Genomic DNA, 57,671 nt, shown 5'->3' on the forward strand with positions numbered 1-57,671 from the left:
TCATCAAAAAATAAATGTTTATCTGTTAATCCGAGTAATTTTCTAGTATGATTATCCATTGAGAGACTCCTTTGGTAGGGTGACGTTTTGGTCGACTAAATTTTACCAAAAGTGAGTCTCTTTTTGAGTTGAAACGAAGAAAAAAGTGTTAGTAGAAAATCGCCTTCGATTTTCCACCAACACAAAATATTATAGAACCTAAAAAAGTGAGGCTCTTCTCAAAGAATGAGAGCCTCACTTTTTCTATTCTTTTTCTGTTTTACGTTCAGTTTCTTTCATAGCTGGATCTTCATAGATAGCGCCGGCTTCCGTTTTTCCCAGTTTTTCTAAAACACTAGGCTCATGTTCGTCTTTGCGATTTTCCTTCTTTTTCTCTGTTTCCTCTTCGGTTGCTTTGATTGCAGGATCTTGATTACGATCACCAGCAGAAACTTTCCCCATGTTTTCAGTTAGTTCTTTTTTATCCATTTTCATCCACCTCTCTCAGAATTAGTGTAGCATTAATTGTTATTCATTCAAAAGAAAACGCTTTTTATAAGTCGGGGTTCTAGGGCTTGAAATATTTCGTTAAAAAGTGGAAAATAAGATGAAACTTGTAACAAGATAGGATGAGCGTTTTGTCAAATGAAAGACCAATTGGATTTATTGATTCTGGCGTAGGCGGTTTGACGGTAGTCAAGGAAGCCATGCGTCAGCTACCTAATGAAGAAATCTTATATCTTGGAGATACGGCTCGTTGTCCGTATGGTCCTCGACCAGCCGAGCAAGTCATTGAGTTTACCTGGCAGATGACTCGTTTTTTATTGAAGAAAAATATAAAGATGCTTGTGATCGCCTGCAACACTGCAACGGCGGTAGCGTTAGATGAAATCAAAAAGGCTGTTGATATTCCTGTGATTGGTGTGATACAACCTGGTTCGCGCGCAGCATTAAAAGCCAGTAACACAGGACGTATTGGAATTATCGGAACATTAGGAACGGTCAAAAGTGGTTCTTATAAACATGAGCTGCAAGAAAAAGCACCGGACACTTATGTATCCAGTCTGGCTTGTCCGAAATTTGTTCCGATTGTGGAAAGTAATCAGTTTAATAGCTCAGTAGCGAAAAAAATTGTTTCGCAAACACTGGCGCCTTTAAAAAAAGAAAAATTGGATACATTAATCTTAGGATGTACCCATTACCCATTATTACGCCCAATTATTCAGAATGTGATTGGTCAACAGGTGACATTAATTGATTCTGGGGCGGAAACCGTTAATGATGTTAGTACATTATTGGATTATTTCAATTTGAATAATTATGAACAAGTTGAAACAAAATCGAGATCTTTTTACACAACCGGCTCACCTAAGATGTTTAAAGATATCGCTGGTGAATGGTTAGATATTACGAATTTGAATGTGACACACATTGATTTAGGAGGAGAATAACTTGCGACATGATGGAAGAGCGGTCCAGCAATTACGGCCGATTAAGATTGAAACGAATGTTTTTAAACATCCTGAAGGATCAGTCGTCATTTCTTTTGGCGATACCAAAGTAATTTGTTCAGCAACACTAGAAGATTCAGTTCCGCCGTTTTTACGTGGCAGTGGATCCGGTTGGGTGACAGCTGAGTACAGTATGCTCCCAAGGGCAACTAATACGCGAAATAGGCGTGAAAGCGCAAAGGGAAAACTATCAGGACGGACGATGGAGATTCAACGTTTAATCGGACGTTCTTTACGTGCCGTGATTGATTTAGAAAAATTGGGTGAACGCAGTATCATTGTGGACTGTGATGTCATCCAAGCTGATGGTGGTACGAGAACAGCCAGCATTACTGGTGGATTCGTCGCCTTGCGTTTAGCTGTTAACAAATTGTTAGCCAGTGGTGAACTAGCAGAAGATCCAATTAAAGAACATTTAGCGGCAATTAGTGTCGGAATGCTACCAGATGGAACTGTCGTGACTGATTTAGACTATCTAGAAGACTCTTCGGCTGCAGTTGATATGAATCTCGTAATGACTGAATCTGGCCGTTTCGTGGAGATTCAGGGTACCGGTGAAGAAGCTACTTTCAATGATGATGAGTTGAACGCGTTGATTTTACATGGCAAAGCCGGAATTGCTGAATTAATAGCTTATCAAAAGGAAGCTCTTTTCGAAGCAGTAGAAATAGAAAAAAAAACAATCGTAATTGCTACACGTAATCCAGGAAAGGCTAAAGAATTTGCGGCTTTATTCGCAAAGGAAGGCTATCAAATCAAAACACTATTAGATTATCCTGATTTGCCAGATGTCGAAGAAACAGGAACAACCTTCGAAGAAAATGCTCGATTGAAAGCAGAAACGATTGCACAGCTTTTACAGCAGCCGGTCTTAGCGGATGATTCTGGTTTAGTCGTTGATGCGCTAAATGGTATGCCTGGAATTTTTTCTGCTCGTTTTGCTGGAGAACGAAAAAGTGACGCCGCAAATAATGCGAAGCTACTTCATGAATTAACGAATGTTCCTGATGAGCAAAGAACTGCACACTTCCACTGCACCTTGGTCTTTGCGGCACCACAAAAGGAAAGCCTAGTGGTGGAGGCGGATTGGGATGGCCGAATCGCGCGAATTCCACAAGGAGATAATGGTTTCGGCTATGACCCATTATTTATTGTTCCTGGCTATGATAAAACATCTGCTGAATTGACCTCTGAAGAAAAGAATAAAATCAGTCATCGTGGGATGGCAGTCAAAGAATTAGAAAGAACTTGGAAAGAATGGCTGGAGGGGAATAAATGAAGTATTTAATCGTTAGTGATAACCACGGTGATCGCAACATCTTAGTTGAGATCGTTAATCGCTATGTTGATAGGGTCGATCATATGTTTCATTGCGGTGACTCAGAATTGAAAGCAAATGATGAGCTATGGGAACATTTCACGGTCGTTACTGGAAATTGTGATTATGATCCTGGATATAAAAAGGAACAAGTTGTTTCAATCGGTGATGATGTTATTTACATGACTCATGGACATTTATCAAATGTACGTTTTGGACTTACGATGCTTTCTTTACAAGCTCAAGAGGCGGGAGCGAATATTGCTTTGTTTGGACATATCCACCAAGCAGTAGCGGAGCTTGATAAAAATATTTTATTCGTAAATCCTGGTAGTATCTCACAGCCACGTGGACCTGTGCGTATCCCAAGTTATGCGATCATTGACAGCGAGAACAATGAATATCGTATTCAATACTATAATCGTGCCCATCAACCGATTGAAGAGTTAGCTGCAACCTTTGAACGTTAGTTCCTAATTTTTATTAAATTTTTGGTGAAATACCGCTTTCTTTTTGCCGTTACGGTAAAATAAGGTGAAGATATTAGAACGGAGGCGTCATATGATTAGTCCCGCAATTGAACAATTAATGATGGAACATGAGGAAACCATGATGATTCCGGCAGAAAATGTTGCAAATGTGATGAAGGAACATCCATTAGAGCATGCGTTACTGCTGTTGTCGCAGGCTGGATATTCAACGATTCCAGTTTTAGATAAAGAGGATCATTTTGTTGGTTTATTGAGCTTGAATGACATTGTAAAAAAAATGTTAGGGATCGATGGTATTGATACATCCAATTTGGAAGAGTTAACTGTTGCGGATGTCATGAAAACAGATGTTGCAGTGATGCGCCCAGATGCCGAACTAGAAGACATTTTACATTTATTAGTAGATGCTTCTTTCTTACCTGTGTTGGATCACAACGGGGTATTCTGTGGAATCGTAACACGTAGAGAAATTTTAAAGGCGGTAAATTATACCTTTCATGCTTTTCAGCGGAAAAATCCTGAAACTCAATTAATTTTTCACGCGAATTCATCAAACTAACTAAAAAACTGAATTTTATATAGAACAGACTCTAAGCAAGTACTTAAAGTGGAGTCTGTTCTTTTTGTGTGAAATAAATCTCTTAGCTTTTTAAATGATGGATACAGATAAATTGACATTCGGCAATAGGCATGCTATTTTAATCAAGTGTTTAAACAGTAACCATTACGGTTAAGCTTGATTGAATAAAAAATAGGAGAAATCAATGGCAAAAAAATCTAAAATTATTAAGATGCAAAAGCAACAAGCTTTGATTGAACGTTACGCTGAAGAACGTCTAAAATTAAAAGCTGCTAGAGATTACGAGGGATTAGCAAAATTACCCCGGGATTCAAATCCTAATCGATTAAAGTCCCGTGATTTAATCGATGGCCGACCAAGAGGCTACATGCGAAAATTCGGTATGTCACGAATCAAATTTCGTGAATTAGCTCATAAGGGGCAAATTCCCGGTGTTAAAAAAGCGAGTTGGTAAAAAAGCCATAAGCTAGTCAATTCTGGAAGATTTCCTACTCCAATTTTGTTAAACTGAAAGTATTCAACAAAGTGGAGAGGAGAGATAGTGTGAAAACGGCCCTATTTGTTTTGTTAGATCAATATGCTGATTGGGAAGCAGCGTATCTGTTGAGTCTGCTGAATCAAAGAGACGATTGGCAAATCCAGACTGCTTCAAATTTACCTCTGGTACATTCAATCGGTGGATTGCAAACAACAGTTGATCTAAATTTTTCAGAAATTGATCAGATGCATCATTTGCTTGTTTTGATTGGCGGTGATTCTTGGAATATTCAAAATCAAGAACTTTATCGAATGATCGAAAAACAGCTAAACAATAATTTACCAGTTGCTGGGATTTGTGGTGCAGTAGATTATCTTGCTTTTCATGGTTTTTTAGAAGGGTATAAGCATACAGGAAATAGTCGTGTTTCGTGGCAGGATTTTCAAAACTATCGGTCTCCTGAGAACTTTATAGAAAGGCAGGCCGTCAGTGATCGAAATCTTGTTACAGCAAACGGAACAGCAGCGTTAGATTTTACTGAGTTTGTCTTACAATTAATCGGAGATAGTCTGATTGAAGCGAAAAAAGAAGTTGATTTATATCGTTTAGGGTATTATGGTTATCGGGAAAAATATGGGTATCCATTTGATCAATAAAAAAGAAGTTCATTCCATGAATTTATCATGGAGCGAACTTCTTTTTATTTTCCATACGCAACTGGATTATTGGGAATACTAAAACCGTTTTGAGTCAAGGTTTGGACATAAGCAGATAAAAATTCTTCCTGCAGCTTGTATTGTTTTCCATTTGTTACATACAGAATTGTTCGAATTGCATAGTTGCTATTGCCTAAGTCAACCATTCCGAATAGAGTAGGTCCATCAAAAATCTCATCCTTAAACTCGTCGGAAAGCTTTTGATTCGTTTCATCAATCAAGTGGATAATCTTATCATATCCTTCGTCTGGTTGGATGCGAATATCAACCTTTACTTGCATATGGGCACGAGAAAGATTGCTGATGGTTGTAATGTTGCGATTAGGTATAAAATGAACAGTTCCATCTGCAGATTTCATTTGCAGCATACGAATACCAACAGAGGTGACTGTTCCCTCAATTTGCAGATCGGTCAATCGAATATAGTCACCGACATCGATCTGTTGTTCCATAATAATGAAAAAACCAGTGATTATATCATTAGTGAACCCTTGTGCTCCCAAACCTATGGCAATTCCGGCAATTCCGGCACCCGCTAATAGTGAACCCACAGGAATACCAAGCGTATCCAAAATCGAATAAAGGAAAAAGAAAAAGAGTGTGTAAGAAAAGACGTTCATTGACAAAGCATGGATTGTTTCAACTCGAGTGGCATTATCTGCCATTTTCTTTTTCTGCCGATCAAAAGATTGATTGATCAAAAAGCTTCCGATTTTTCTAATTAGATAAAATAGAATCAAAACAGCAATAATTGTCATGCCTTTTTGAATTAAAACTGAAAAAACGTGATCCCAATCAATCGATTGCCAATATTTTTGCCAAGCTGACAATTGTTCCGTCGCCTGATCGACAACATTGGTAGTGCTGGAATCCACTGTTTGTGTTGTAAATAAAACCATAAGCCACTCCCATTAGATTAATAAAAATAGTGTAACAATCTTTCGCTTTTCTGTCGACTAGGGAAAACAAACCTTCATTTTCTTTTTATTGAAAAAAATCATGACAACGATGAAAGAAAGTGATAGACTAACATTTAAATAAGAAGGAGATGATAGAATGGTGAATATAAAATGGGAAGAGTTAGGCTTTGATTATATCAAGACACCTTTCCGCTATATTTCTCATTGGAAAAATGGGCAATGGGATGATGGCGTATTAACAGAGGATAACACCATCACCATTAATGAAGGCTCGACATGTCTCCATTATGGTCAAGAATGTTTTGAAGGATTAAAGGCATATCGTCGAAAGGATGGAAAAATTAATTTATTCCGACCAGATGAGAACTCAAAACGTTTGAATAAGAGTGCTGAACGTCTTCAGATGCCAGCCGTTCCAGAAGACAAGTTTATCGATGCAGTGAAACAAGTTGTAAATGCTAATGAAGAATATGTACCTCCGTATGGTACTGGAGCAACTTTATATCTACGCCCTTATTTAATTGGCGTAGGTCCAAATATTGGGATCGTTCCTGCACCAGAATATATATTTGGCGTATTTTGTATGCCAGTTGGGCCGTATTTTAAAGGTGGATTAGCACCAAGCAATTTCATTGTTTCCGAATATGATAGAGCCGCACCATTTGGAACTGGAGCAGCGAAGGTAGGCGGAAATTATGCGGCGAGTTTATTGCCTGGTCAAATCGCACACGACCGTAATTTTTCGGATTGTATTTATTTAGACCCAGCAACGCATACAAAGATTGAAGAAGTCGGATCAGCAAACTTTTTCGGAATTACAAGGGATAATCAATTTGTCACACCAAAATCTCCATCGATTCTGCCAAGCATTACGAAATACTCCTTGCTGTATCTTTCTAGTGAACGCTTTGGTTTAGAGGCAATCGAAGGAGATGTTCGCTTGGATGAATTGGATAAATTTGCAGAAGCTGGAGCTTGCGGAACTGCGGCGATTATCGCACCGATTGCCGGAATTCAAAATGGCGATGATTTCCATGTCTTTTATAGTGAGACAGAAGTGGGGCCCGTAACGAAGAAATTGTACGATGAGCTGGTAGGTATTCAGTTTGGTGATGTTGAAGCGCCGGATGGTTGGATTTTTGAAGTCTAATAAATTAAAAAAAAATCGTCGTTCATGGAGAACGGCGATTTTTGAGGCTCTATAATATCTAGTGTTGGTGACGCCTTCTGTTGCCAATACTTTTTCTTTTTTCTAATAAACGCAAACAGACACCTTGAAATCCTTTAGAATAAAGTCGACGAAAACCATTCAAAGGAGTGTTTCAAGATGTCCTATTCAGAGTTTACCAAAGAGTTACTAGATATTCTAGACCTAAATCTTACCTTTCATGAAGATGCCTTTCGCAAAGAGCGCATCAATGACGAAACATGTTTTGTTTTTGATGGCACATTGACCTATCAACCAGAGGAATGCTTTCATTGCCACTATGAAAATGAGCAAACGATCATTAAATGGGGCTGGAAAAAAGTATCCATCTTATTGAATGATGTCAGTAACTACAAGACCATTCTTCGGATTAACAAACAGCGCTTCAAATGTAAACACTGTGGAAAGACTTTTTTAGCAGAAGATTCAGTTAGTGATCGTCGCTGCTCCATTGCTCGCAGAGTCAAACAAGCCATTCTTGAGCTATTAAGCGAACCACTTTCTATGTCTTTGATCGCACGTATGAAGCACATTTCTCCGACCACTGTCATTCGAATACTTCGCAGCCTTCGGCCTAAAACCGTTTCTTTGAACCAGCCGTTACCAGAAGTGGTGTGTTTCGATGAATTCAAATCGGTGAAAAACGTCTCGGGAGCCATGAGCTTTGTCATGATGGACGGCAAGACCCATCAACTGATTGATATTGTGGAAAATCGGCAACTCAATCCTTTACGCGACTATTTCTTGCGCTACCCTAGAAAAGTCCGTGAACAAGTACGTCTAGTGGTTTCAGATTTCTATACACCCTATCGCACATTGGTGAAAGAGTGTTTTCCGAATGCCAGAATCGTCGCCGATCGCTTTCATATTAGCCAACACATCGGTCGGGCCTTTACCAACCACCGAATTCAAGTAATGAAGACCTTTAAAAAAGGGGATCGTCGGTCGAAGCACTTAAAGAAATACTGGAGACTACTTCAAAAGAATGCGTGGGAATTGAATGGTCAGCATCGCTACTGGCGTCCGTCATTTCGAGATCATCTGACAGAAGCGGAGATAGTCGATCGGCTATTATATTATGATGACTCCTTAAAGCGAGGCTACGAAGTCTACCAGGTTTTTCTTTCCGCTATCAGAAGACAAGATGTTCCTGAATTCGTCGCGCTCCTAAAAGAAGACTACAAGGAGTTGCCAGAGCACTACCAACCAGTGTTCACGACCTTCAAGAAATATCGAACAGAAATCAAACGAGCGTTGCGAGTTCCCTATTCCAACGGCCCTATAGAATGTTTGAACAACCATATCAAAGTACTAAAACGAATTGCCTATGGCTTTAGAAACTTTCAAAACTACCGAGAACGAATCTTTTTATATCGAGGAAAATATTTCAAGAAAACTAAGAACACTACCCAACTAACTAAAGCCAGAACAACAACACGGCTAGACAAAATAGCTGTCTAGCCGTGTGAGTATCTCGATTATTCTATTGAATTTCTTCACCAACACTCATTGACGAAGAGCCTTTTTTGATATTGTTTAGCTTAAGTGAACGCCTTTGTCGACATAGATGACGTCTCCAATGATACCTGTCGCTAATGGACTAAGTAAGAAAGCACATGAGTTTCCAACTTCTTCGATTGTTACAGCGACTTTATCAGGTGTACGTTCTTCGGATAAGCTCAATAATGATTGGTAGTCCTTCACGCCAGTTACAGCTAATGTTTTGATTGCTCCAGCAGAGATCGCATTAACACGAATATTTTTCGGCGCAAGTTCTGTTGCTAAGTAGCGAACTTCTGCTTCTAAAGCAGCTTTGGCAATGCCCATCATGTTGTAGTTAGGGATCGAACGCTCAGATCCCATGTAAGTCATTGTCACGATGCTTCCGCCATCAGTCATCAATGGAGCAGCATATTTAGAGACAGCTAATAACGAATAAGCACTGATGTCTTGAGCTAGTTGGAAGCCGTCGCGAGTGATCTCTGTTACATTGCCAGATAATTCTTCTTTGTTGGCAAAAGCAATCGAATGGACCAAACCATCGATCGAACCAAATTTCTCTTTGATCAAAGAAAAAGCAGCCTCAATTTTTTCATCACTAGCAACATCAAGTTCAAACATATTTGCATCTTCGCCAACTAACTTGACTAAATTTTTCTTCATTCGATCGTTTTGATAAGTATAAATGATTTCCGCGCCTTGTTCAGCGATCGCTTTGGCACATCCCCAAGCAATACTTTTTTTATTGGCTACGCCTGTCACGATAATTTTTTTTCCCGTTAAAATAGACATTAAATGACACACTCCTAAATAATATAAAAAATAATATGCTCTCATTATGTTGGAAAAAGCTTTGATTGTCAAACTATTTTTTTGATTATTCCAATACGTCTTGATTAAACTGCAAGAATATGATAGTTTGATAATCAAATAAAATATTCATAGAGGTGCAAAATGAAAAAAATTATGAATGTCGAAGAAATCATGGCTGCGATTCCGAATCGCTTTCCCATTTATTATTTAGATGCAGTCACAGAATTTGAAGATGAAAAGCATATCACAGCGATGAAAAATTTAACGATGAATGAAGATTTTTTCCAAGGATATTTCCCAGGTGAACCAATCATGCCCGGCACACTGATTGTTGAAGCGTTGGCACAAGCAGGATCATTATTAATTCTGAAATCAGCAGCATTCGAAGGGAAGACTGCGTATATCGGCGGCATCAATAAAGCACATTTTTTGGAATTCGTACGTCCAGGCGATACCTTATTCTTGAATTTTGATATTCAAAAGGTCAAAGGCCCGGTGGGAACTGCCAAAGCATGGGCGACAGTGGAGGATAAGACTGTAACAGAATGTGAATTTACCTTTATTGTTGGCGATAAGGAACAAAAAAAATAATTTAAAAAAGAACCGAATTCTCCTTCGAGAAAATTCGGTTCTTTTTGACTACTTCTTAGGTTCTTGCAAAACCTTCACTTCAGTAACTTTGACTGGTTCTGTAGGTGTAGATTTCTCTCCGGAACCATTATCTTTCACTTCGCCGCTAGCGATCTTATCGACTACATCCATACCTTCAGTGACTTGTCCAAATACGGTATACTCGCCATCAAGTTGTGGCGCGCCACCTTTTTTATAGGCTTCAATGATTTTCTCAGGATAGTATTGAATCGCCAAACCATCGCTTTGATCTTCGTTATTAGTTACAATAAAAAACTGACTGCCATTGCTGCTGCGTGACTCTGCACGAGCCATTGAAAGGGCACCACGGATATTATAAAGTTGATTGGAATCTTCTGTTTTGAAGCCTTTTTTCCAAATACTTTCTCCGCCAGTGCCATCACCTTTTGGATCACCGCCTTGAATCATAAAGTCTTTGATCACGCGATGAAAAGGAGTGTCTTTGTAGTACCCATCCTTAGCGTGCTTCACAAAATTTTCTACTGCTTTTGGTGCTTGTTCTGGGAAAAGTTTAATTTTTACGTTTCCTTCAGTTGTAACAAGTTCAACTAAGTATTCATCATCAGTGACTTTGTCGTTGAGCTGAGGCAGATCCAATTTATTTAAATCTACACTGGATTCTGTTGTTTTTGTTGCACTTTCTTTTGTATCTTTCGTAGCAGTATCGTTGCCACAAGCCGCAAATAGCCCAATTGACAAGGCTAAGCTTGCACCGATCATTATTTTTTTGAATTGCATATAATTCTCCTTTTCAAACTTATTATCATTCCTATGATAACAAACTTTTAACATAGTTCCTATGAAAAAAAGGTGACTTTTACTTCAAAAAATTCATAGAAACGAGCATAAAAAAAGGAGATCGAAAATGATCTCCTTAAAAAACTATTTGAATTTTATAGGTTTGCAAATTTTTCTAGCAAACGAATCATTTGGCAGGTGAAGCCGTATTCGTTGTCATACCAAGCAACTGTCTTAACTAATTGATAGTCGCCGGCAGAAGTTACTTCTGTTTGAGTTGGGTCAAAGATTGATCCTTGTGTTGTTCCGATGACGTCACCAGATACGATTTCACGATCATCGTAGCCGAATGATGGGTTGTCAACTGTATGTTTCTTGATCGCTTCGTTCACTTGGTCAGCAGTAACTTTTGTTTTAAGAACTGAAACCAATTCTGTCAATGAACCGTCAACAACGGGAACACGTTGCGCATGTCCTTGTAATTTTCCGTTCAATTCTGGAATTACCAAACCAATTGCTTTAGCAGCACCAGTTGAATGTGGGATCGTATTATCAGCAGCTGAACGTGCAGCACGTAAGTTACCGCCCTTAACTGGTCCATCTAATAACATTTGAGTTGAAGTGTATGCATGAACGGTAGTCATTGTACCAACTTCGATACCGAATTCTTCATTTAAGAAGTAAGCCATAGGAGCTAGACAGTTTGTTGTACAAGAACCAGCTGAAATGATTTTGTCATTTGAGTCCAAAGTGTCATCATTTACGTTGTATACAATTGTTTTCATTTGTCCAGCAGGAGCTGAGATAACCACACGTTTTACACCTGCGTCAATGTGTGCTTGTGCTTTTTCTTCTGAAGTATAGAAGCCAGTACATTCAAGCACGATATCTACGCCATTTTCTTTTACCCATGGGATTTTACTTGCATCTGGTTCAGCATATACACGAGTTTTTTCGCCGTCAACAACGATTGAATCTTCTGTCGCAGTAACTGTGCCAGGATATGTGCCATGTGTTGAATCAAATTGTAATAATTGTGCCAACATTGTAGGACTTGTTAAGTCGTTGATTGCTACTACTTCAATATCGTCAGATACTTCTTTAATTCGACGGAAAGCTAAACGACCAATACGTCCAAATCCATTAATACCTACTTTTACTGTCATAACCAAAAGTTCCTCCTTTTTTATATCAAGCAAAGCTTGACGCCTTACATTTTTATTGTGCAACGCATCAATTTTTTTGTCAAAAGATATTACCTGAGAAAATTTTTAACAGAAAACTACTAAAAAAATTGAAAGCACCAATTTTTTTTTAAGCTTCTATCAATAAGAATGGACTTTTTCAGTTAATCTAGCTACAATAAACGAGACTTTGTTTATGTGGAGATTCATTAGTCAATAGAATAAAGAGATAAGGAGGACACGAAAATGTCCATGTTTTTAGATCAAGTAACGATCGATGTCAAAGCCGGTAAGGGCGGAGATGGGATGGTCGCCTTTCGTCGTGAAAAATATGTGCCAGATGGTGGGCCAGCTGGAGGTGACGGCGGACGTGGCGGCGATGTCATCTTAGTAGTGGATGAAGGATTGCGTACACTGATGGACTTTCGTTACAATCGTCATTTTAGAGCTACTCCAGGCGAAAATGGCATGAGCAAAGGAATGCATGGTCGTGGGGCTGAAGATACTTACGTCAGCGTTCCCCCAGGCACAACTGTTCGTGATGCTGATACGGGAGCTTTAATTGGTGATTTAATCGAAAATGGCCAAGAACTGATTGTTGCTCATGGCGGACGCGGCGGCCGTGGCAACACACGTTTTGCTTCACCGAGAAATCCTGCGCCTGAGCTTGCTGAAAATGGTGAGCCCGGACAAGAACGCAACATTGAATTAGAATTGAAGGTCCTAGCTGATGTTGGTTTAGTCGGTTTTCCATCAGTTGGAAAGTCAACGATCCTGTCAGTGATTTCGTCTGCACGTCCGAAAATTGGCGCGTATCATTTCACTACGTTAGTACCTAATTTAGGTATGGTAACAACCAGTGATGGTCGCAGTTTTGCTGCTGCCGACTTACCCGGCTTGATCGAGGGTGCCTCGCAAGGCGTTGGCTTAGGAACTCAATTTCTGCGACACATTGAGCGCACACGGGTTATTTTGCACGTGATTGATATGAGCGGAATGGAAGGGCGCGAGCCATACGAAGACTATCAAGCAATTAATAAAGAGTTAGGTTCACATAATTTGCGTTTGTTAGAGCGTCCACAAATTATCGTTGCTAATAAAATGGATATGCCAAACGCTGAAGAAAACTTGAAGAAGTTTAAAGATGCTTTGAAGAAGGATAAGAAAGATGAATTTGCTGATGATATTCCTGTTTTTGCAATCTCAGCAATTACAAAGCAGGGATTAGATAATTTGCTAAATGCGACGGCGGATCTATTAGAAGTGACACCAGAATTCTTGTTGTATGACGAAGAAGTAGAAGAGGATACTGTAAACTACGGCTTCCAATCGAATGAACCAGAATTTACCATTACACGTGAACCTGATGCAACTTGGGTACTTAGTGGAGAAAAATTGGAAAAACTCTTTAAGATGACGAACTTTGATCATGATGAGACAGTAATGCGCTTTGCTCGTCAACTTCGATCAATGGGAGTCGACGAAGCTTTAAGAGCTCGCGGAGCCAAAGATGGTGATCTTGTTCGTATCGACAAATTTGAATTTGAATTTGTAGACTAAAAATAAAATCGTAATTAATTTTAAGTTGTACCGCAATTTATTTTGCGGTATTTTTTTGTATGATAAAAGCAAAAAGAAAGTGCTTTTAATTGTAAATAAGTATGACTTTTCTAGAAGAACAAAGAAAATCGATGTCAAAGATATTGCCATTTATTAATTTATCTTTAAGAGAAATTATTGATTGAAGAATTTTGAATTGTTTAAAAAACAATGAGAGAACAATTCTATAGAAAATGCGTGTTATTTTTAATGTTAATAATCGATATTTTTTTGTGGTTTTAAAAACGAATTAATATTAAATATTCTTATCCAGCTAAATCAGTTATGAAATATTAGTTGAGAAATAAATGTGTAAAGTAAAATGATTAAATCTTATTTTTTCAGCATTAGGAACAATATGGGAGATATAAAAGAATTTATTTTGTTAATTAGAATCAATTTGAATGACAGCTGTTATTTGTTCTAAATTTTTATGAACGATCGAAAAAAGTGTTGTTTAAAAATGATAATTGAATTATTTTATCTAGGAAAAGTTTTTTTAACCCAAAATTTTTATCAATAATTCTAATTGTGATTACTGAATTATAAGCTTTTGGGTAGCGCCGAAGCCTCAGCCGGTGTAAACTAACCTTGTAACAAGTAATAATTATATTGTTAATTAATAAAACTTTCCTAGCCAACTGTTCGGAAACTTATTTTTAATAATAAAAAAGGGGAATAATGTGATGCAAGTATTAATTTTAACGCACAATATCTTAGTGGAGAGACCTTTAGTTGAAAAGCTACAACGCTTAAATATTGAAGTTTTAAGCTCAGCAAAATTATTAACCATGCTTCAAACAAAACAAGTACCATTAGAAGTAATGAGCTTTTTTGATGTTCTAATCGTTAGCGAAACGATTTCCGATCAAGAATTAACAATTATTCTTGAGGAGGTCGGCGAGAAATTCACGATCATTAGAGAGACTGATCGGATGCCTCAAAAAGAAGAAAAAGCAGATTGGGAGTCAAAAGGTGTCGATGAATGGTTACTTGAAGATGAAACACTTAGCGGGTTAAGAGAGAAGCTTGCTGAGAAAACATTGAAAGAATCTGTTTATTCAATTGGATTTGGTATGCGCGGAAAACAAGAGGAAGATGAACATGAAAAACGTCCGATTCCTTTATGGAATTTAACACGATCAGAACGTGAGATGTTAAGTACATTGATTTCGACTAAAGATGCACCGATCAGCCGAAATGATTTGGCAGTCAAAATCTGGGGTGACAGCGATTCAGCTAGTCACATGACACGTTTATCAACGATTATCAAACATTTAAGAAACAAGCTAAAAATTGACGGTGTTGAATATGACGTGATTCGCACAAATTGGGGCGAAGGCTATCAGCTGTCTAAAGTCTTTTTTGATCACTATATTGTTGATGACCGAATTATGGAAGAAATAAAAACTGGAAATTAATTTTTATTAAGGCTGTAGACAAATTCCTTTTTCAGGTATTTGACTATGGTCTTTTTTAATCGCTTTATCTAGTTTACATAACTAAATTATGATCATTTAAACTCATTCTATTTTCCAAAAAATTCATTTCTTGCTACACTAGGATTAAAAGAATAAGGGAGCGAAAAATAATGGAAAAACGTGTAATAATTATGAACTTCGATGTAGAATCAAAAGCTTATGAAGCCTTTTCAAAGGCAAAGCGTCTTCACATGAACAAATCTTTTAAGGGTGAGCAAATGGCGGTCGTCCATCATTCGAACGACGGAGAGCACAAATTTGAGATTGAAGACTTTTTGGATTTTACTGGTAGCAATAAAAGTTCAACTGGTGGCTTAATCGGTATGATGGTCGGTATTCTTGGTGGTCCGGTGGGGATTTTATTAGGCTGGTTTACCGGTGGCATGATTGGTGCGACACAGGATGCTAAGGAAGTTCGAGATGCTACTGGAGTTTTTGAATTTTTAGTCGATAAGATCGGTGAAGGTGATACTGCACTACTTTTGATTGCTGAAGAAGAGGACAATCGTCCATTAAACCAGTTAATCATGATGGAATTAGGGGGCGAAATCACTCGTCTTGATTATGAAGAAGTAGAAAATGAAGTGAAAAAGGCACAAGAAATGGCTAAAAAATCAAATGAATCTGAAGAAGCAGAGAATGATAAAAATTCACAAGAGTAAGCTAAAGCAGAGAAAGATTTCCTTTATTAGATTGCACTAAGTAGGACTTTCTTCTAAAATAAGATTAATTTGATAGAAAGTCAGGGAAATTATGGAATTAGAATTTTTAGGAACAGGTGCGGGAGTACCTGCGAAACATCGGAATGTCAGCGGTTTGGCTTTGAAATTGTTGGATGAACGTAATGCAATCTGGCTATTTGATTGCGGAGAAGGAACCCAAATGCAGATTTTACGAACAAATATTAAACCACGCAAAATTGAGAAAATATTTATTTCTCATTTGCATGGTGATCATATCTTTGGTTTGCCTGGTTTATTAAGCAGTCGTTCCTTTCAAGGCGGTGAAGAACCCATTATAATTTATGGTCCAGCCGGACTAGAAAATTATGTGCGAACATCTTTGCAGGTTACGAAAACTCGTTTGGCTTATCCTTTACAGTTTGTTGAACTGAGTGAAGGTATCATTTTTAAGGACAAGCAATTTACGGTTGAATGTATGTTACTGGATCATGGGATTGACAGTTATGGCTTCCGTGTGAAGGAGGCAGATCATGAAGGCATGCTTCTTGTAGAAAAATTGGTTGCACTAGGTATTCCTGCTGGTCCAATATACGGAAAGTTGAAGCAAGGTCAAAAGGTAACTCTTTCAGACGGACGGGAAATCAACGGACAAGACTTTGTGGGAGAAAGCAAAAAGGGAAGGATCGTAACAATTTTTGGTGATACACGATTCACGAGTAAATCAAGTGAATTTGCTAAAGATAGCGATGTGATCGTCCATGAAAGTACTTTTAATAAAAATGAAGCAAAACTTGCGCGAGCTTACTTTCATTCTACAACTCATCAAGCGGCAACTATTGCCAAAGAAGCGAAAGCAAAAAAACTGATGTTGACACATATTTCTGCAAGATACCTTGCCAAAGAAGCGAAGGAATTGGAAGAAGAGGCTCGCGATATCTTTCCAAATACACAAATTGCCAAGGATTTCGATATCATTGATATTCCATTTTCATAAAAACACGCAATATATTTTACACAGAGAGAAGGAAACTAAATGGATTTAACCGATAAAGTAGTTGTGGTAACTGGAGGTTCTGCTGGATTAGGTGAACAAGTTTGTTATGAAGCAGCTAAACGCGGAGCAATTGTTGTCACTTGTGCTCGCCGGATTAATTTGATCGGACAGGTTAGAGAACGCTGCAGTGAATTGAGCGGCAAAGACGCCTATGCTTTTCAACTAGACATTGCTGATCCAGATAGCGTGGAGGCAGTGATCGAAAAAATCGCCGCTGAAGTTGGTGATGTGGATGTTTTGGTGAACAATGCAGGATTTGGTTTGTTTGACAATTTTGTCGATTTTGACCTAGATGTAGCAAAAAATATGTTTGAAGTCAACGTTTTAGGGATTATGTATTTTACACAAAAAATTGCTATTTCAATGGTTAATAATAAGTCTGGGCATATTTTTAACGTGGCATCTATGGCAGCGAAAATGGCAACGCCAAAATCAACAGTTTATTCGGCAACAAAATTCGCGGTACTGGGTTTTTCTAATGCTTTACGGCTAGAGCTTCGGCCTGCAAATGTTTATGTTACGACTATTAATCCGGGACCAATTGCTACAGAATTCTTCGACAAGGCTGACCCAAGCGGCAGTTACTTGGAAAACTTAGGGGGGATCGTTTTAGATCCGCATAAACTAGCCAAAACGATCGTAAATAAAATGGGGAAACCCACCCGCGAGATCAATCGCCCATTTATCATGGAAGGGGCTAGTATTTTTTACGGCTTATTCCCTCATATTGGAGATTTTTTAGCGGGCGGTCTGTTTAATAGGAAGTAGGAAAGCAAAATGAAAAAGCAATGGAAAGTTTTTTTAGGATTCATTTTAGTTTTAGTGATTGTGATCTTCGCACTTTCCAATAGCCAAGAAGTTCCAGTCAATTTCTTGATCAAAAAAATTTATCTTTCTCTAGTTTTAGTGATTATCGGCTCAGCCTTGATAGGGGCTTTGGTTGTTTTATTAACCTCAGGAGCTACTTTCTTTCAACAGCGAAAAGAAATCAAACAGTTGAAAGAGTCGATTCAAAGCTACGAAGCGAATAATGAACAAAAACTAGCGGAAGAAAAAGCGGCTTTTCAACGTGAGCAAGAAAATGAAATGGCAGTGCTGAAAGCTAACTACGAAAGTCTTTTAAAGGAAAAAGATGATGCGTTAGCTGCAATGCAAAGTTCGCAGTCCGAAAAGAAGGAAACTCATCCGATTGATTATTACGATTAAGAGAAGAAGACCTTAGTTAGAAAAAAACTAAGGTCTTCTTCTCTTTCTTGTCTGTTTCTTTTTTGCTATACTAATACGGTTGGGAAGTGATAGAGTGAAAAAAGCAAACTTCGATTGGCAAATTAGAAGCACGAGTCCGATTGATTCTACCTTTAAAGAAGAAATGGTGAGTCAGGGATATAGCGAAACATTTGCAGAACTTTTATGGAATCGAAATATACATACAACAGATGATTTTTCGCAGTTAATAAAAGCAAATATTGATGATTTGCATGATCCATTTCTGATGCACGACATGGACAAAGCGGTAGAACGAATTCAAAACGCTATCATGGAAGGGCAACGGATTTTGATTTACGGCGACTATGATGCAGATGGAATTACGAGCACTTCGATCATGTTAGAAACATTGGAGATGATCGGAGCTGATGTTCACTATGTGTTGCCGAATCGATTTATTCATGGTTACGGACCTAATAAAGAGCTTTTTGCCGAGAAAATAAATGAAGGAATTCAATTAATTATTACAGTTGATAATGGCGTTGCAGGTAACGAGGCCATTGATTTCGCAAATTCACAGGGTGCTGATGTGATTATTACAGACCACCATGAGATGCCGCCAGTTTTACCGGATGCCTATTGTATTGTCCATCCGCGACATCCAGATGGGCATTATCCATTTGGAGAGTTGGCCGGTGCAGGCGTTGCCTTTAAATTAGCGACTGCTTTATTAGAAGAGGTACCGTTAGAGATGTTAGATCTAGTCACGATTGGAACAGTTGCAGATTTAGTTTCAATGACTGGAGAGAATCGAAATCTTGTAAAACTAGGTTTGCAGGCAATTAAGCAAACACAGCGTTTGGGATTATTAGAATTACTGAAGATCAGCAGTGTTGATTTGCAAAAGGTGGACGAGACAAGTATTGGTTTCAGTGTTGGACCAAGATTGAATGCCATTGGACGCTTAGGTGATCCTAATCCTGCTGTCGAGTTAATGACAACGTTTGATGAAGAGGTCGCACATCAGTTAGCTGAAAAATTGAACCAGATCAACGATGAGCGAAAGCAAATCGTGCAGGATATAACTTCCGAAGCAACTGCGCTAGTGAATCCAGAGGATGCTGTTCATTTGATTGCAGCAAAAGGGTGGAATCCTGGTGTTTTAGGAATCGTAGCAGGAAATATTTTAAAACAGACGGGACACCCGACAATCATTTTATCTATTGATGAGAATGGCGTTGCAAAGGGTTCTGGTCGAAGTATCGAAGCTTTAGATTTATTTGGTATGCTAAATACGATGCGTTCTGAATTTACTCATTTTGGAGGACACGCAGCAGCCATAGGATTGACTATGCCAGCAGAGAATATCCCTGTTCTTCGAAAAATGATGAATGACTATATTTCTGCTGAGCAGATCGATTTAAGCAAAGGCACTTCCTTATTAATTGATGAAGTTTTACCTTTATCTGCAATTAATCTGAAATTTGTTGAGGAATTAAAACAGCTAGCGCCTTTTGGAACGGATAATCCAGCACCGCATTTTTTAATCGAAGGAAATATCAATCTATTCAAGCGTATCGGCAGCGATCAGCAACATGTTAAATTCTCAGTGAAAAATGAAGATAGTCAAATAGATGCGATTGGCTTTGGTTTTGGTGACGAGAGCGAAGAAATTCAACAGCCAGATACTAGATTTGTCGGTGACTTAGAAATCAATGAATGGAACGGACAGAAAAAAGTCCAATTTCGTTTGGTCGATTTTGCTTCTGATGGCTTACAGGTAATTGATCGCCGGGCGAAATATACCTGGGATCAAAATATCGAGGGTGATCGAATTCTTTATTTAGCTTTTCAAACGAAAAGTCAGAAATATTTTACAAAAGAGTTGCAAAAAACAGTAACTTTATACGATCCGACAATTACCTGGTCAGACTATGATCAGTTAGTCGTACTTGATTGTCCTGATCAAAAAGATTTATTGAAAGAAATTGCAAACGAAGGAAGCTTTACGCGAATTTATTTATATCTGTACAGTCCTGACGAAGCTTATTTGAATGGATTGCCTAAGCGCGATCAATTTGCAAAGCTTTATCAATTTTTCCGAAAACAACCGCGAGTAGACATTCGTTTTAAGCTGAAAGTTGTGTCGAATTACTTAAGAATCCCGGAAAAGTTATTAGTATTCATGATTCACGTGTTTTCTGAGCTAAAATTTGTTACAATAGACGACGGCGTTTTACAAATGGTAGAAGCTCCACAAAATCGAGCTTTTGAAGAAAGTGAGATTTATCAAAAACGCATAGCTCGAATTGATAGTGAAGAATTTTTATTAATGAATGATATTCAAACAATTAGAAATTGGCTGAAAGGCTAGGAGGAAATACCGAGATGAATTTGAAAGACTATATTGCTAGTATCCCAGATTATCCAAAAGAAGGGATTGTTTTCCGTGATATTTCACCACTTATGGCAGATGGTGAAGCCTATCGGGAAGCAACAAAACAGATTGTTAATTACGCGAAAGAAAAACAAATTGATATGGTTGTTGGACCGGAAGCTCGAGGCTTTATCGTAGGATGTCCAGTGGCATTTGAACTAGGATTAGGTTTTGCACCTGTTCGAAAACCTGGCAAATTGCCTCGTGAAGTAATTGAGGTAGAATATGAAAAAGAATACGGAATGGACACGTTAACGATTCATAGCGATGCAATCCAACCTGGTCAGCGCGTATTAATTACTGATGACCTGTTAGCAACTGGCGGAACAATCAAGGCAACGATCGAACTAGTTGAAAAGCTGGGTGGCATTGTAGTTGGTTGTGCTTTCTTAATTGAATTAGAAGAATTACATGGTCGCGATAAAATTCAAGGGTATGATATCTTAACTTTGATGGACTATTAGAAAAATTTGAGTTGAAGAATTTCTTCAACTCTTTTTTGTGTTCACTTTCAAATGTAACGCAAAAAAAGCTACCAGATGAGAATCTAGCAGCTTGTAAAATAATTTATGCGGACTTGTGATACTGATGATCGTAAGTCACGTAGTAGAAATCTTCGGCTGGTTCCTTATAGTATTGTTCTTCTTCGAACTCTTCTTCATCGTAGTGACGTTCAGCATAGTGCTGTGCATACTTACGTTCATCCCACAACATGAACCAGACAAGAAACAAACCAGAGAAAATAACAACCGTAGCTAAAGAACCTAACTTACCGATCAATAATCCTAGCAACAATACAGCGATAATCAAACCAAATCTTCTTACTGCTTTCATCAATAATCACTCCTATATATAAATACGCGAACGTGTGTTTGTATATCTATTATACGAATGTTTGTTCGTTTTGTAAAGAAAAAAATAATCGGAATGCAATTCCGATTAATAAATATGGTTACGGTACAATCCGACAACTTTTCCAAGAATAGAAACATTATCGTAAATCAATGGTGCTAACTCATCATTTTCAGGTTGTAAACGAATGTGATCAGCTTCGCGATAAAATCTCTTACAGGTTGCTTCATTCTCATCCGTCATAGCGATCACAATCTCACCATTAGTCGCTGTTGATTGTTTTCTGACAATGACGTGATCGCCGTCATAAATTCCAGCGTTGATCATACTTTCTCCGCGAATCGTCAGCATAAACAAGCTGCCTTCTTCGCTTGATAGATCTGGGGGAACTGGAAAGAAGTCTGAAGCTTCTTCTACTGCTAAAATAGGTTCACCAGCGGTAACGACCCCTAACATAGGTATGACTTGCGGAGCCACCCCGATTTTTTCTAATCCAGTAATGGTTAATTCAATTGCTCTTGGTTTTGTTGGGTCGCGTTGGATCCATCCTTTTTTTTCTAATCTGGATAAATGACCATGAACTGTAGAAGTAGATGAAAGATTCACAGCCTCTCCTATTTCTCTAACAGTGGGTGGATAACCTTTATCTTCAACGCGTTCATGAATGAAACGTAAAACTTCTAATTGTTTTGTTTCCGTTCTTTTTGCCAATGCCCGCACCTTCTTTCGTTTTTTTTAGTGTAGCATAGTTATTCAAACAAATCAAACAAGCGTTCGTATTTCTTGGTACTTTCAACTTATTTTTTTTTATGTATAATTAGAAGGGGAAAAGAGGTGCTCAAGATGATTAACGATGAAACTATCGCACGCATTAATGAACTAGCTAAAAAAAAGAAGACAGTCGGATTAACGGACGCTGAAGCTCATGAGCAGAAGGTCTTAAGAGAAGAATACATTGCTTCGTTTCGTAGCGGAATGCGCCATCACATCGAAGGAATGAAAGTCGTCGATCCAAAAGGAAATGATGTCACGCCAGAGAAGTTAAAAAAGATTCAGAAAGAAAAGGGTCTGCACAATAGAAAATAAATCTTTTACTGGTTAAGTGATTGAAATGTTAAAATAAATCGGTTACAATGAATCTGTAATTAAAGTATTTATGACCAAAAAGGAGGAACTAATTTGTTCGACAAAATCGATCAACTAGGTGTAAACACAATCAGAACGTTAAGTATTGAAGCAATTCAAAAGGCAAACTCAGGACATCCAGGTTTACCAATGGGTGCGGCTCCAATGGCTTATGCTTTATGGACGAAGCATTTGAATGTCAATCCAGCAACTTCATTAAATTGGCCTAACCGTGACCGCTTTATTTTATCAGCAGGTCATGGTTCAGCAATGTTATACAGCTTGTTGCACTTAGCAGGCTACCAAGTGACGATTGACGATTTGAAAAACTTCCGTCAATGGGAAAGCAAGACACCAGGACATCCTGAATATCAGCATACAGATGGTGTTGAAGCGACTTCAGGTCCTCTAGGTCAAGGTATTTCAACTTCTGTTGGTATGGCGATGGCTGAAGCACATTTAGCAGCCACTTATAATCGCGATAGCTTCAATGTAATGGATCATTATACTTACGCATTATGTGGCGATGGCGATTTGATGGAAGGTGTTTCCGCTGAAGCTAGCTCTATGGCCGGACACATGAAATTGGGTAAACTAATCGTTTTATATGATTCAAATGATATCTCTTTAGATGGACCAACATCGAAAGCTTTCACTGAAAATGTCGGTGCACGGTACGAAGCATATGGTTGGCAGCATATCTTAGTTAAGGATGGCAATGATTTAGAGGCCATTTCTAAAGCAATTGATGAAGCGAAAGCTGAAACAGAGAAACCATCATTGATCGAGATTAAAACAGTCATTGGTTTTGGTTCACCAAAAGAGGGCACATCAGCAGTTCACGGTGCTCCAATCGGAAAAGATGGAATCGATGCTGCGAAAGCTGTTTACGGTTGGGAATATCCTGATTTCACCGTGCCTGAAGAAGTGGCGAAACGGTTCAAGGAAGAAATCAACGATAAAGGTGCTAAAACAGAAGCAAAATGGGATGCGATGTTCGCAAACTACGAAAAAGCACATCCTGAATTAGCAAAACAATTCAAGGCGGCCTTTGCCGACGAACTTCCTGCAAACTGGGAAGAAGCTTTACCAGTTTATGAAGAAGGTACAGCACAAGCAAGCCGTGTATCAAGCAAAGATGCGATTCAAGCAATCGCCAAAGCTGTTCCTAATGTATGGGGCGGTTCAGCTGATTTATCTGGTTCAAACAATACAACTATCGCTGATGAAAAAGAATTCCAACCTGGTTCTTATGAAGGCCGTAACATTTGGTTTGGTGTGCGTGAATTTGCGATGGCTAGCGCCATGAATGGAATTCATTTACATGGCGGAACACGCGTATATGGAGGAACATTCTTTGTATTTACAGATTACTTACGTCCAGCAGTTCGGATGTCAGCGATTCAGAACTTACCTGTCATTTACGTATTGACACATGATTCAGTAGCTGTTGGTGAGGATGGTCCAACTCATGAACCAATCGAACAATTAGCTAGTGTTCGCTGCATGCCGAATGTCCAAGTGATTCGTCCAGCAGACGGCAATGAAACTTCTGCTGCCTGGATTCAAGCATTAGAAACAAATAACAAACCAACAATCTTAGTCTTAAGCCGTCAAAACTTGCCAGTCTTACCAAATAGTAAAGAAATGGCTAAAGAAGGCGTTTCTAAAGGTGGTTATGTGATTTCTAAAGCTGAGTCAGATACACCCGAAGGTATCCTAATCGCAACTGGTTCTGAAGTGAACTTAGCTGTTCAAGCACAAAAAGAATTGAAAGCTCAAGGAAAAGATGTTTCTGTTGTTTCTCTCCCAAGCTTTGATCTATTCGAAGCTCAAGATGAAGTATATAAAGAATCTGTTTTACCAAAAGCAGTGACAAAACGTGTAGCGATCGAAGCAGCGTCTCCGTTTGGCTGGGAACGTTACATTGGGTCAGAAGGTAAGATGATTGGTATTGATCACTTCGGCGCTTCTGCACCTGGCGATTTTGTGTTAGAACAATTCGGGTTCACTGTTGATAATGTAGTAAATACTTTCAACGAATTATAATAATCAGATTAATTGAACTGAGGAGAATTTTTTCTTCTCAGTTTTTTTACGATTTAATATTAGAAAGCTTCAATTACATAATCGGGAAAGTTTACATAATATTTTTATCGAATGAATCTCTAAACGCGTTTACAAAATTTCCTACATCAAAAGAAAAGTGTGTGTTTGTGAGCAAAATAATTTAGACAGAATATAAAATCTGTTATACTGTCCTTGTGCAAAAGATTGCAAACAAATAAAGAATCAACGAAAGTGGGATGACAATGAAAGTAGTAGTAGTAGGATGTACACATGCCGGTACCGCGGCTGTTAAAAATATTTTAACAAATCACCCAGATGCAGAGGTGACAGTCTTTGAACGGAACGATAACGTTTCTTTCTTATCTTGTGGAATCGCTTTATACGTGGGTGGAGTTGTCAAAGATCCAGCAGGTTTATTTTATTCTAACCCTGAGGAGCTTGCCTCTTTAGGTGCAAAAGTGAACATGGAACACGATGTAACAAACATTGATACAGATACAAAAAAAGTAACAGCAAAAGATTTAAAAACCAATGAAGAAAAAATCGTTGATTATGATAAATTAGTCGTGACAACAGGTTCTTGGCCGATTATTCCGCCAATTAAAGGAATTGATTCTGAGAATATTCTTTTATGTAAAAACTATAATCAAGCAAATGTCATCATTGAGCAAGCTAAAGATGCGAAAAAAGTTGTTGTTGTCGGCGGCGGTTACATTGGAATCGAATTAGTTGAAGCATTCGCTGAATCTGGTAAAGAGGTAACATTGATTGATGGATTATCGCGAATCTTGAATAAATACTTGGATGAACCTTTTACAAGTCGTTTAGAAAAAGAACTGGTTGATCGTGGTGTTACACTAGCTCTAGGAGAAAATGTTGAAGAATTTGTGGCTGACGAAACGGGTACTGTTAAAAAAGTCGTGACAGCAAGTAAAGAATTCGAGGCTGACATGGTAATCTTATGTGTAGGCTTCCGTCCGAATACAGAATTGCTTAAAGGAAAAGTTGATATGTTGCCAAGTGGTGCAATCAAGGTGAATGAATACATGCAATCAAGCGATCCAGATATTTTCTCAGCTGGTGATTCAACAGTTGTTCACTATAATCCAACAGGTCAAGATCAATATATTCCACTAGCAACCAATGCTGTACGTCAGGGAATGTTAGTTGGTCAAAATTTAGTGGAACAAAAAATGAAGTATCGCGGAACACAAGGAACATCAGGACTTTATTTATTTGGCTGGACAATCGGTTCAACTGGATTGACAAAAGAAAGTGCTGCCTTAAATGGAATTGATGCGAACGTCACAGTGATCGAGGACAATTATCGTCCAGAGTTTATGCCGACAACGGAAAAAGTCTTAATGGAAATCGTCTCAGAAAAAGGTACCAATAAGATTTTGGGTGCTCAATTCCTATCAAAGTATGATATCACTCAATCAGCCAACACCTTATCAGTAGCGATCCAAAATGGAATGACGTTGGAAGATTTAGCTTTACAAGATTTCTTCTTCCAGCCTCATTTTGACCGTCCGTGGAATTACTTGAATATCTTAGCGCAAGCGGCGTTAGCTGAAGCAGAATAGAGCCAAAAACAGGAAGGGAGACCTTCCTGTTTTTTTGCTTATTAAGAACTATTCGCTAGTATTGGACTTCCTCTTTTTTTAGTGTAAACTAAAAAAGTGAACGGAGGATTTCTAATGATTTCATTGAAAGAATATTTGTCAGGCGGAGAGACGACAATCTCCAATCTGCTTTTGCAAAATTATACTAAACTTGGGCTAACCACTAATGAGTTTATGCTATGGTTACAACTTTATGCCTCTCACCAAGCTGGCGAAGATTTCCCTGATCTGACCATAATTGCTCAAAATATGGGAAGTACGACCGAAAAAATCTATGCGGCTTTGAATACGCTTGTTGAAAAGGAGTTTGTCTCCCTTGAGACGACATTAGATGAACAGGGAAGACATAGCGATCATTATAATTTACTCCCAGCATTTGAAAAATTGGATGTACTGAAGGAACAACAACGCTTTGAAGCGGAAGAAGAAAATGACTTGGCAGCACAAAAGAAAATGCTGCGCTCCTTTGAGCAGGAATTCGGACGCCCCTTATCACCAATTGAATACCAAAAAATTGGTTACTGGTTAAATGATGACCATTATTCACCATCACTGATCGAATTGGCATTACAAGAAGCCGTCTTGAATCAAGCCTATAATTTCAAATATATTGAGACGGTCTTGCAAAGCTGGGAAAAGAAAAACATTCGATCTAAAGCTCAGGTAGAAGAAGAACAACGACGAAGAAAACAAATTCTACTGCAAAAAGACGAAGACCAAAAGCAATCTGAAGAATTGCCGAAAGTCTCTTTATACAATTGGTTAGAAAGGAAAGATCCCGATGCTTAGCAAAGAGAAAACGATGGAAGCCTTATCGCGAATGTACGACATGTTTCCAGACGCAGTTGGAGAGCTCCATTCTGATTCTCCCTTCCAATTATTGATTGCAGTCATTCTAAGCGCTCAGGCAACAGATGTTTCGGTGAATAAGGCAACACCTGCACTTTTTAAGGCTTATCCTACACCAGAGGCATTAGCTCAAGCGCCGATAGAAGATATTATTGAAAAAATCAAAATGATTGGTTTGTATCGTAATAAGGCGAAGAATATCAAAGCTTGTGCACAGATGCTGCTAGATAATTACGATGGCGTGGTACCAAATTCTCGAGAGGAGTTAATTAAATTACCAGGAGTTGGGCGAAAGACAGCGAACGTGGTTCTTGGTGATGCTTTCGGTGTACCTGCAATTGCGGTTGATACTCATGTTGAACGAGTGACCAAACGTTTAAGGATTTGCAAATTGAACGCTTCTGTAACTGAAGTCGAAGCGACTTTGATGCGTAAAATACCGAAAGATTTATGGGTCAAAAGCCATCATACCTTAATTTTCTTTGGGCGCTATCATTGTACCGCTCGATCCCCAAAATGTGAAATTTGCCCTTTATTAGATATGTGCCAAGAAGGAAAAGACAGACTAAAAGCCGCTCGAAAATAGATCGAGCGGCTCTTTTTGATTAATTATTGTTGTTCATTTTGCACAGCTGGGGTCTGAGTAGGCGGCTGACTACTAGAGGATGGCTGAGATGGTTGCGGATCGGCAGATGAAGCTGGCGTCGGACTTGAACTGGCAGGTGGCACACTGCTGCTGGCCGGCGGAGTCACTGTCGATGATTCAGAGAAACTTGATTCCGATGTTATACTGCTGCTGGAACTCGTGGTTTCGCTGAAAGTGCTATTGCTGTAATAAGAACTTTGATAGGAATAGCTAGGCGCTGGAACTGATGAAGCGCCTTTAACGTAAAGCTCATTTCCGATTCTAAGAACATCATTTGGCATAACCCAATCTTCATTTGAGACATTTTGCGATACATAACTCATCATTTCACGATAAACATCCTGTGCGATATTTTCAGATTGTGAAGTTATTGGCGTCAGTCGCTTATCATAGCCTGCCCAAATTGATAAAGAATAATGGGGAGTATACCCAGTAAACATTACATCTGGCGAAATTGATCCATAATGTGGAATCTTTGCTAATTCATCATCCGTGTAGTTAGACGTTCCAGTTTTGCCAGCTTGGAAAAGGTTAGGAATCTGTGCATAGGTTCCGGTACCCTTTGTAATTACATCTTTTAGCATATCCGTAATCATATAAGCTGTGTAAGGTTCCATTGCTTTTTTTCCTTTGTTTTCAAAGGTTTGTTCAGAACCATCTTGATATTTAATTTTATTGATATAGAGTGGTTCATTATAGGTTCCACCATTCGCAAAGGCTGCATAAGCTGCTGCCATTTTTTCTGTGGAAATGCCATATTTCGTTCCATCTTGTGTCTCAGTGTTACTTGAGATTGCATTCGCTTGTTGTATTTCTTTGTATTGAATGCCCAAGTTTTTCAAGAATTTCGATACATTTTCTGGTCCTACTTCATTGAAAAGCTTCACAGCTGGGACATTTCGAGAATTATACAGAGCCTGACGCAACGTAATATTTCCTTGATAACTATTGTCCCAGTTCTTAACTGCTGTCTTCGTTCCTTCATAATAATAAGGTTGATCGACGATTCGTTCCCCAGTAGATTTTTGCTTATATTCTATAGCTGGACCATAATCGGTTATTGGTTTAACCGTTGAACCAAAATCACGGTTTGTACTTACTGCACGATTCAATCCTAAGTAGACGTCATCAGCGATATTTCGACCGCCAATCTGAGCAGTCACTTTACCAGTCTCACTATCTATTAGGGTAGCAGCTATTTGTAAATCCTCATCAGGATATTGGACATATTCATCCCCATTTACAATCGAATAAAGATGATTCTGTGCGTCAGTATCCAAATTCGTATAGATATCTAATCCGTCAGTATAAACATTTTTGCCCGTTTTGTCTTCAACTTGGGCAATCACTTCTTTGACGTAGTTGTCGGCAACTTTACGTTCCTGATTATCTGTTTCTAAAGGTAACAAGCCTTGATCAATCGGTTCATTGATCGCCGCGTCATAATCCTTTTGAGAGATTTTCTTATTATTAAGCATAGTATAGAGCACTGTATCACGACGCTCTTTTGCAGCATCTGGATGTTTATAGGGATCATAAGAATTAGGTGCTTGTGGCATACCCGCCAATAATGCCGTTTGCGCGATAGTCAGGTGCTGTAATTCTTTACCGAAATATGTTTCAGCAGCTGTCTCCATCCCATACAAGCCATTTGCCATATAAACCTTATTGATATAATAGGTCAATATTTCTTGTTTCGAGTGTTTTTTCTCTAGCTGGATAGCCAACCAAGCTTCCTGTGCTTTACGTCGCAACGTTTTATCGGCTTCTTCAGTAGTTGTTGAAAAGAAGGAAAGCTTAACCAGTTGTTGGGTTAAGGTACTACCACCTTGAAGACCACCTTTGTTGGTTAGATTATGCAAGGCCGATCCGGCGATTCGGACAGGATCCACACCGTTGTGCTTGAAAAAACGACGATCTTCGACGGAAACAATCGCATCATCTAATTCTTGCGGAATTTTATTTGCGCTGACTTTTTCTCGCTTTTCGGCGCCAAGATCTTCAAAAATATTACCATCACTGTCAAAAAGCTTAGAAGAGACCGTTGCTTCTAATTTTTTTTCACTTAAAGCAGGTGCATCTTTTACATAGTAGAAAAAGATGCCGATACCAGTGAGTAATGCGACGCAAAGCAGCCCAACGATTGCGATCGCAATTTTCAGCCCAATATGACGATTCTTTTTATTTTTTTGTTTAGGTTCCTTTCCTTGAGAGGTCCGCTTTTTTTTCTGCGAACGTGAGGGATTAGCCATTTGATTAACTCCTTTTTTCAAGATATTGTTCCACCGCTGTTAAATAAGGGATTCTTGGAGCAATTTGCGGTGTGATCTCGATACCAACTGTTTCTATGTGTTCTAGCGGTATTGATTTTTTGCCATTTTCTTGACTCTGCCAATAGTTTACCAGTTCTTCAGCAGAAAGAAAAAAGCAACGATTCAAGCTTGAAAACCAAAGTAGAACAAAACAAATCGCCCTTTGCTTCAGACATTGCTGCATATGAGTGATCTGATGCTGATGAAAATTCTTTAGCGGGAAAGAGCGTTTGTTTTTTGTTTCCTTTGCTTCAAAATCTAAATAGTATCCTTGATAAACGCCATTATAATCAGTTGTGGAAGGTTGTCTGAAATAGGCTTCCTTAATAACTGCGGTACTCCGTTTTGGATAATCGACCTTAACAATCTGAAGTGGCGTTGGCTTTTTATGGACAACTGCCTTATCATGGGTTAAGTAGTATTCATTGCTTTGATTGATTGCTTCTTCAAAGCGCATACCGCGATTAGCAAACGTTGTTTCTTTTTGTAATGAACGTTCTCGTGGATTCTTTTGTGAAAAGAGCTGACCATTGGGGTAGTGAAAGGCCATATTTCATCACACTCCTGTTTGCTATTATAGCAAATTTTTTTGAAAGATATTTTATTTTTAAGTGAAAGTAAGGAAAATGCAATGAATGAAACAATACAGCGAGTATACGTAACAGGATATCAGAGCTATGAGCTAGGAATCTTCAGTGAACAGGACCCTCGTGTGCAAGTCATTAAGAATGTTTTAAAAAAAGAATTGACGGCTTTGATCGAAAATGGTCTTCAGTGGGTAATGATCAGCGGTAGTCTTGGTACAGAGATTTGGACAGGGCAGGTAGTCAATGAATTGAAGCAAGATTATCCTGAAATAAAATTAGCGATTATTTTTCCATTTGAAGCGTTTGGAAATAACTGGAAAGAACATAATCAATTACTTTTGAGCGAGCTTGTACAAACCGCGGATTACGTGGATTCGGTCAGTCATCAACCCTATCAGAATCCTCAACAATTTAAAAATCATGTAAATTTTTTACTGCAGCACACTGAGGCAGCATTGTTAGTATATGATAATGAGTATCCTGGTAAAAGCAAATTCTTTTTAGCTGATGTAGAAAAATTTCAAGAACAAAATCCCTACGATTTGCTTACAATTACGATGGATGATTTAGAAAATTCCTCAGACTTCGGGGATAGTGTTTGATTTCCTTAAGTTTATCAGCTAGAATATATAGGAAAGTAAATTAAGATAAGAGCTAATGAGGTGGAAAAATGGCGAATGTAATCTATACTCCTAATGATATTTTGGAGCAAGAATTTAAAACAAAAATGCGTGGTTATGATCCAATTGAGGTCGACGAATTTTTGGACAATGTAATTAAAGATTATGAAGCTTATAACAAAGAATTATTAACACTAAGAGAAGAAAATGATCGCTTGAAAGCAAAAGTTGAACAACTATCCAAAGCTCAGCCAGCTCCTTCACGTGTGAAAGAAGCAGCGCCTAAAAGTTCAGCTGTTACAAACTTTGATATCTTGAAGCGTTTATCCAATCTTGAAAGAGAAGTGTTTGGCAAAAAGCTTGATCAACAGGCATCAAACCAAACAGCTCCTTCTGATTTTGGTCAAAGCTATACTCAAGATGAGAGCGATATTGAGAAAACTCGTCAATTTTAAATTTGAATGATGCAATTTTTGGGTGATCGCGGTTTGCACTAAGCAGGCTGAGGAAAGTCCATGCTCGCACAGACTGAGATGTCTGTAGTGTTCGTGCTTAGCGAAACCATAAGCTAAGGTACTTCTTTTGAAGTAACGGCAGAAAAAAAGGCTAAGGAGTAATCTATGCCTGAGTATTCTTGAAAGTGCCACAGTGACGAAGCATTTTGAGAAATCAAAATGGTGGAACGCGGTAAACCCCTCGAGCGAGCAACCCAAACTATGGTAGGGGCGCTTTTTCTAAGGAAATGAACGATGAAAGAGACGGCATTTATGTCGGAGATAGATGATTGCCACGATGATCACACTTCCCTGAGTTGGTCGTCGTACAAAACATGGCTTACAGAAAATTGCAGCAATTCAGGGTGTGCCTTCCAACTTTGCGTTGTGAAGGTCTTTTTTTGCCAGTTTTTCTTCCTGCTTTAGCAGGTTAGAAAAATGGTATGCGAAATGAAGATAAAACTAATTTTTTCGCTTTTTGAAAAAATTAATCCCTTAGTACGAATTAGCTGCCAGTCCAACTTTTCGCAGAGCTCAAAGTTGGACTGGTAAAAGAAAGCTTAAAACTTTATATCGACACGCGTAATTTAGTTGGATGGTATGCGTACGAAAATAAAACTTTTTTCGGTCTTTGAAAAAAGCAATCCATTGAATTGAGCTAGCTGCGAGTTCCTCTTCATACTTAGTTGAATCGTATGCGAAACGAGAATAAAACCTATTTTTTTTAGTTTTTGAAAAAAATTGATACGATTGATACGTTAGTTTAAAAGGTTAATTCGTCGTACATCGGAAAAAATTATTACTACTATTATATAAAGGAGCAATTATGGAGAAAGAGTATAATTTAATTGCCACTGCCGCTGCGGGTATCGAAGCGTTAGTAGGTAAAGAGTTACGTAATTTAGGCATCGATTGCCAAGTCGAAAATGGACGGGCACGGTTTAAAGGAAATTTAGAAACAATCGCTACCGCAAATTTGTGGCTGCGAACTGCTGATCGCGTGAAAATCATTGTCGGGGAGTTTGACGCGTTTACGTTTGACGAATTATTTGAAAAGGTTAAGGCGATTGCTTGGGAGGATTATCTGCCAATGGATGCTGAATTCCCAGTGGCAGGACGTTCAATCAAATCAAAATTGTACAGTGTCCCTGATTGCCAATCAATCACGAAAAAGGCAATCGTTGAACGTCTACGAGAAGTCTACCATCGTCCAGCGCGAGTGCCTCTACCAGAAACCGGTGCGCTATTTCAGCTAGAGGTTGCTTTACTAAAGGATCATGTCGTATTAACTTTAGATACAACTGGGCCAAGCTTATTTAAACGTGGCTATCGATTAGAAAAAGGTGGCGCTCCATTAAAAGAAAATATGGCGGCGGCATTAGTAATGTTGACAAATTGGCGAAAGGATCGTCCTTTTTATGATCCGGTTTGCGGATCAGGGACTTTATGTATTGAAGCTGCGTTGATAGGTCACAACATTGCGCCTGGATTCAATCGTGATTTTGCCTGTGAAGCCTGGGATTGGTTTGATGCCGCTGTCTTTGATAAAGTTCGTTCTGTAGCGGATGAAGCAGCGGATTATGATATTGAGTTAGATATTGCTGGTTCTGACATCAATGGTCGGATGATTGAGATTGCTCAAGCAAATGCTGAAGAAATCGGATTAGGTGATTCGATTCAATTTAAACAGCAGGCGGTTAAAGATTTTAAAACAGAGAAAGAGTACGGTGTGATTGTTGCAAATCCGCCATACGGAGAACGTTTATGCGAAGAAGAACAGGTTCGTGTATTGTATCGTGAAATGGGAGAGGTTTTCCGCCCATTGAAAACCTGGAGTAAATACATTTTGACCAGTGATTTAGCATTTGAGGAATTTTACGGGGCTAAAGCAACAAAGAAAAGGAAATTGTATAATGGCGCTATAAGAACGGATCTGTTTCAATATTGGGGCGAACGCCCTCCAAGAAAGCCGCGTAATGATGCCGAATAAAATAGAAGCAATTCGTAAGTATGCCAAAGAGAAACTTGGTGCTGATCGCAGTGGACATGATTTTTATCATGTCCAGCGCGTAGCTAAAATCGCTAAGAATTTGGCTGAACAAGAAGGCGTTACAGATACGTTGATGATTGAAACCGCTAGTTATTTACATGATGTGATTGACGATAAGGTCGTTGAAGATGTGACAAGGGCGCAAGAAGATCTTAAAAGGTTTTTAAAAGAACTTAGTTTTTCTGTCGAAGAAATACAGGAAATTTTTAAAATCATTGAAAACATTTCCTTTTCTAAAGAAATAGAAAACGGAAAAGCTGAACTAACTTTAGTTGGACAGATCGTGCAAGACGCGGACCGGATTGATGCACTTGGCGCAATAGGCATTTTACGAACTGCTTATTATGGCGGCCATACGCAAAGTCCATTATATGATCCTAACACTGCGCCGCAAGAGTTTAAAAGCAAACAAGAATATCGCAAAAAAAGTACAGTAATCAATCATTTTTATGAAAAATTGTTTAAGCTGCCTGCTACAATGAACACGCAAGCTGGAAAAAAAGAAGCACAAAAGCGCATGCATTTTATGGAAGAATTTTTAAAAAGATTTTACGCTGAGTGGGATTTATCATAAATGAGAGATGAAAATAGTAAATTAAAAATAAAAATATCCTTTAGTTGAGACGTTTTATTTCCAGTGAACTTCTTTTTCTCCTATAATGTTCTTTGGTTAGGAGGAACTCTAAATGCTACATCGTGAAATATTGAGTCCCGAAGAAGTTTTAGAAAGAATGCCCAACTTATCTGAGGGATTATTCGCTATTCGTTGCAAACTTACAAATAAGACCTATCAAATTATTTTATATAAATATCAAGAGGATTATTTTTTAATAGAAAATCCAGCACTGATTAGTGTCTTGCTGAAAAAGGATCAAAGCTTTTTTGGAACACCAGAGCAACTTTTAAATGAAATTGAGCGGTCATTTGAGGAAAATCATTATCAGCCTGCATCAAAAGAGTGGGTCAACTTAGATTTGAATACCTTGAAACGTTTAACTAATGTGAAAATTAAATTTTTTGATTTGGAAGAATAACAGGATAAGCCTGTTATTCTTTTTTTCTAAACTGACGAAAAAGGTAATACACATTAATAATGGTGAGAATCGCACCTAGTACAAAAGGAACTATCAGGCGCCCTTGACTGTAACCAAAGTTCTTTTGAAAACTTTCTGAAGACGTCAAAGCAACAACCGTTTGACTGTAGTTATACACCTGATAGCTAAAAGTCGTTAAAAAAACTGAGATCAAAGTTAACGCAAAGCGACGGTAATCACTATTTTTCATTTTTTTGACAAAAAAGAAAATTATATAAACGACCATCAAAGCCGCTGGAACACCAAAAGCAAAAAGCGGGTTAAGCATTTTTTTACCTCCTTAAAAATCTGATATAATTTTTATTTTGTGTTCATTTTACCACAATTTAGAAAAAATCCCTGATGATTAGAAATTGAAGGAATAAGGATTTTTCGACAATATTCTTTTTTTAGTTAACAGGTTTTCAAATTACTAAATTGCTACTATCAGATTTGTCATCAGCGGTAAAAATGGTAACTACTATAAAATAGAGACTTTTCCTTCGCATTTAGAAAGAAGATATTTTAAACTGAGCTATATGAGGCTGTTGCTCTTATTGCAGCTGAATAGTTATGAACGTAAATTGAACAAAGGAGCTATCTATGAACAGTTACACGTTACCGATTAAAGTGGCGGTGCTTACTTTTCCTTTTTTGGCGATGTTTGTCACTGCACCTATTTTAATTTATTATTATCGAAAATATGGAGAACTAGGCAAGCTGAGAAGTCTGATCTTGTATTCGTTTGTTTTTTACTTGTTATGCGCATATTATTTAGTGATCTTGCCGTTACCTGAAGTCAGTACGGTAGCACAGATGACTGGTCCGCGTTATGAACTTCATTTATTTCAATCTTGGCATAATTTCATGAATCAAACGGTACTGCAATTGAATAACCCAAGCACCTATTTGCCAGCAATGAGACAAAGCGTCTTTTTGGAACCTGTGTTTAATATTTTTCTACTTTTTCCATTTGGCGTATATTGTCGTTATTATTTTAAATTTTCATTTTGGAAAACTATTTTGGTAAGCTTCTGCTTATCGCTATTTTTTGAGCTAACACAATTAAGTGGTCTGTATTTTATTTATCCGCGTCCTTATCGATTATTTGATGTTAATGACTTATTCCATAATACATTAGGAGGAATACTGGGCTTTGCTTGTGCGCCACTATTCACTTTCTTTTTACCAACACGAAGTGAACTGGACTCAGAATCATTGGAGAAAGGACGGCAGGTTACAATAATAAGACGTTTTGTCGCACTGGCGATCGATTGGTTTATCATTGGTTTGTTTAGTCCAATAATTAATTATCTATCAAATGTATTACCACCTAAAGCCGGTGAAATCTTAAGTAATACGATGCCGGTGTTCATCATTGAAGTAATCGTTTATTTTATGCTAATCAATTATCTCTTAAACGGTCAAACCATTGGAAAAAAGGTTGTTCGTATTCAAGTTATCGAAGATGGACACAAGCATATTCGTTTGAGCCGACTGATCCTGCGGTATTCTGCGCTTTACTTTCTTTTCTTCGGGCTGCTGCAAATTTTTCAATACACAATGACACATTTAATTTCCGTAAATCACACGCTCTTTATCGCTTATGCGACATTAGGATTGTTAAGTTTAGGAATTTTACTTTTATTTCTATTCAACTTATTGTATGCTCTCATAAGAAGAAAAACCCGCCTATTCCATGATAAAGCGAGTCACACGTATACGATTAGTACGTTAAAGAAAGAGGTATAACATGCGAACTTTTGAATCATTCAATTTCCAGCCGTTTATTCTTGAAGCCATCAAGGATAAGGGTTTTACTGAACCAACAGCGGTTCAAGAAAAATTAATTCCTTTAATTAAAAAAGGGAAAAATGTTGTCGGACAGTCACAAACAGGTTCAGGAAAAACCCATACGTTTTTGCTGCCATTAATGAATAAGATCGACGCCGCTAAAGATGAGGTTCAAATTGTCATCACAGCGCCAAGCCGCGAACTAGCGACGCAAATTTATCAAGCCGCCATTCAAATTGCAAAATTTTCACCAAATGAAATCCGCGTAACCAATTTTGTGGGCGGAACTGACAAGCAACGGCAAATCGACAAATTAGCGACGCATCAACCACATGTCGCTATCGGAACCCCAGGTCGTATCTTAGATATGATGAATGAGCAAGCATTAAAAGTCCATACGGCAGAGTATTTTGTGGTCGACGAAGCGGATATGACTTTGGATATGGGATTTTTAGCTGAAGTCGATCAAATTGCTGGTCGTTTACCGAAGCATTTACAAATGTTGGTCTTCTCAGCAACGATTCCAGAAAAATTACGTCCCTTCCTATTAAAATACATGGAAAATCCTGTGATTGAAGAAATTAAGTCAAAAGCAGTAATTTCCGATACGATCGAAAATTGGCTCATTTCTACTAAAGGACAGGACAAGAATCGTTTGATTTATCAATTATTGACGATTGGTCATCCATATTTAGCGATTGTTTTCGCCAATACGAAACAGCATGTCGATGAGATCAGTGATTATTTGAAATCACAAGGGTTAAAAGTCGCGAAGATTCACGGGGATATTTCACCCCGAGAGCGGAAGCGTGTAATGCGCCAAGTACAAAATCTAGATTATCAATATGTTGTCGCAACAGACTTGGCTGCTCGAGGAATTGACATTGAAGGGGTTTCTCATGTTATTAACGCAGAGATTCCCCAAGATTTGGATTTCTTTATTCATCGTGTGGGCAGAACAGGTCGGAACGGCTTGTCTGGCACGGCGATTACTTTGTATGGTCCAAGCGATGAGAACGATGTTAATTTAATTGAAAATCTCGGCGTGACTTTCCAACCAAAAGAGATCAAAAATGGGGAAATCATCGATACTTATGATCGTAATCGTCGAAAGAAACGCGAAAAATCAAAAGATGAGCTAGATCCAACTCTAATTGGTTTGGTTAAAAAATCAAAGAAAAAAATTAAGCCTGGCTACAAGAAAAAAATTGATCGCGCAATTTCTGAATCGAATAAACAAAAACGTCGTGTAGCTCGTCGTCAAGAAGAACGTGGCGCACGTAAGAATAAAAAGCGTTCAAACTCTTAAAACTTTAGAGAAATGACTATTAAAAGAACTTGTATCTGTTAATCCGATACAAGTTCTTTTTGCATTTTGACACAAGGAATACCGTCTTCTTCAAAGATATCCGAAACAACGCGATAGCCGATTTTCTCGTAGAAAGCCTGCGCACTAAGTTCGGCCGAAAGAACAGACGTCTGACAGCCTTCGAAAAATGCCTGTGACTCAATCCGAGCTAGAAGTTTTGTCCCTAAACCTTGATTGCGATAATCAGGATGGACGCATAGACGGTCAGGATTCAACGTCGATTCATCTAATTTTTGATAGCGTACAGTGGCGATGGGGATTTGCTCATCAAAGAAAACGAGATATTGACGATCCACTGTATCCAATTGATCAAACTCCAATTCGGGCAAGATATTTTGTTCCAAAACAAAAACCTGGTAGCGTAAAAAAAAGGCAGCAGCCTGCAATTCTGGTGAAGCTCCAAAAATTTCCTTCATCTTTTTCCTCATTTCTTTGTGATAATGGTATAATTCTAACATATGAGTGTTGGAGGAGGCAGAAAGATTTATGAACTTATTAGATCAATTAGACTGGTCCTATTGGAAGCGACTGAATCCAAAAGAAAAACGTACCTTGTTAAGCCAGCTTTTGCTTCATTTTGTCAATCCATTAATGAAGATTTCAGATATTGAATTAAAGGATTTTGATTTGTACGGTATCAAATGTCAGACGTTTCAGTTGCTGATTGATGAAGAGGAATTTGTCTTTATCCCAGGAAATAAAGATGCCATTTTAGGCTGGAACTTAGGAACAAAAGGTCTGTCATTGTTGGAAACCGCACCGAACTCTCCAGAAATAATGATCCCAGAAGAATTACGCGGACAATATAACTTTTTTGATGTTGATTCTTTAGGAGAACTAATAAATGATAAAACAACAAGTTTGCGTAAAGTACAAATCCCGCCAATGTTTGTTCAGCGTCATGCTTTACCAGCGGGAACAAACTATTTGGGAGTTTATGATTCGGTAACTGGGAGTTTTTCAGGAGAAGCAGATCAATTTTCTACCTATGAAGAGGAAATTAAAAATGTCTTGTCACCAAATTTGACGCCGGAAGAAAGCATGACTTGGTCTTTTCCTAAGAACGTATTAAAAGAAGGACGTTGGTATATTGAAATGATCCCTCATTCAGACAGCTACTATGTGTTTAGTCATGAAGAGCATACCTACACCAGTCTACGAAAGAAAATTCGCAAGAAAAATTTTGATTTATTAACAGAAGATCAGTGGGAATACGTTAATGGTGCAGGCAGCCGCCGTCTATTTCGGTGGGGCAATGATCTAAATGTCACTGATCCTTATCGCGGCAAGAACGTTCGGAAGATGATGGAACAAGAGAATATGTTCGGCTTATTCTTTGATACCTCAATGGAACGCTTTGAAATTACCGAAGATCCCGGTGTATTAAAACTGACGAATAAGAAGAATCCTGTTGGAATTCCAATTGTTGATTTCCTGCCGCTATCTAGTTATTACAGCAATACGACAACAATGATGCATGAGGAGATTCTCTCACCAAGTAATTATTTGTATCGTAAAGCAATTCTAATCAAGATCTAGTTTGACTTTTGACAAACTTTTTTCTATACTCTTAAAAGGATAAGGTTTATTATTTTCGCCTCCACAGAAAGTGCACGATTGCTGAAAGCTGCACGTTGCGTGTAATGAATTGCTCCCGACATTTTTTGATTGAAAAATCAACGCTGCTCAGCGTTAACGAGCTGAAGAGGTAATGATCAAACTATCATTGCAATCAAGGTGGTACCGCGAGTTTTCGTCCTTGACTGCAGTGGTAGTTTTTATTTTTTGAGAAAAGAGGAGAACAGATGAAAAAATTATCAAGCGCACAGGTGCGCCAAATGTTTTTAGATTTCTTTAAAACCAAGAATCATATGATTGAACCGAGTGCGTCATTAGTACCGGTGAACGATCCTACCTTGCTATGGATCAATTCAGGGGTTGCGACGATGAAGAAATACTTCGACGGCAGTGTCGTGCCAGAAAATCCACGAATTGCCAATGCACAAAAGTCTATTCGTACAAATGATATTGAAAATGTAGGTAAAACTGCGCGTCATCATACGATGTTTGAAATGCTAGGAAATTTTTCGATCGGTGATTATTTCAAAGTGGAAGCCATTGAATGGGCTTGGGAATTCTTAACTTCACCTGACTGGATCGGCTTTGATCCAGATAAATTGTATGTAACGGTTTATCCTGAAGATAAAGAAGCAAAACGGATCTGGTTAGAAGAAGTCGGAATTCCAGCAGATCACGTGGTTGAAATTGAAGACAACTTCTGGGATTTGGGCGCTGGTCCAAGCGGTCCCGACTCAGAAATTTTCTATGACCGCGGCGAAGCCTTCAACGATTTAGCTGAAGACGATCCAGAAAATTATCCTGGCGGCGAAAATGAACGCTATCTAGAAATTTGGAATCTGGTATTCTCAGAATTTAACCATACGCCACAGGATACTTATGAACCATTGCCTCATCAAAATATTGATACAGGGATGGGATTAGAACGGATGGTTTCCATCATCCAAGATGCCCCTACCAACTTCGAAACTGATTTATTCTTACCAATCATTGGTAAAGTAGAGGAGTTAAGCGACAAAAAATATGGTGCTGATAAGCAATTGGATATTTCTTTCAAGGTTATCGCGGATCATATCCGTTCTTTAGCCTTTGCGATTGGTGACGGCGCATTACCTTCAAATGAAGGCCGAGGCTATGTTTTGCGTCGTTTATTACGTCGTGCGGTCATGCACGGTAAGAAATTAGGTATTGATCAAGCGTTCTTGTACAAGCTGGTTCCTGTTGTCGGCGAAATCATGGTGAGCTATTATCCAGAAGTGAAGCAACAGGAGGCTTTCATTGAAAAAGTCGTTCGGACAGAAGAAGAACGTTTCCATGAAACCATCAATGACGGTTTATCGATGCTGAACGATGTGTTAGCTGAATTAAAAGCGAAAAATGAAACCACGTTAGATGGAAAAGTTATTTTCAAATTGTACGATACGTTTGGTTTCCCTGTAGAATTAACGGAAGAAGTCGCAGAAGATGAAGGCTTGAAGGTCGATCATGAAGGCTTTGAAGTAGAAATGCAGGCGCAAAAAGAACGTGCCCGGGCTGCTCGTACAACAGAAAAATCAATGGGCGTTCAAACGGCTTTATTGGGTGATATCAAAGTAGCAAGCAAGTTTGTCGGCTATGAACATTTGGAAAGTGAAAGTGAATTGCTTGTTATCCTGAAAGATGATGCCATCGTTGATATGGTTGGAGAAGGCGAAGCGCGTTTGATTTTTGCGGAAACACCATTTTATGCTGAAATGGGCGGACAAATCGCCGATAAAGGAATTATTGTTGATAGCGCAGGTAAAATTATCGCTAATATTACCGATGTCCAAAAGGCACCAAATGGCCAAGCTTTGCACACGGTTGAAATCCTTGGATCATTAAAAGAAGGCGAAAAATACTTTTTGCAAGTCAATGCCGCTTACCGCAATAAGATCATCAAAAATCATACAGCGACTCATGTTCTACACAAAGCCTTGAAGGAAGTGCTAGGCGATCATGCAAACCAAGCCGGTTCATTAGTGACAGACAAGCATTTACGTTTTGACTTTACACATTTCGGTCAAGTGACAGCAGTTGAACTAAAAGAAATGGAAAAAATCGTCAACCAAAAAATCTGGGAAGCTATTCCTGTGGTAACAATCGAAACCGATATTGACACAGCGAAAAATATGGGCGCAATGGCCTTGTTCGGTGAAAAATACGGACATGATGTACGTGTAGTAAACATCGGCGACTGGTCGATCGAGCTATGCGGAGGTACGCATGTAGCGAATACAGAAGATATTGGCTTATTCAAGATTGTCTCTGAATCAGGTATCGGTGCCGGCGTACGTCGGATCGAAGCGTTGACCGGCAAAGAAGCCTATGAAGCTTTCCGTGATGAAGAAGAACAATTAATGCAAGTGGCACAAATCGTGAAATCACCACAAATCAAAGAAGTTGTTAGCAAAACCGAGCAATTGCAACAGCAATTACGTGAGCTGCAAAAAGAAAATGAACAACTAGCGACAAAACTAGCGAACCAACAAGCAGGCGACGTCTTCAAGGATGTCAAAGAAATCAACGGCACGACCGTGATTACTGCTCAGGTTAACGTAAAAGATATGAATCAATTGCGTCAACTAGCGGATCAATGGAAGCAAAAAGCTTTGTCTGATGTGTTGGTTCTTGGAACCGTTCAAGGGGAGAAAGTGAATCTACTAGCAGCCATGAGTCCAGCAGCCAATGAAAAAGGCTTGAAGGCTGGCGATCTGATCAAAGCGATCGCGCCAAAAGTCGGCGGCGGCGGCGGTGGACGTCCAGACATGGCTCAAGCCGGTGGGAAAAATCCAGCAGGTCTAGCTGATGCATTAGCAGAAGTGGCCAACTGGTTAGCATAATTTCCAATTAAAGGACAGCATCTTTGTGACGCTGTCCTTTTTTTATGAGAATATGACTATTCCATAGCAACTTTCTTTTATTACTAAGGCGGTTTAGGTATAATTCAAATGAGAGAATTATTTTTCTGAAAAGAGGGGACCATTTGGGAATTATTGAGCAAATTATTTTATTTATTTTTATTGTCAACTTAGTGGGGGCAATCATTACTGTTTTTCGTAAACCGCGGAATATCACGACAATTTGGGCCTGGCTTTTGACCTTGATCTTTTTGCCAGTCATCGGATTTTTAATTTATGCCTTTTGCGGTCGTGGTATTGACGGCGAAACCATGTATCTTTTCGAGCAAGATGACGAGGCTCGAGTTAAAGAGATTAATGAAATTATCCAGCAAGACAATCGTCATGTCGACCACAACGAACCAGATCAATTGTATCCAGCAGCGACAGCCATGGTGAAATATTTTAAAAATTTGGATGAATCACCGTTGGCAATCCGTAACGAGTTAGAATTTTTCCTAGATGGAACGGCGAAATTTGAACGCTTATTTGAGGATTTGCGCAATGCGCAAAGTACGATTCACGTCGAATATTACGCCTTCTTTAATGACCGCATCGGTAATCGCTTCATGCGGATTTTGGAGGAAAAGGCAGCTCAAGGCGTGGAAGTACGAATGATCTATGATCCGTGGGGGGCACCAAAAACAAATAAAAGCTTTTTTTCAACCTTGATTAAAAATGGCGGCAAGGTGGCGCCTTTTATTACCTCAAGAAACATTTTGGCTAAGACACGCTTAAATTATCATTTGCATCGAAAAATTGTTGTGGTAGATGGTCAGATTAGTTGGACAGGCGGTTTTAATGTCGGAGATCAGTATCTCGGGGAATCTAAACGCTTTGGAAGATGGCGCGATACTCACGGTCGGATCGAGGGAACAGCTAGTTTCACGTTGCAGGAAATTTTTATTCGCGATTGGAATGCTTCTGTCACGAACAAAGCCGATCGGATGAGTTATTTACCAGAATATTTTGTTTTACCGCAAAAGCAGATTGAAAAAGGTGTACCAATGCAAATCGTGGCCGATGGTCCTGATTCCAGCGAACAGATTATTAAAGACGGCTTTGTTCGCATGATCTTAGCAGCTGAAAAAAGTGTCTGGATTCAAAGTCCGTATCTTGTACCAGATGAGACCATGATTTCTGCTATCTTAATTGCAGTACGATCAGGAATTGATGTAAGAATCATGATTCCAAATATGCCAGACCATCCATTCATTTACCGAGCTACTCAATATTATGCTAATTATTTCCATCAACGAGGGGTAAAAATTTACCATTACGCAGACGGCTTTTTACATTCCAAAACGATTGTCGTTGATGATGAGCTGGCTAGTTTCGGCTCAACCAATCAAGATATCCGCAGCTATGAGTTAAACTTCGAGGTCAGCAGCTTCATCTATGATCCAGCGATTGCACAGCTATTCCGAACTATCTTTGAAGAGGATATGAAGGAATGTATTCTGTTAACAGATGAAATAATCGCCAATCAATCTCACTGGTTGAATTTCAAACAGCGCTTCTCACGTTTATTATCACCTGTTTTATAGTTATTTTCGCAAACCTTGGCGGGCAAGATTGTCCGCCCCTTTATTTTTTGCTTCTGGAATCCATTGTAGAATCAGCAGGGGAAATTGCGGCGCTAATTCATTAAACTCTGATAAATATGGCTGAAAGAGCTTGTTTTTTGTTTGTCCTTGGTCTAAAATTTTTATTGCAGTTTTACTATCAGAATAAAGTAAAATCGTTTGATCGTTCAGCTTTTGGTCGATCAAATAGGTTAGTGCATGGAGAATCACTGCTAATTCTGCTTGATGATTGTTGGTTTCAGGCAGTGAGATTGCAAGCTGTTCTTGCTTTTCAGAAATAATAAGAATGCCGCCGCCGCTCTTTTGAGTATTCGTAGCCGCATCAGTATAAACTTTTAACATAATGATCATCCTTTTTTAGAAGAGTAGGAGTATATGAATGAAGACAAAACGCTATTTTTGGCAACCAGAGCTGTCAATCAGCATTATTTATTGGTCGTTGACCTTTATTGTTCTTTTTTATGGTTTGATTCTGACCTTAGAGAAAACACGGCCTTATTTACAGGGTAATATTGTGATCGGCATCGCCATTTTATTTGCTGTTGTCGGCCTTCATCGCTATTTGAACATTGACGAAACCGGTATAAGTGTCCGATACGCAAGAGTTTGGCGCCGTGAGACTCTTTTACGGGAGCATATCGATTATTTAACACCGTGTAAAGACGGGGTGATTATCCAGCGAAAAGGACTTAGCGGAGCAGCTTTCCATTTTGCTATGCGTAAAAAAAGAAAAGAAGCCTTTATAAAAGACTTTATAACGTTTTATCCAGAAATTGAAATCAGAGAAATAAACGAAAAGATCAGTCATGACTGATCTTTTCGTTTATTTCTTTTTTACATGAGCTGCTTGCATCCCGCGAGCACCCTCCACAATTACAAAATCAACCTCGTCACCCGGATCCAAGCTTTTGAATCCATCTTCCTCAATCGCGGTGAAGTGAACAAAAACTTCTTGATTTTCATCATAGGCAATAAAACCGTACCCTTTTTTTTCATCAAACCATTTAACAATGCCACTATTCATTACGCAACACCCCTTTGCAATTGCTGGTTTTATTATACGTGAAGGAAACAAAAATTGCGAATCAATACGTTTGATAATTCTAAGTGGTGTTTTTCTTTAAAAAATTCGTTATAATAAAAAGGAACGAATAAAAAAGTGTATTTTTCTGAGTAACGTTCGGGAAAGGGAGTTTTTATGAAAACTGATATCGAAATATCTCAAGCGACGACTTTAGCACCAATTACGGAGGTCGCAGAAAAAATCAACTTATCTTTTGATGATTTGGAATTGCATGGCAAATACAAAGCAAAAATTGAGTTTGATGCTTTAGAACGAATGAAAGAAAATCCAGAAGGCAAATTGATTCTTGTCACATCAATCAATCCAACGCCGGCAGGGGAAGGAAAATCAACTGTTACGATTGGATTAGGCGATGCTTTAAATAAAATAGGCAAGAAGACTGTGATCGCTCTTCGTGAGCCTTCTTTAGGACCAGTGATGGGTATCAAAGGCGGCGCAACTGGTGGAGGCTACGCACAGGTCTTACCTATGGAAGATATTAATCTGCACTTTACTGGCGATATGCACGCGATCACAACGGCAAATAATGCGTTATCAGCTTTACTGGATAATCATATCCATCAAGGAAATCAATTAAACATCGATGCCCGGCGCGTGATTTGGAAACGGGTTGTTGATCTGAATGACCGTGAGTTGCGCCATATCACTGTTGGCTTGGGCGGTCCGATCAATGGAGTTCCCCGCGAAGACGGCTTTGATATTACTGTTGCCAGTGAAATTATGGCAATTTTATGTTTAGCAACAGATATTGAAGACTTGAAGCAGCGCTTATCAAATATCGTTGTTGCCTATACCTTTGATCGTGAGCCCGTAACAGTCGGCGATTTGAAGGTGGAAGGAGCACTAGCGCTTGTTCTTAAAGACGCAATCAAACCTAATTTGGTTCAAACCATTTATCAAACCCCTGCGTTTGTGCATGGCGGACCATTTGCGAATATCGCTCATGGCTGTAATAGTATTTTAGCAACTCGAGCTGCTCTGCACTGCGGTGATTATGTGGTCACAGAAGCGGGCTTTGGTGCGGATCTTGGCGGGGAAAAATTCTTGGATATTAAAGTTCCTAGTTTAGGAAAAGCTCCCGACGCTGTAGTGATCGTTGCAACTATCAGAGCACTGAAGATGCATGGCGGAATGGCTAAAGCTGATTTAAGTATGGAAAATCTTGATGCATTGAAAAACGGCTTCAGCAATTTAGCCAAGCATATTCGTAATATGCGCAAATATGGATTACCAGTAGTTGTTGCTATCAACGAATTTATCAGTGACACTGACAAGGAAATTACACTATTAAAAGAACTTTGCGAACAAGAAGATGTGAAGGTCGAGTTGGCTAGCGTCTGGGAGAAAGGACCTGACGGCGGCATCGATTTAGCAAAGACAGTTGTTGAGACGATTGCAAATGAAAAAAATCATTTCCATTCAATCTTTACCAGAGAACATGATGACTTAACTGAAAAAGTTGAAACGATCGTTCGCGAGATTTATGGCGGGAATGAAGTTATCTATAGTAAAAAAGCACAGCAGCAATTGGCCAGCTTCAAGAAATATGGATGGGATCGTTTGCCTATTTGCATGGCGAAGACACAGTATTCATTATCAGACGACCCAAGTAAATTAGGGGCTCCAATTGATTTTGATGTGACGATCCGCGAATTTGTACCGAAGATTGGCGCAGGATTTGTCGTAGCGCTGACTGGTGACGTCATGACGATGCCGGGATTACCTAAAAAGCCTGCCGCTTTAAATATGGATGTTGATGAAAAGGGCAATGCTATCGGCTTGTTCTAGCATGACAAATGGAGCAAACACTCGTGAAAGCGGGAGTTTGCTCCATTTTTGTATATTCAAAAGCAGATTTTGCATATTTTTACTAAAACATGCAAAATAATTTATAAAAAACCATTGACTTGTATAAATACTACACGTATAATCGTCAGAAATAGCAGCTTTCTAATCGTATTATTATTCAATTCCAAGAATATCAGCTTCGCTTTTCGCGGTTTATATAGTGAACAAAAAATCAGGCACACCAAAAGTTCACCAAGCTAATGGAATAATATACGGCTTGAACATCAGAAGAAAAAGGAGGGATTAATTTGAAAGTTTCGATTATCGGAGTGACAGGCTACAGTGGGATCGAGCTGGTCCGAATACTATTGCAGCATCCTAACGTAGAGATTAGTTCTATTCACAGTCATTCGCAAAATGGCAAAGATATTGATGAGTATTTGCCGCATTTAAATCGATTGTTGAACCTTCCTCTGGAACCAATTGATTCCACAAAAATCATGGAGCAGTCAGATTTAGTTTTTTTCGCTACACCGTCAGGTATCTCTAAAGAGATCGCCACAACTTTTGTAGAGGCAGATTTTCCAGTTATTGACCTTTCAGGTGATTTTCGATTAAAAACAGATGGGCAATACGAAAAATGGTATAAAAATTCAAGTGCACCCTTTGAAATATTACAAAACGCTCATTACGGATTAGCTGATTTTTATGCAGAACCTACGTCAAAATTAATCGCTAATCCTGGATGCTATGCTACGGGAACACTTTTATCTTTGGCACCGCTGGTTCAGCAAGAAATTATCGAATGCGATTCAATTATCGTTGATGCAAAATCTGGTTTATCAGGCGCAGGCAAGAATTTATCGGAGTCTAGTCATTTTGTTAACAGTAATGAAAATATGACGTTGTACAAAATGAACAGCCACCAGCACATTCCAGAAATCATGCAGCAATTAAAAAAATGGAACGAAAACATTCCAGCAATCCAATTTTCGACTTCCTTAATTCCAGTGACTCGCGGCATTTTCATTACAACCTATGCTCGCAGCAAGGAAAAACTGACACAAGAAAAGGTTTTAAATTTATTTCAAACCTTCTATCAAGAAAAACCATTTATCCGAGTTCAAGATCAAGATGTTTACCCAAACTTACATCAGATCGTCGGTTCGAATTTCTGTGATATTGGAGTAGCTTACAATGAAGTGACCAATATCGTTACTGTTGTTACAGTTTTGGATAATTTAGTAAAGGGCGCAGCTGGTCAAGCCGTTCATAATCTAAATCATCTAGCAGGTTGGCCAGAAACTACTGGACTAAATCTAGTACCAATTTATCCATAAAAAAATGCCGGAGTGTGAAGAATATGCAAATCATAGATGGAACGATTGCCAGTCCCAAAGGCTTTTATGCCACTGGCCTACATGCAGGATTAAAAAAAGAGAAGAAAGATCTAGGAGTCATTTATTCAGAAGTTCCTGCCAATGCTGCGGCAGTATATACGACAAATCAAGTAAAGGCAGCACCGATTTTTGTTACAAAAGAGGCAATGAAGGATACCACCATTCAGGCAGTGGTAGTCAACTCAGGTATCGCCAATGCCTGCACGGGAAAACTAGGATTGGAAAATGCAAAAGAGATGCAGGCGATAACAGGGACACATTTGAATATCCCGCAAGAAAGCGTGGCTGTTGCTTCAACCGGTGTGATTGGTAAACAACTGCCAATGGAAATCATCGAAGCAGGAATCAGCAATATCGATCTGGAAAAGCCAGAACCCTATGCTTTTCATGAAGCCATTTTAACAACTGACACAGCGACAAAGGAAATCGTCATTACTGAAGAAATCAATGGTCAGCAGGTAACAATGGCGGGTGTAGCCAAAGGATCAGGGATGATTCATCCTAATATGGCGACGATGCTGGCATTCATTACAACCGATGCTCAAATTTCAGAAGAATTGCTGCAGGAAATTTTAGCAGATAAAACTGAAACGACCTTCAATCAGATCACTGTAGATGGGGATACATCCACCAACGATATGGTGTTAGTCTTAGCCAATGGCTTGGCAGAAAATCCAGTGATCGAAAAAAATTCCAAAGCGTTTGAACAATTCGTGGCGATGTTTCAGCTAGTTAGTGAAACGCTAGCAAAGAAGATTGCCAAAGACGGCGAAGGAGCCACTAAATTGATCGAAGCACAAGTGGTCGGAGCGCTCAACGGAAGTGAAGCCCGTTTAGTCGCTAAAAAAGTCGTCGGCTCCAGTTTAGTAAAAACCGCAATGTTTGGAGAAGATCCTAATTGGGGACGAATCATTTGCGCAGTCGGCTATGCCGGTTCACACACTGATCCCGAAAAAATCGATATGTGGATCGGTGATCAGCAACTGTTGAAAAACAGCCAGCCGCAAGAATTTGACGAAACCATCATGAAACAGACTTTAGAAAAAGAAAAAATCAATATTACCGTTGATCTGAATATCGGAGAGCAAAGCGGGCAGGCTTGGGGTTGTGATTTAACCTACAAATACGTTGAAGTGAACGCATTGTACCACACATAAAAATATCAGATCGACAGTTCAAGTTCTCAGTTCCTCCAAGACAAAAAGCAAGAAATTTTGAGGAATGATATATGGCATGGGAAACGACTCATTTTTCTGGTGGAAAAATAAATTCATATAAGGAGCGAAAAGCATGGGTAAAATAGTTGTAAAAATCGGTGGGGTAGCCAGTGATAATTTAACAAATAATTTTTTTGAGCAAATTGAATCATGGCAGGCTCACGGACATGAAATCATTATTGTTCACGGCGGGGGATACTACATCACGGAAATGATGGAGCGATTAAATATCCCTGTAATGATCAATGAAGGGTTACGTGTCACAACAGAGCAAGCATTAAAGGTTACTCAAATGGTTCTGATGGGTCAGGTGCAGCCGACGATTACAACGTTATTCCAACAGCAAGGTTTTGGAACGATTGGTCTTAATGCCTCTAGCGATAATATGATTCAAGGAACGTTTATTGATCAAGAAAAATTAGGTTACGTTGGTGAGATTACCGAGATTAATCCTGCAGCCATTGAGGGGGTTTTGCATAAGAATTACATTCCGATTATCGCTCCTTTAGGAATGACAGCAAACGGCCAATGGCTTAATATCAATGCGGATGATACTGCGTGTAAAATCGCTGAAGCCCTTGAAGCAGATGCATTGTATTTGTTGACAGATGTACCAGGAGTGAAGCAAGACGAACAATGGCTTGAAAAACTATCAATCCATGAAGTTGAGCAATTGAAAGCGGAGAAAGTGATTACTGGGGGCATGATCCCTAAACTAAATAGTGCTGTCGATGCGTTAGAAAATGGTGTTTCAGAAGTTCATATTACCAATTGTATCGAATGTGCAGGTACTGTAATCGTAAAGGAGGGGGTCTTTGCATGAGTCATTTGTTTCCAAATTATGCAAGAGACACGATTGATCTAATTAAGGGTTCAGGAAGCTATGTGTATGATCAAGAGGGAAACAGCTATCTGGATTTTATGAGCGGAATCGCTGTCACAAATTTAGGTCATAACAATCCAAAAGTGATGCAGGCATTGGCTGAGCAAGCAGATAAAATTTGGCACAGCTCGAACTTGTATACCAATCATCTGCAAGAGCAGGTAGCTGAAAAATTGACCAAGGGAAAGGATTATTTAGCTTTCTTTTGTAATAGCGGAACTGAGGCCAATGAAGCGGCGATTAAATTAGCTAGAAAGGCCACTGGGCGTTCGAAAATTCTTAGCTTTGAGCAATCATTCCACGGACGGACTTACGGGGCTTTGAGTGCAACGGGACAGCCTGCGCTGCAAACAGGCTTTTTTCCACTCGTCGAAGGATTTGACTATCTTCCTTATAATGAACTAGCTCCATTGAAGGAACAATTAGATGAAAACGTGGCCGCAGTCATGTTGGAAGTTATCCAAGGAGAAGGCGGAATCATACCAGCGAATAAAGAATGGCTTCAGTCAGTCGCAAAACTATGTAAAGAAAATGGCAGTTTATTGATCATTGATGAAATTCAAACCGGTATGGGAAGAACAGGAACCTTCTATGCGTTTGAGGCTTATCAGATCGAACCAGATATCATTACGATCGCCAAGGCTTTGGCTAACGGCATCCCAGTAGGTGCGATGCTAGGAAAGATCGAATTAGCTGAAGCTTTTGGCCCTGGTTCTCACGGTACGACCTTTGGCGGGAACAATCTGGCGATGAGGGTGGCCGATACTGTAGTTAGTGAGATTAATCAGCCGGAATTTTTAGCAGAAGTTGCTGTTAAGGGCCAGTATTTATTGGATGAACTGATCAAATTGAGTGAAAAATCTGAAAAAGTCCTCGATGTTCGAGGAAAAGGCTTGATGGTGGGGATCGAGTTAAATTCGCCAGAAACGCTGCAACAGACAATTCAAGAGTTGAAGGTACAAAATCTTTTAGCAATCAAAGCTGGTAAAAACGTGCTTAGACTACTGCCCCCTTTGACCATCAGCCAAGAAGAATTGACAAAAGGCTTGGAAATTATTAACTCTGTATTACTAAAATAGGTCGATATTAACTCAATATCCATAAAAAATCCTTAGCATTTTATTCGATGCTGAGGATTTTTTGGTGTGCGCCCTGCATGGGTGAAAACTTGGTGGTGAAAGTCCACTACAGGCTTGGCAGTAGGAACTGTTAGCGAAAGACAAGGTGGCAATCGTGAGGTTGTGGCTGAAGGAAGTCGGACGCAAACTCCTGAACTGACGAACAGAAACTAGATACAAGGCTGAATTAGGTCGGATAAGTCTTCATCACAAGACAAAGTCCAATACTGCCCGAAACCTATACAGTAAATCTAGCAGTTACATAGGAGGAAAGTTTTCACTCTTACCGGGGGAGATCTCATGAGGGTGTTGTGGGCGTTGAATGAAAACAAACCAGCACAACGATCATGGCGACATGATGGTGAATCATGAGAAGTCAGCCGAGGTCATAGTAGTAACGACACTGACCGTTACGAAGGACTGAACAATAAGAATCTTGAATAATTTAGGAGGTGTGAGAAGATGCGACGACCGCAGAAAACAAGAAAACTTGGCTATCATCAAAGAGCTAGTGTGGAACACGAAGGGTATGATGAAGTGCGCAGCACTTCTTGCGGTGAACAGAGGAAACAAGATGGTGTAGAAAATCTGTTTGGGAGAATTCTAGAGCGGAATAATCTCAATCAAGCGTATCTTCAAGTAGTCAGAAATAAAGGGGCGGCTGGTGCAGATGGGATGACCGTCGATCAACTGCTTCCTTACTTGAAAGAGCACCGCGAGGAATTACTATCCAATTTACGCCAAGGGAACTATAAACCTCAGCCTGTTTTGCGAGTAGAAATACCGAAACCAAACGGCGGTGTAAGAAAACTAGGAATTCCCACGGTTATTGATCGTATGCTTCAACAGGCAATCAATCAAGTGTTACAACCGCTATTTGAACCAGAATTCTCAGATAATAGTTATGGGTTTCGCCCAAATCGCAGCGCACATGACGCAGTGAAGAAAGCAAAATCTTATTATGAACAAGGTTACCGATATGTGGTGGACATTGATATGAAAGCCTACTTTGACACCGTAAATCACGATAAGCTGATGTATTTCATTGAGCGGAAAGTAAAGGACAAACAAGTCCTAAAACTGATCCGTCAATACTTAATGAGTGGTGTAATGGAAAATGGACTCATCACAACAACGGAAGAAGGAACGCCCCAAGGAGGCAATCTCTCTCCCCTGTTAAGTAACATCTACCTGAACGAATTTGATCAAGTGCTAGAAAATCTAGGACATAAATTTGTTCGATACGCCGATGACTGTGCGCCATGAAAGTGTGCGTGAATAGATAAACTATTCAAAGCAGCTATGCTGTATAGATGATGGCAGACGGCCTGCCGAAACCGCCATACAGGTGGAGGTTTCAAACCACCTTAAGGTGCTGTAGTCAAAAGCTATGGTATTGAGCGTTAAGGAAAAGGCAACCAAGAGTTGTCAGGTGTGTGTTATGGAGATGAGTGACCATACGAACCACCCACAGAAGTGTCGAAAGCGTATAAATTCCGTCAAAACTGGGTATAGTCGTTGACCTAGGATGAGCTTGGAGGAAACCTGTTTACTGATCAGGCGGCGGGCGGCATAAAGGTGGCATGAACATAACATAGGCGTCTATATGGAACGTGGGAACCCACGGGCTGATGTCAAGGGAGTATTTCAAGCGGAAGCCCCGCAAGAAAAGAGTACCGATGCAGTCATGGGGGCAGATTGGGTTGTAGTAGTGAAGAAGCTCTTGTAACGAGAGTGGAGCGAAGAACCTGAGTTATCCAGTTTCAAGGATAAGTCAACTTTAAGGAGGAGGAACTTATGCAAGAAACAAAGTCATACAATATTTCAAAACAAGCAGTTTACCAAGCATTTCTAAAAGTAAAAGCCAATAAAGGAACTTTTGGAGTAGATGAAGAATCAATTGAGGCTTATGAATATAAGCTGAAAGATAATCTATACAAACTGTGGAATCGATTATCATCGGGAAGTTATTTCCCAAAACCGGTAAAGGCAGTATCCATTCCTAAAAAGAGTGGTGGGCTGAGAGTACTTGGGATTCCAACAGTTGAAGATAGGATTGCACAGATGGTAGCGAAGATGTATTTTGAACCTGTAGTAGAACGATTGTTTTATGAGGATTCTTATGGCTATCGGCCGAATAAGTCGGCAATCCAGGCAATAGAGAAAACAAGAGTTAGATGCTGGAAAAGAGATTGGGTACTGGAATTTGATATTAAAGGACTATTTGACAATATCAGACATGACTATCTAATTGAAATGGTAAAAAGGTACACTCAAGAGAAGTGGATTATCCTATATGTGGAAAGATGGTTAAAAGCACCTTTCCAGAGGGAAGATGGTTCGACTGTTTCGAGAAAAGCCGGGACACCGCAAGGTGGTGTAATCAGTCCAGTTCTAGCGAACTTGTTTCTTCATTATACGTTTGATGACTTCATGGAAAAAGAATTTCCTAATATACAGTGGGCTAGATATGCCGATGATGGTATTACTCATTGTGTATCCCTAAAGCAAGCGAAATATCTGAAGAAAAGATTGGAAGAACGGTTTAGAATCTTTGGTTTGGAGTTACATCCTGATAAGACAAAGATTGTTTACTGCAGAGATAGTGATAGGATGGGGAACTATCCGATAACGACATTCGATTTCCTGGGCTTTACGTTTAGACCTAGAGGCGCCAAGAATAAATATGGAAAATGCTTCACAAATTTTCTTCCGGCTGTATCAGATAAAGCGAAAAAGGCGATTCGCAAAGAGGTAAGGAATTGGCGATTACAATTAAAAGCGGACAAAAAGCTAGAGGATTTAGCGAATATGTTCAATAGTAAAATTCAAGGATGGATGAACTATTACATGAAATTCTATAAATCAGAAATGTACAGTCTACTGCGCTACATCAACCAATGTCTCGTGAAGTGGGTTCGTCGTAAATATAAAAAGCGACAAGCACGAAGAAAAGCGGAACATTGGTTAGGGGAAATCGCCAAGCGAGAAAGAAATTTATTCGCGCATTGGAAAATTGGAATATTACCATCGGCTGGATAATGGGAGCCGGATGAGCTGAGAGGTTCACGTCCGGTTCTGAGAGGGCCTAAGGGGGAGGTTCCCTTGGGCTACTTACTGCAATATCTATGTTAGAAGCAAACGAGCAGGACAGCGTGTGATGAAGAAATCCATTCAATTTCTCGAAGAACAACTAAAGTTGACGGTAAATCGAGAAAAGAGTGCGGTAGGAAGCCCATTGAAACGAAAGTTTCTTGGATTCTGCATTCTGCCAACAAAGAAAGGTATTAAAATTCGCCCTCACGCAAAAGCAAAACAGCGTGTGAAAAGCAAGCTCAAACAACTCACTAAAAGAAACCGTGGAAGAAGTATCCAACTTATTTTAAAAGAAATCAAGCAACTAATGACTGGTTGGATCAACTACTATGGAATTGGTGAGATGAAAGAATTCATGAGGGAGTTAAACGGTTGGTTGAAGCGAAGAATCAGACAATATATTTGGAAACAATGGAAGAATCCAAGAACCAAAAGGAAAAATCTGATTCGTTTAGGGATCGATAAAGCGAAAGCGTATGAATGGTCAAATACAAGAAAAGGTATTTGGTCAATCTCCAAAAGTCATATTCTTCATCGATCATTAACAGACAAAGAACTGGCCCGCCAAGGATATGAGGACATCTCCTTGAAGTACCAGTTCGTACACTCAACTTATTGAACCGCCGTATACGGGTCCGTACGTACGGTGGTGTGAGAGGGGCGGAAGGTCAGTTGGCTTTCCCCTCTACTCGATTGATTTGTTAGAATAACCCAACATTTTCAACAAAGATAGAATTTATCATCGTTATTTTAAAACCCGATAAACTTTGTTCTACCAACGAATTGACTTGTGATGATCATTATGTTTAAAAAATAATAAACATTTAGGAATGTAAACGGTTAAAAAAAGAGCTATCTTTTAAGCGTGAGATAAACACGAACGATTCTTAACTAAGAAAATAATTGTACGCGCTTCTCTTTTAGCAACGGCGGTGCACAGCTATTGAGGAAGAGCAGCCAATACTTGACTATAGATAATCTAAAGAGAGGAGGATGTTTATGAAGAAGCATCTATTAAACAAAAATCAGCTTTTTTCACTGAAGCGAAAGACGTTAGAAAAGCGCATCAGAAAATACTATTTTGAAACTGGCGATGCAAAAGATACCTTGGAATTTTTACTTGTACTGCAAGTACGAGAAGAATTAACCAATGACGATTTTTCTTTTATGATGGTGGATATCGTCAAACATATCTTCATGAAAACTAAAAATACGCGTTTATTGCGCCGTTTGTCTATTTTTTTCGAAGATTACTTTGATAAAAAAGAATGGAAAGTGTTATCACGAAGATTATTTACGGTAAAACATTTCATTGCCGATAAGCTAGAAAAACTATATACCCATTTTGCCAAAATGCCTTTGGAAAGCTTGGTCGGTTCATGAAGCTGATTTTTTCAGGATAAATAGAAAAGGGGTGGAGAGTATAGGTAAAACGAGAATAAGATTACAAGTTAAATATGAAAAAAGCAACGGAAACTATCATCGTTTTAGTATCAAAGACGTCAATCGTGACTTGCCAGCAGAAAAAATCAAATCCTCTTTGGGAAAACTAGCAATCGTTGATCTATTTGACCAAGACGGTGTGGGACTCTTCAAAAAAGCGGTTGAAGCAAAATTTGTCGAAACCACTGAGTCAAAAATCTTTGATAACCGAAACGATGAAGATACGCTTCAAGAAAAAAGTGCGGCGTCCGAAAAACAATTGATTCGAATTCCAGAGGATCTGATCATTACAGAAGAAAGACCAGAACCAGATATTTTGATCCAAAAAATTGGACTGCCTAAGGGAATTGATCTTCAAGAATTGAATGATCAACAGACGACTTCGATCCTAATTGCTTGCATGCACGTCAATGCTGAGCTGGAGGATGTTTGGCTTGAAGACAATCAAATTACATTGATTGAGAGATTGAAAAGCTAACCAATCATTTTAAAGAAAATACAAAAACAGCATTTATAAAACTTTTGTTTGCTTTATCAGAAATCCAACGTTGGTATAAAGCGGACATTCAACAATAATAGGCTTAGTTGGCGTAAGAAAAAAATCAAAATTTTTAAACCTGCTGAAATAGCGGGTTATTTGACGAGTCCGATTTTTCACAGTTTTATTAACTTCGCTGAGAGTCAGCTGCGTAACGTTCAGCGAACCAAGTAAATTTCACTTACCTTTATTCCTCAAACACTTCTCTAAATGTTCACTTCTAATTTTCCTCACACCTGAGACTTTCCATCACGCTTTTTTTCACTTATACTGGAGCTATCGAATTTTACCTGAATTAGAATCAAAAAAATTTTTTCAGAAATCGTTTGAAAAATCTAGTTAGGTGATTTAAAAGAAAAAATTTCATTAGTAAGAAATAAGGAGCAGTCGAATGGGAGAACGGGCGGATATTTTTTTGAGTACCTTTAATCGGATTGAAAAGGAACTAAAACGACAATTAGGCAATCCGGTGAATATGAGCTTTAGTGAAGCGGTGAGACGCTTATCAAAACGGCGAGATAACTTAATTGGCGACAGTGAGAATGATTTGCTGCAGCTGGCACAATTGCGCAATGCGATTGTGCATGATCAAGTGGCGGATGATTTTGTTATTGCTGAGCCGAATGATTGGGCAGTTACACGCATTAAACAAATCGAGGAAAGCTTATTGCGTCCAGAAAAGGTGTTGCCAAGGTTTGGTAAAAAAGTCACTGGATTTGAACGAAATCTGCCATTGGTAGAAATCATGAAAATCATCACGGAAAAACGTTTTTCCCAGTTTCCGGTTTATGACTCTGGAAAGTTTATGGGCTTGATTACTTTGAGAACCATTGGGTTTTATTTTGCCCAAGCTAGTCTATCTGGTTCTGTTAGTCTTAAGGGACGTATAGCTGAAGATTTATTGTTAGGAAACGGCAAGCGCACGAATTTCAAATTTGTTTCAGCTGATACAAAAGTTTCTGAGGTAGAAAAAATGTTTCAGACAGAAGCCATTTTAGAAGCGATCTTGA

The 57,671-nt window shown here is 39.0% G+C and carries 57 protein-coding genes, 1 other RNA gene and 1 pseudogene (1 of these 59 cut by a window edge); 46 read left to right on the forward strand and 13 right to left on the reverse strand.

Features of this window, described 5'->3' with window-relative positions:
• Positions 1–243: 243 nt before the first annotated feature.
• The gene (locus OMU_RS11865) at positions 244–468 is read right to left on the reverse strand and encodes a hypothetical protein (RefSeq protein WP_016180150.1); all 225 of its coding nucleotides are present in this window, start codon (positions 466–468) and stop codon (positions 244–246) included.
• A gap of 140 nt (positions 469–608) precedes the next feature.
• Here OMU_RS11865 and racE point away from each other — a divergent pair, with 140 nt between their 5' ends.
• The 6 genes from racE to OMU_RS11895 all read left to right on the forward strand — a co-directional run bounded on the left by racE (position 609) and on the right by OMU_RS11895 (position 5,013).
• Positions 609–1,430, forward strand: a complete 822-nt coding sequence (gene racE / locus OMU_RS11870; protein WP_278251505.1) for a glutamate racemase — start codon at positions 609–611, stop codon at positions 1,428–1,430.
• A 1-nt stretch (position 1,431) separates the two neighbouring features.
• Entirely contained in the window at positions 1,432–2,769 is a 1,338-nt protein-coding gene (gene rph / locus OMU_RS11875) for a ribonuclease PH (protein WP_016180152.1), read from the forward strand.
• Positions 2,766–3,278 carry a metallophosphoesterase gene (locus OMU_RS11880; RefSeq protein ID WP_016180153.1) on the forward strand — a complete coding sequence of 171 codons (513 nt, stop codon included), beginning with the start codon at positions 2,766–2,768 and terminating at the stop codon, positions 3,276–3,278. The genes rph and OMU_RS11880 overlap by 4 nt, the downstream gene beginning before the upstream one ends.
• Before the next feature lie 91 nt (positions 3,279–3,369).
• A complete protein-coding gene (gene cbpB / locus OMU_RS11885) occupies positions 3,370–3,858 on the forward strand; it encodes a cyclic-di-AMP-binding protein CbpB (protein WP_016180154.1) in 489 nt (162 codons plus the stop codon).
• Positions 3,859–4,063: 205 nt separating this feature from the next.
• Entirely contained in the window at positions 4,064–4,333 is a 270-nt protein-coding gene (gene rpsN, locus OMU_RS11890) for a 30S ribosomal protein S14 (protein WP_016180155.1), read from the forward strand.
• An 89-nt stretch (positions 4,334–4,422) separates the two neighbouring features.
• The gene (locus OMU_RS11895) at positions 4,423–5,013 is read left to right on the forward strand and encodes a DJ-1/PfpI family protein (protein WP_016180156.1); all 591 of its coding nucleotides are present in this window, start codon (positions 4,423–4,425) and stop codon (positions 5,011–5,013) included.
• 44 nt (positions 5,014–5,057) lie between these two features.
• Here OMU_RS11895 and OMU_RS11900 read toward each other — a convergent pair whose 3' ends face one another.
• Positions 5,058–5,972, reverse strand: a complete 915-nt coding sequence (locus tag OMU_RS11900; RefSeq protein WP_016180157.1) for a mechanosensitive ion channel family protein — start codon at positions 5,970–5,972, stop codon at positions 5,058–5,060.
• Positions 5,973–6,129: 157 nt separating this feature from the next.
• Here OMU_RS11900 and OMU_RS11905 point away from each other — a divergent pair, with 157 nt between their 5' ends.
• Together OMU_RS11905 and OMU_RS11910 are read left to right on the forward strand one after the other, a co-directional pair.
• Complete coding sequence (locus OMU_RS11905; protein ID WP_016180158.1) at positions 6,130–7,143, forward strand: branched-chain amino acid aminotransferase; 1,014 nt, start codon at positions 6,130–6,132, stop codon at positions 7,141–7,143.
• A gap of 177 nt (positions 7,144–7,320) precedes the next feature.
• Positions 7,321–8,661 (forward strand): ISL3 family transposase, encoded by a 1,341-nt coding sequence (locus tag OMU_RS11910; protein ID WP_016179001.1) that lies wholly within the window; start codon positions 7,321–7,323, stop codon positions 8,659–8,661.
• Between the two features lie 75 nt (positions 8,662–8,736).
• On the opposite strand, the gene fabI is transcribed toward OMU_RS11910, so the two are convergent.
• On the reverse strand, positions 8,737–9,492 hold the full coding sequence (fabI, locus tag OMU_RS11915) for an enoyl-ACP reductase FabI (protein ID WP_016180159.1): 756 nt from the start codon (positions 9,490–9,492) through the stop codon (positions 8,737–8,739).
• A gap of 162 nt (positions 9,493–9,654) precedes the next feature.
• Here fabI and fabZ point away from each other — a divergent pair, with 162 nt between their 5' ends.
• The gene (gene fabZ / locus OMU_RS11920; protein WP_016180160.1) at positions 9,655–10,104 is read left to right on the forward strand and encodes a 3-hydroxyacyl-ACP dehydratase FabZ; all 450 of its coding nucleotides are present in this window, start codon (positions 9,655–9,657) and stop codon (positions 10,102–10,104) included.
• A 48-nt stretch (positions 10,105–10,152) separates the two neighbouring features.
• Here the strand turns inward: fabZ and OMU_RS11925 are convergent, their stop codons facing one another.
• Positions 10,153–10,902, reverse strand: a complete 750-nt coding sequence (locus OMU_RS11925) for a peptidylprolyl isomerase (RefSeq protein WP_016180161.1) — start codon at positions 10,900–10,902, stop codon at positions 10,153–10,155.
• Positions 10,903–11,057: 155 nt separating this feature from the next.
• Entirely contained in the window at positions 11,058–12,068 is a 1,011-nt protein-coding gene (gap, locus tag OMU_RS11930; RefSeq protein ID WP_016180162.1) for a type I glyceraldehyde-3-phosphate dehydrogenase, read from the reverse strand.
• Positions 12,069–12,332: 264 nt separating this feature from the next.
• Between gap and obgE the strand changes: the two genes are divergently transcribed.
• From obgE to OMU_RS11970, 8 genes are all read left to right on the forward strand, one after another.
• Entirely contained in the window at positions 12,333–13,646 is a 1,314-nt protein-coding gene (gene obgE, locus OMU_RS11935; RefSeq protein ID WP_016180163.1) for a GTPase ObgE, read from the forward strand.
• Positions 13,647–14,371: 725 nt separating this feature from the next.
• Positions 14,372–15,106, forward strand: coding sequence for a winged helix-turn-helix domain-containing protein (locus OMU_RS11940; protein WP_016180164.1), 735 nt, complete (start codon positions 14,372–14,374; stop codon positions 15,104–15,106).
• A gap of 170 nt (positions 15,107–15,276) precedes the next feature.
• Positions 15,277–15,828, forward strand: a complete 552-nt coding sequence (locus OMU_RS11945; protein ID WP_016180165.1) for a DUF456 domain-containing protein — start codon at positions 15,277–15,279, stop codon at positions 15,826–15,828.
• Between the two features lie 91 nt (positions 15,829–15,919).
• Positions 15,920–16,843, forward strand: coding sequence for a ribonuclease Z (rnz, locus tag OMU_RS11950; protein ID WP_016180166.1), 924 nt, complete (start codon positions 15,920–15,922; stop codon positions 16,841–16,843).
• Between the two features lie 39 nt (positions 16,844–16,882).
• Positions 16,883–17,671 carry an SDR family NAD(P)-dependent oxidoreductase gene (locus tag OMU_RS11955; RefSeq protein ID WP_016180167.1) on the forward strand — a complete coding sequence of 263 codons (789 nt, stop codon included), beginning with the start codon at positions 16,883–16,885 and terminating at the stop codon, positions 17,669–17,671.
• A gap of 9 nt (positions 17,672–17,680) precedes the next feature.
• On the forward strand, positions 17,681–18,109 hold the full coding sequence (locus OMU_RS11960) for a LapA family protein (protein WP_016180168.1): 429 nt from the start codon (positions 17,681–17,683) through the stop codon (positions 18,107–18,109).
• A gap of 94 nt (positions 18,110–18,203) precedes the next feature.
• Entirely contained in the window at positions 18,204–20,483 is a 2,280-nt protein-coding gene (gene recJ, locus OMU_RS11965) for a single-stranded-DNA-specific exonuclease RecJ (protein ID WP_016180169.1), read from the forward strand.
• A 14-nt stretch (positions 20,484–20,497) separates the two neighbouring features.
• Positions 20,498–21,010 (forward strand): adenine phosphoribosyltransferase, encoded by a 513-nt coding sequence (locus OMU_RS11970; protein WP_016180170.1) that lies wholly within the window; start codon positions 20,498–20,500, stop codon positions 21,008–21,010.
• Positions 21,011–21,113: 103 nt separating this feature from the next.
• Here OMU_RS11970 and OMU_RS11975 read toward each other — a convergent pair whose 3' ends face one another.
• Both OMU_RS11975 and lexA read right to left on the reverse strand, forming a co-directional pair.
• Positions 21,114–21,380: a hypothetical protein gene (locus OMU_RS11975; RefSeq protein WP_016180171.1), complete on the reverse strand. Its 267-nt coding sequence runs from the start codon at positions 21,378–21,380 to the stop codon at positions 21,114–21,116.
• A gap of 105 nt (positions 21,381–21,485) precedes the next feature.
• The gene (gene lexA / locus OMU_RS11980) at positions 21,486–22,109 is read right to left on the reverse strand and encodes a transcriptional repressor LexA (protein WP_016180172.1); all 624 of its coding nucleotides are present in this window, start codon (positions 22,107–22,109) and stop codon (positions 21,486–21,488) included.
• A 132-nt stretch (positions 22,110–22,241) separates the two neighbouring features.
• Here lexA and OMU_RS11985 point away from each other — a divergent pair, with 132 nt between their 5' ends.
• The 5 genes from OMU_RS11985 to nth all read left to right on the forward strand — a co-directional run bounded on the left by OMU_RS11985 (position 22,242) and on the right by nth (position 27,653).
• Positions 22,242–22,484: a DUF896 family protein gene (locus tag OMU_RS11985; protein ID WP_016180173.1), complete on the forward strand. Its 243-nt coding sequence runs from the start codon at positions 22,242–22,244 to the stop codon at positions 22,482–22,484.
• 93 nt (positions 22,485–22,577) lie between these two features.
• Positions 22,578–24,572, forward strand: coding sequence for a transketolase (gene tkt / locus OMU_RS11990; protein ID WP_016180174.1), 1,995 nt, complete (start codon positions 22,578–22,580; stop codon positions 24,570–24,572).
• Positions 24,573–24,835: 263 nt separating this feature from the next.
• The gene (locus tag OMU_RS11995) at positions 24,836–26,179 is read left to right on the forward strand and encodes an NADH oxidase (RefSeq protein WP_016180175.1); all 1,344 of its coding nucleotides are present in this window, start codon (positions 24,836–24,838) and stop codon (positions 26,177–26,179) included.
• A 114-nt stretch (positions 26,180–26,293) separates the two neighbouring features.
• The gene (locus OMU_RS12000; RefSeq protein WP_016180176.1) at positions 26,294–27,007 is read left to right on the forward strand and encodes a DnaD domain protein; all 714 of its coding nucleotides are present in this window, start codon (positions 26,294–26,296) and stop codon (positions 27,005–27,007) included.
• Complete coding sequence (gene nth / locus OMU_RS12005; protein WP_016180177.1) at positions 27,000–27,653, forward strand: endonuclease III; 654 nt, start codon at positions 27,000–27,002, stop codon at positions 27,651–27,653. The genes OMU_RS12000 and nth overlap by 8 nt, the downstream gene beginning before the upstream one ends.
• 23 nt (positions 27,654–27,676) lie before the next feature.
• Here nth and OMU_RS12010 read toward each other — a convergent pair whose 3' ends face one another.
• On the reverse strand, positions 27,677–29,965 hold the full coding sequence (locus OMU_RS12010; RefSeq protein ID WP_016180178.1) for a PBP1A family penicillin-binding protein: 2,289 nt from the start codon (positions 29,963–29,965) through the stop codon (positions 27,677–27,679).
• A gap of 4 nt (positions 29,966–29,969) precedes the next feature.
• Positions 29,970–30,575 (reverse strand): Holliday junction resolvase RecU, encoded by a 606-nt coding sequence (gene recU / locus OMU_RS12015; RefSeq protein ID WP_016180179.1) that lies wholly within the window; start codon positions 30,573–30,575, stop codon positions 29,970–29,972.
• An 81-nt stretch (positions 30,576–30,656) separates the two neighbouring features.
• Here recU and OMU_RS12020 point away from each other — a divergent pair, with 81 nt between their 5' ends.
• The 6 genes from OMU_RS12020 (at position 30,657) to OMU_RS12040 (ending at position 34,810) form a co-directional block, all read left to right on the forward strand.
• The gene (locus tag OMU_RS12020) at positions 30,657–31,214 is read left to right on the forward strand and encodes an SLOG family protein (RefSeq protein WP_016180180.1); all 558 of its coding nucleotides are present in this window, start codon (positions 30,657–30,659) and stop codon (positions 31,212–31,214) included.
• 68 nt (positions 31,215–31,282) lie between these two features.
• Positions 31,283–31,687, forward strand: a complete 405-nt coding sequence (gene gpsB / locus OMU_RS12025; RefSeq protein ID WP_016180181.1) for a cell division regulator GpsB — start codon at positions 31,283–31,285, stop codon at positions 31,685–31,687.
• A 14-nt stretch (positions 31,688–31,701) separates the two neighbouring features.
• Positions 31,702–32,074, forward strand: an RNA gene (rnpB, locus tag OMU_RS22895) — RNase P RNA component class B.
• A gap of 478 nt (positions 32,075–32,552) precedes the next feature.
• A complete protein-coding gene (locus OMU_RS12030; RefSeq protein ID WP_016180182.1) occupies positions 32,553–33,716 on the forward strand; it encodes a THUMP domain-containing class I SAM-dependent RNA methyltransferase in 1,164 nt (387 codons plus the stop codon).
• Positions 33,706–34,350 carry an HD domain-containing protein gene (locus OMU_RS12035; protein ID WP_016180183.1) on the forward strand — a complete coding sequence of 215 codons (645 nt, stop codon included), beginning with the start codon at positions 33,706–33,708 and terminating at the stop codon, positions 34,348–34,350. Before OMU_RS12030 ends, OMU_RS12035 begins: the two co-directional genes overlap by 11 nt.
• Positions 34,351–34,462: 112 nt before the next feature.
• Positions 34,463–34,810, forward strand: coding sequence for a hypothetical protein (locus OMU_RS12040; protein ID WP_016180184.1), 348 nt, complete (start codon positions 34,463–34,465; stop codon positions 34,808–34,810).
• Positions 34,811–34,823: 13 nt separating this feature from the next.
• Here the strand turns inward: OMU_RS12040 and OMU_RS12045 are convergent, their stop codons facing one another.
• Positions 34,824–35,138 (reverse strand): hypothetical protein, encoded by a 315-nt coding sequence (locus tag OMU_RS12045; protein ID WP_016180185.1) that lies wholly within the window; start codon positions 35,136–35,138, stop codon positions 34,824–34,826.
• A gap of 314 nt (positions 35,139–35,452) precedes the next feature.
• Between OMU_RS12045 and OMU_RS12050 the strand changes: the two genes are divergently transcribed.
• Both OMU_RS12050 and OMU_RS12055 read left to right on the forward strand, forming a co-directional pair.
• A complete protein-coding gene (locus tag OMU_RS12050; protein WP_016180186.1) occupies positions 35,453–36,601 on the forward strand; it encodes a VanZ family protein in 1,149 nt (382 codons plus the stop codon).
• Between the two features lies 1 nt (position 36,602).
• Positions 36,603–37,952 carry a DEAD/DEAH box helicase gene (locus OMU_RS12055; RefSeq protein WP_016180187.1) on the forward strand — a complete coding sequence of 450 codons (1,350 nt, stop codon included), beginning with the start codon at positions 36,603–36,605 and terminating at the stop codon, positions 37,950–37,952.
• Positions 37,953–37,990: 38 nt separating this feature from the next.
• Here OMU_RS12055 and OMU_RS12060 read toward each other — a convergent pair whose 3' ends face one another.
• The gene (locus tag OMU_RS12060) at positions 37,991–38,428 is read right to left on the reverse strand and encodes a GNAT family N-acetyltransferase (protein ID WP_016180188.1); all 438 of its coding nucleotides are present in this window, start codon (positions 38,426–38,428) and stop codon (positions 37,991–37,993) included.
• Between the two features lie 70 nt (positions 38,429–38,498).
• Between OMU_RS12060 and OMU_RS12065 the strand changes: the two genes are divergently transcribed.
• The 3 genes from OMU_RS12065 to cls all read left to right on the forward strand — a co-directional run bounded on the left by OMU_RS12065 (position 38,499) and on the right by cls (position 44,055).
• Positions 38,499–39,551: a DUF7278 family profilin-like fold-containing protein gene (locus tag OMU_RS12065; RefSeq protein ID WP_016180189.1), complete on the forward strand. Its 1,053-nt coding sequence runs from the start codon at positions 38,499–38,501 to the stop codon at positions 39,549–39,551.
• Between the two features lie 266 nt (positions 39,552–39,817).
• Positions 39,818–42,451, forward strand: a complete 2,634-nt coding sequence (gene alaS / locus OMU_RS12070; protein ID WP_016180190.1) for an alanine--tRNA ligase — start codon at positions 39,818–39,820, stop codon at positions 42,449–42,451.
• Positions 42,452–42,594: 143 nt separating this feature from the next.
• Positions 42,595–44,055, forward strand: a complete 1,461-nt coding sequence (gene cls / locus OMU_RS12075; protein WP_016180191.1) for a cardiolipin synthase — start codon at positions 42,595–42,597, stop codon at positions 44,053–44,055.
• On the opposite strand, the gene OMU_RS12080 is transcribed toward cls, so the two are convergent.
• Positions 44,056–44,436 (reverse strand): ribonuclease HI family protein, encoded by a 381-nt coding sequence (locus tag OMU_RS12080; protein ID WP_016180192.1) that lies wholly within the window; start codon positions 44,434–44,436, stop codon positions 44,056–44,058. It abuts the gene before it with no gap.
• 37 nt (positions 44,437–44,473) lie between these two features.
• Here OMU_RS12080 and OMU_RS12085 point away from each other — a divergent pair, with 37 nt between their 5' ends.
• Entirely contained in the window at positions 44,474–44,908 is a 435-nt protein-coding gene (locus OMU_RS12085) for an EbsA family protein (protein ID WP_016180193.1), read from the forward strand.
• A gap of 9 nt (positions 44,909–44,917) precedes the next feature.
• Here OMU_RS12085 and OMU_RS12090 read toward each other — a convergent pair whose 3' ends face one another.
• A complete protein-coding gene (locus OMU_RS12090) occupies positions 44,918–45,118 on the reverse strand; it encodes a cold-shock protein (RefSeq protein ID WP_016180194.1) in 201 nt (66 codons plus the stop codon).
• A gap of 174 nt (positions 45,119–45,292) precedes the next feature.
• On the opposite strand from OMU_RS12090, the gene OMU_RS12095 reads away from it, so the two are divergent.
• The 12 genes and pseudogenes from OMU_RS12095 to OMU_RS12145 form a co-directional block, all read left to right on the forward strand.
• A complete protein-coding gene (locus tag OMU_RS12095; protein WP_016180195.1) occupies positions 45,293–46,966 on the forward strand; it encodes a formate--tetrahydrofolate ligase in 1,674 nt (557 codons plus the stop codon).
• 308 nt (positions 46,967–47,274) lie between these two features.
• On the forward strand, positions 47,275–48,306 hold the full coding sequence (gene argC / locus OMU_RS12100; protein WP_016180196.1) for an N-acetyl-gamma-glutamyl-phosphate reductase: 1,032 nt from the start codon (positions 47,275–47,277) through the stop codon (positions 48,304–48,306).
• A gap of 23 nt (positions 48,307–48,329) precedes the next feature.
• Positions 48,330–49,523, forward strand: coding sequence for a bifunctional ornithine acetyltransferase/N-acetylglutamate synthase (gene argJ / locus OMU_RS12105; protein WP_016180197.1), 1,194 nt, complete (start codon positions 48,330–48,332; stop codon positions 49,521–49,523).
• A gap of 133 nt (positions 49,524–49,656) precedes the next feature.
• Positions 49,657–50,406, forward strand: a complete 750-nt coding sequence (argB, locus tag OMU_RS12110) for an acetylglutamate kinase (RefSeq protein WP_016180198.1) — start codon at positions 49,657–49,659, stop codon at positions 50,404–50,406.
• The gene (gene argD, locus OMU_RS12115; RefSeq protein WP_016180199.1) at positions 50,403–51,545 is read left to right on the forward strand and encodes an acetylornithine transaminase; all 1,143 of its coding nucleotides are present in this window, start codon (positions 50,403–50,405) and stop codon (positions 51,543–51,545) included. The genes argB and argD overlap by 4 nt, the downstream gene beginning before the upstream one ends.
• A gap of 501 nt (positions 51,546–52,046) precedes the next feature.
• Positions 52,047–52,841, forward strand: a pseudogene (gene ltrA / locus OMU_RS12120) (group II intron reverse transcriptase/maturase); the annotation flags it as partial.
• Between the two features lie 349 nt (positions 52,842–53,190).
• Positions 53,191–53,313 carry a hypothetical protein gene (locus tag OMU_RS23930; protein WP_016178252.1) on the forward strand — a complete coding sequence of 41 codons (123 nt, stop codon included), beginning with the start codon at positions 53,191–53,193 and terminating at the stop codon, positions 53,311–53,313.
• A gap of 68 nt (positions 53,314–53,381) precedes the next feature.
• On the forward strand, positions 53,382–54,626 hold the full coding sequence (ltrA, locus tag OMU_RS12125; protein WP_016178253.1) for a group II intron reverse transcriptase/maturase: 1,245 nt from the start codon (positions 53,382–53,384) through the stop codon (positions 54,624–54,626).
• Between the two features lie 118 nt (positions 54,627–54,744).
• Entirely contained in the window at positions 54,745–55,299 is a 555-nt protein-coding gene (locus OMU_RS12130; RefSeq protein WP_016178548.1) for a group II intron maturase-specific domain-containing protein, read from the forward strand.
• Between the two features lie 380 nt (positions 55,300–55,679).
• Positions 55,680–56,063: a hypothetical protein gene (locus tag OMU_RS12135; RefSeq protein ID WP_016180200.1), complete on the forward strand. Its 384-nt coding sequence runs from the start codon at positions 55,680–55,682 to the stop codon at positions 56,061–56,063.
• Positions 56,064–56,094: 31 nt separating this feature from the next.
• A complete protein-coding gene (locus OMU_RS12140) occupies positions 56,095–56,601 on the forward strand; it encodes a DUF2922 family protein (protein ID WP_016180201.1) in 507 nt (168 codons plus the stop codon).
• 451 nt (positions 56,602–57,052) lie between these two features.
• Positions 57,053–57,671 carry the 5' portion of a CBS domain-containing protein gene (locus tag OMU_RS12145; protein ID WP_016180202.1) on the forward strand. 83 nt of this gene lie beyond the right edge of the window, so only the first 619 of its 702 coding nucleotides appear in the window; it begins with the start codon at positions 57,053–57,055; its stop codon lies off the right edge, out of view.

Origin of the sequence: Enterococcus avium ATCC 14025, from assembly GCF_000406965.1 — a bacterium.
GTDB lineage: Bacteria > Bacillota > Bacilli > Lactobacillales > Enterococcaceae > Enterococcus_A > Enterococcus_A avium.

Excerpts from the sequence above, each read along its gene's own strand:
- OMU_RS11865 (WP_016180150.1), bottom strand. The coding sequence starts at position 468 with ATGGATAAAAAAGAACTAACTGAAAACATGGGGAAAGTTTCTGCTGGT.
- racE (WP_278251505.1), top strand. The coding sequence starts at position 609 with ATGAGCGTTTTGTCAAATGAAAGACCAATTGGATTTATTGATTCTGGC.
- OMU_RS11880 (WP_016180153.1), top strand. The coding sequence starts at position 2,766 with ATGAAGTATTTAATCGTTAGTGATAACCACGGTGATCGCAACATCTTA.
- cbpB (WP_016180154.1), top strand. The coding sequence starts at position 3,370 with ATGATTAGTCCCGCAATTGAACAATTAATGATGGAACATGAGGAAACC.
- rpsN (WP_016180155.1), top strand. The coding sequence starts at position 4,064 with ATGGCAAAAAAATCTAAAATTATTAAGATGCAAAAGCAACAAGCTTTG.
- OMU_RS11900 (WP_016180157.1), bottom strand. The coding sequence starts at position 5,972 with ATGGTTTTATTTACAACACAAACAGTGGATTCCAGCACTACCAATGTT.
- OMU_RS11905 (WP_016180158.1), top strand. The coding sequence starts at position 6,130 with ATGGTGAATATAAAATGGGAAGAGTTAGGCTTTGATTATATCAAGACA.
- OMU_RS11910 (WP_016179001.1), top strand. The coding sequence starts at position 7,321 with ATGTCCTATTCAGAGTTTACCAAAGAGTTACTAGATATTCTAGACCTA.
- fabI (WP_016180159.1), bottom strand. The coding sequence starts at position 9,492 with ATGTCTATTTTAACGGGAAAAAAAATTATCGTGACAGGCGTAGCCAAT.
- fabZ (WP_016180160.1), top strand. The coding sequence starts at position 9,655 with ATGAAAAAAATTATGAATGTCGAAGAAATCATGGCTGCGATTCCGAAT.
- OMU_RS11925 (WP_016180161.1), bottom strand. The coding sequence starts at position 10,902 with ATGCAATTCAAAAAAATAATGATCGGTGCAAGCTTAGCCTTGTCAATT.
- gap (WP_016180162.1), bottom strand. The coding sequence starts at position 12,068 with ATGACAGTAAAAGTAGGTATTAATGGATTTGGACGTATTGGTCGTTTA.
- obgE (WP_016180163.1), top strand. The coding sequence starts at position 12,333 with ATGTCCATGTTTTTAGATCAAGTAACGATCGATGTCAAAGCCGGTAAG.
- OMU_RS11940 (WP_016180164.1), top strand. The coding sequence starts at position 14,372 with ATGCAAGTATTAATTTTAACGCACAATATCTTAGTGGAGAGACCTTTA.
- OMU_RS11945 (WP_016180165.1), top strand. The coding sequence starts at position 15,277 with ATGGAAAAACGTGTAATAATTATGAACTTCGATGTAGAATCAAAAGCT.
- rnz (WP_016180166.1), top strand. The coding sequence starts at position 15,920 with ATGGAATTAGAATTTTTAGGAACAGGTGCGGGAGTACCTGCGAAACAT.
- OMU_RS11955 (WP_016180167.1), top strand. The coding sequence starts at position 16,883 with ATGGATTTAACCGATAAAGTAGTTGTGGTAACTGGAGGTTCTGCTGGA.
- OMU_RS11960 (WP_016180168.1), top strand. The coding sequence starts at position 17,681 with ATGAAAAAGCAATGGAAAGTTTTTTTAGGATTCATTTTAGTTTTAGTG.
- OMU_RS11970 (WP_016180170.1), top strand. The coding sequence starts at position 20,498 with ATGAATTTGAAAGACTATATTGCTAGTATCCCAGATTATCCAAAAGAA.
- OMU_RS11975 (WP_016180171.1), bottom strand. The coding sequence starts at position 21,380 with ATGAAAGCAGTAAGAAGATTTGGTTTGATTATCGCTGTATTGTTGCTA.
- OMU_RS11985 (WP_016180173.1), top strand. The coding sequence starts at position 22,242 with ATGATTAACGATGAAACTATCGCACGCATTAATGAACTAGCTAAAAAA.
- OMU_RS11995 (WP_016180175.1), top strand. The coding sequence starts at position 24,836 with ATGAAAGTAGTAGTAGTAGGATGTACACATGCCGGTACCGCGGCTGTT.
- OMU_RS12000 (WP_016180176.1), top strand. The coding sequence starts at position 26,294 with ATGATTTCATTGAAAGAATATTTGTCAGGCGGAGAGACGACAATCTCC.
- nth (WP_016180177.1), top strand. The coding sequence starts at position 27,000 with ATGCTTAGCAAAGAGAAAACGATGGAAGCCTTATCGCGAATGTACGAC.
- OMU_RS12010 (WP_016180178.1), bottom strand. The coding sequence starts at position 29,965 with ATGGCTAATCCCTCACGTTCGCAGAAAAAAAAGCGGACCTCTCAAGGA.
- recU (WP_016180179.1), bottom strand. The coding sequence starts at position 30,575 with ATGGCCTTTCACTACCCCAATGGTCAGCTCTTTTCACAAAAGAATCCA.
- OMU_RS12020 (WP_016180180.1), top strand. The coding sequence starts at position 30,657 with ATGAATGAAACAATACAGCGAGTATACGTAACAGGATATCAGAGCTAT.
- gpsB (WP_016180181.1), top strand. The coding sequence starts at position 31,283 with ATGGCGAATGTAATCTATACTCCTAATGATATTTTGGAGCAAGAATTT.
- OMU_RS12030 (WP_016180182.1), top strand. The coding sequence starts at position 32,553 with ATGGAGAAAGAGTATAATTTAATTGCCACTGCCGCTGCGGGTATCGAA.
- OMU_RS12035 (WP_016180183.1), top strand. The coding sequence starts at position 33,706 with ATGCCGAATAAAATAGAAGCAATTCGTAAGTATGCCAAAGAGAAACTT.
- OMU_RS12040 (WP_016180184.1), top strand. The coding sequence starts at position 34,463 with ATGCTACATCGTGAAATATTGAGTCCCGAAGAAGTTTTAGAAAGAATG.
- OMU_RS12045 (WP_016180185.1), bottom strand. The coding sequence starts at position 35,138 with ATGCTTAACCCGCTTTTTGCTTTTGGTGTTCCAGCGGCTTTGATGGTC.
- OMU_RS12050 (WP_016180186.1), top strand. The coding sequence starts at position 35,453 with ATGAACAGTTACACGTTACCGATTAAAGTGGCGGTGCTTACTTTTCCT.
- OMU_RS12055 (WP_016180187.1), top strand. The coding sequence starts at position 36,603 with ATGCGAACTTTTGAATCATTCAATTTCCAGCCGTTTATTCTTGAAGCC.
- OMU_RS12060 (WP_016180188.1), bottom strand. The coding sequence starts at position 38,428 with ATGAAGGAAATTTTTGGAGCTTCACCAGAATTGCAGGCTGCTGCCTTT.
- OMU_RS12065 (WP_016180189.1), top strand. The coding sequence starts at position 38,499 with ATGAACTTATTAGATCAATTAGACTGGTCCTATTGGAAGCGACTGAAT.
- alaS (WP_016180190.1), top strand. The coding sequence starts at position 39,818 with ATGAAAAAATTATCAAGCGCACAGGTGCGCCAAATGTTTTTAGATTTC.
- OMU_RS12080 (WP_016180192.1), bottom strand. The coding sequence starts at position 44,436 with ATGTTAAAAGTTTATACTGATGCGGCTACGAATACTCAAAAGAGCGGC.
- OMU_RS12085 (WP_016180193.1), top strand. The coding sequence starts at position 44,474 with ATGAAGACAAAACGCTATTTTTGGCAACCAGAGCTGTCAATCAGCATT.
- OMU_RS12090 (WP_016180194.1), bottom strand. The coding sequence starts at position 45,118 with ATGAATAGTGGCATTGTTAAATGGTTTGATGAAAAAAAAGGGTACGGT.
- OMU_RS12095 (WP_016180195.1), top strand. The coding sequence starts at position 45,293 with ATGAAAACTGATATCGAAATATCTCAAGCGACGACTTTAGCACCAATT.
- argJ (WP_016180197.1), top strand. The coding sequence starts at position 48,330 with ATGCAAATCATAGATGGAACGATTGCCAGTCCCAAAGGCTTTTATGCC.
- argB (WP_016180198.1), top strand. The coding sequence starts at position 49,657 with ATGGGTAAAATAGTTGTAAAAATCGGTGGGGTAGCCAGTGATAATTTA.
- argD (WP_016180199.1), top strand. The coding sequence starts at position 50,403 with ATGAGTCATTTGTTTCCAAATTATGCAAGAGACACGATTGATCTAATT.
- OMU_RS23930 (WP_016178252.1), top strand. The coding sequence starts at position 53,191 with ATGGAACGTGGGAACCCACGGGCTGATGTCAAGGGAGTATTTCAAGCG.
- ltrA (WP_016178253.1), top strand. The coding sequence starts at position 53,382 with ATGCAAGAAACAAAGTCATACAATATTTCAAAACAAGCAGTTTACCAA.
- OMU_RS12130 (WP_016178548.1), top strand. The coding sequence starts at position 54,745 with ATGAAGAAATCCATTCAATTTCTCGAAGAACAACTAAAGTTGACGGTA.
- OMU_RS12135 (WP_016180200.1), top strand. The coding sequence starts at position 55,680 with ATGAAGAAGCATCTATTAAACAAAAATCAGCTTTTTTCACTGAAGCGA.